Here is a 54,876-nt window from a genome sequence, read left to right as displayed (position 1 = left end):
ATCACGAAGATCATCAAAGCCAGAATTGCTTGTTCCAAAGGTCCGACCATGGTTCCTCCCTGAAAGCCGGTCGTTTCTACTCGATTCCCGGACCGCCACAGCGCTCCGGTCGGCCATGCTTGTCCTAGGCGCTTGCGGCTTCGGAAGTCCTGGTCTCTTGCTCCGCACGCAGATCCTTGCGCAGGATCTTGCCGACATTGGACTTGGGCAAGTCATCGCGGAACTCGACCAGCCTGGGCACCTTGTAGCCGGTCAGGTGCAGCTTGCAGTAGGCGCGGACGTCCTCGACGGTCAGCGCCGGGTCACGGCGGACGACATAGGCCTTCACCGCTTCACCCGATGCTCCGTCCGGAACACCGATCACGGCGGATTCGACAATGCCTGGATGCGCTGCAAGGCAATCCTCGATCTCGTTGGGATAGACGTTGAAGCCCGAGACCAGGACCATGTCCTTCTTGCGGTCGACGATCCGGAAATAGCCGTCCGCATCCATGGTGGCGATGTCGCCGGTCAGCAACCAGCCATCCCTGATGGCTTTTTCCGTTTCCTCAGGCCGGTTCCAGTAGCCCAGCATCACCTGCGGCCCGCGCGCAGCCAGTTCGCCCGCCTCGCCTTGCGCCACCGGCTTGCCGCCGGCATCGAGGCAGGCCACATCGGTTGAGGGCACCGGCACGCCGATCGAATTGCTGCGGGTCCGGCCAAGCGGGTTGAAGGTGATCACCGGCGAGGATTCAGTCAGCCCGTACCCCTCGAGAACCGGCTTTCCGGTGATCTCTTCCCAGCGCTCGGCCACCGCCTTTTGCAGCGCCATGCCGCCCGCGGAAGCAAATTTGAGATGCTTGGGAGGCGTGTCGAGAAACCAGACCTCGCTTGAGAGACCATTGAACAGCGTGTTGACCCCGCTCATCCAGGTGATCTTGTAGTTCTCGAATGCGCGCTTGAGATTGGACAGCGGCCGCGGATTGGGGATCAGGATGTTGCGCGCGCCAAGCCAGTAGAACCCGATCAGGTTCACGGTGAAGGCAAAGATGTGGTACATCGGCAGCGCTGTCAGCGCCACTTCCTCGCCCTTCTTCACACCGCTGATCATTTCCATGGTCTGCGCCATGTTCATGATGATGTTGCGGTGCGACAGCATGGCGCCCTTGGACACACCGGTGGTGCCGCCGGTGTATTGCAGACAGGCGATGTCATCGGGATCGACTGACGCCGTATAGGACCCGGCCCCGATCTTGCCTTCATCCCGCCGCGCCGCGCCTGCCGCAATCGCGTCTGGCAGCCGGATATGGGCGACATCCACCGGATGAATGGTCTTGTCCCAGTATTTCTGAACCGCACCGACAATCATTTTCGGCAAGGAAGGCATGAACTCGGCCACCCGGGTCACGATCACCGTCGGGATGTGATGGCCCTTGAGCGCTTCGGGCAGCTTGTCGGCAAACATGTCGACGATCACCAGCGCCGAAGGTTTGGAATCGGCAAACTGTTTGGCCATCTCCTCGGCGGTGTAAAGCGGATTGACGTTGACGAGCACGCAGCCCGCCTTGAACACCCCAAAGGCGACCACCGGAAACGGTAGCCCATTGGGCGCCTGCAGGGCCACCCGGTCGCCCTGTTGAAGGCCGGCGACCTCGCGCAGATAGGCGGCGAGTGCCGTCGACATCTCGTCGACCTGACGGAAACTCAGCGTTCCATTCATGCCATTGGGAAGGCAGACCGTGAAAGCCGCAGCCTCGCCATAGACCGAGGCAGTATGGCTGACCAGATCACCGAGATTGCGAAACGGCAACTCATCGATCTCGGCGCGGACGGAAGGCCCGTAAAAAGAAGTCCAAGGTCGTTCCATATGCGTGATGCTCCTCCCAGAACAATTTCAGATTAGATGGGTGTGTTGGCTTGCTTTGCAAGCTTTTTGCAAAGACTGTCCGAAAGAAGTTTCATAGGGTTTCAGAAGCCGTCCTGTACCACTGTGATCGAGGACGTCAGCAGAAGTCAGTCAGGTCCATCCCGGTGCAACGTGCGATGCCCCGCTGCACCATGACATGGAGGCGCGCTGCCGCTTGTCGCTACCCATTCCGCCTCAGCTTGTTTATAACCACCAACAATCAGCAATGACCGCGCAGGGCGGGAGGTTTGGGAGCCATGGCCAGCATCGACTCCATTCGACGGGAATATGAGCGTTATCCGCCAAGCGGCTTCCGTCGTTTCACGCGCTGGTTCACCAAACGCATTCCGACGCGGCTCTATGCGCGAGCCCTGCTGATCATCATCATCCCCATGGTGCTTCTGCAGTCGGTCATCGCCTTTGTCTTCATGGAGCGGCACTGGCAGACCGTCACCCAGCGGCTGTCCATGGCCGTCACGCGCGACATCGCCGCCATCATCGACGTGCTGTCGACCTATCCGCAGGATTCAGACTACGACGAGATCATCCGTATCGCCCGCGAACGGCTTGAGCTCAACATCGCCATCGAGCCGCCAGGCGACCTGCCCGCCCCGCGCCCGAAGCCGTTCTTCTCGATTCTCGATCAGATCCTCTCCGAGGAGATAACCAGGCAGGTGCGGCTTCCCTTCTGGATCGACACCGTCGGCAATTCCAACATCGTCGAGGTCCGAATCAAGCTCGAGGACAAGATCCTCAGGGTCTTTGCCAAGCGCAGCCAGGCCTATGCCTCCAACACCCACATCTTCCTGTTGTGGATGGTCGGCACCTCGCTGGTTCTGCTGGTCATCGCCATCCTGTTCCTGCGCGGCCAGATCCGGCCGATCCTCAAGCTCACCCAGGCCGCCGAAAGCTTCGGCAAGGGCCAGCGCATGCCCGACGACTTCCGCCCCCGCGGCGCCGACGAGGTCCGCCGCGCCGGCATCGCCTTCATCAAGATGCGCGAACGCATCGAGCGCCAGCTCGAGCAGCGCACCGCCATGCTTTCCGGCGTCAGCCACGATCTGCGCACCATCCTCACCCGGTTCCGATTGCAACTGGCGCTGGTCGGCGATGGACCGGAGCTCGACGGCCTGAACAAGGATATCGACGACATGCAGTCGATGCTCGACAGCTACCTCTCCTTCGCCCGCGGCGAAGCCGAGGAGGATGTCGGCACGGTAAGCCTGAACAACGTTGTCGAGAAGGTTGCGGCAGACGGACGGCTGCGCGGCGCCACCGTGAGCGTGTCGGTGCAGGGCGACGACGAGATCAATGTCCGGCCCAACGCATTTGACCGCCTGCTGACCAACCTGGTCTCCAACGCCTGCCGCCATGCCGACGAGGTTTCCATCGAGGCCGTCAACCGCGGCAGGTGGCTCACCATCAACATCGACGATGACGGTCCGGGCATCCCCGCCGACGCGCGGGAGGACGTGTTCCGGCCGTTCTACCGTCTTGATGCGGCGCGCAACCAGGATGAAACCGGCACGGGTCTCGGACTTGCCATCGTGCGCGACATCGCCCGCAGCCATGGCGGCGACGTCACCCTGTCAGACAGCGCCATGGGCGGCCTGCGCGCAACGGTGCGTCTGCCCGCCTGAAACGGCTGGCACAAATGTCTAAACAGGGACTTTTCAGAAACCCCGAGGCGCCGCGGTCACATCAGCCGGGCGCCGTTCGGAACCATCTTGTCGACCGCCGCCAGAACGATATCGCCATTGGCATCGGCAAATCCCAGTGTCAGCACTTCCGACATGAAAGGCCCGATCTGGCGCGGGGGAAAATTCACCACCGCCATCACCTGCCGTCCAACGAGACCTTCGGGCGTGTAATGCACGGTGATCTGTGCCGATGATTTCTTCTCGCCGATCTCCGGCCCGAAATCGATCCGGAGCTTGAAGGCAGGCTTGCGCGCCTCAGGGAACTGTTCGGCGGCAACAATGGTGCCGGTGCGAATATCGACCTTCTCGAAATCATCCCAGGCAATCGTCGCGCTCATCATCGGCCTCGCATGTCTTGAAAGGGTGGATCTCAGGAAGCCAGTTCGCGGGACCGGTCGGCGGCAGCCTTCAGCGCCTTGTCGAACACCGGCTGGATGCCGTCCTCCGCCATCAGCACCGACAGAGCCGCCGCCGTCGTGCCGTTCGGCGAGGTCACGTTCTGCCTCAGTGTCTCAGCCTCGCTCGGGGACCGGTGCATCAACTCTCCGGCGCCGGTGACGGTTTCCCGTGCGAGCCGCATGGCAAGGTCCGCCGGCAGGCCGCATTTGCGCCCCGCCTCCGCCATGCACTCGACGAGATAGAAGACATAGGCCGGGCCGCTGCCCGACACTGCGGTGATCGCATCGATCATCGCTTCGTCTTCAACCCATTCAACCGGCCCGCAAACCGACAACAAGCGGTCGATCTCGGCTTTCGCTTCTGCACTCACGGCCGCATTTGCGACCGCGCCGGTAATGCCGCGTCCGACCATCGCCGGTGTGTTCGGAATGGTCCGGACCACCGCGCCGCCAAGCCGCTCTTCAAAATAGGAAATCGTCTTGCCGGCAGCGACCGACAGGCTGACCGTGTCCGGACCGACGAGGCCTTTCAGGCCGGGCAGCACAGCATCCATGATCTGCGGCTTGACCGCCAGCATCAGGATGCCCGCGGTCACGCCCTGAGGCGCGGAGGCTTCGCATCTCACACCGGCATTCGCCAGCCGCTCCACCATCGCTTCCGGCGGCTTCGGGTCGATCACGACAATCGCGGCCGGATCAGTCCCTGCATCCAGCCAGCCGCTGAGCATGGCGCCGCCCATATTGCCGGCGCCGACCAGAACCAGGGGAGTGCCGGGAGAAATCATCTCATGCCTCGCCGCGCGTTTCGAACATCACGGCCGTGATCGCCGACTTGGCATCCATTCCCGACCAGACGACAAACTGGAAGGCCTGGAAATAGGCCTCGCAGGAATCAAGCGCGTTGGACAGCAGCACCTCGACCTGGCGGTTGGTCGGCTCGGCACCGCCAGCCAGAAGCAGAGACTGGCGGAAGATGATCACATGCTCCTGCTGCCAGAGGTCGAAATGCCCCATAAGCACCTGGCCGTTGACATGGGAGAGAAGCTTCATCACCTCGGTGACCCGCATGTCCGGAACCTTGATGTCGAATGCGCTGGCGATATGCAGCGCCTCGCAGTCCTCCATCCAGGAAAACGACACGTGATAATCGGTCCAGTGCCCCTCGACCGTCATCGCGATCTCGTGTTCACCGGAGCGTTCGAACGTCCAGTCGTTGGACGCCGCCACGAATTCGATCATGTCTACCGGATTGGAGTGCCGTTCGAATTCGAAATTACTGAGATTCATGCCCCACCTAGCTTCATTTCAAGCGTCCGGCGAACCGCTCCTGCGGCATCCGGACAACCAATTCTCTCACGCATGATTCACCCGCATCCCGGGGCGCACGCATTTGCGACTCCTGCCGGGGCTGTTTGCTGCCCGTTCCGAATCATCATTTAGAATCAGTGTATAAATGCAGAGTCCGAGCGCCAGTCCCCCGGCAGCATTTTGTCAGCCGAAGCCTGTGGACCGACCTGCGAAAGTGATTCCGCCGGGAGTCATAACTGACTCACGCAAAAGGCTTTTTGAGCCTCGCGGTCCGGTGGATAACCTGTGCAAAAAAAATTGGGTACAATCGACCCTCAGGCGTCCTTCGGAGGAGCCTTCTTGGATACAGGCCGTTTGGCGGCTTGCGAAGCCGTCGCAGTCGGCTTCTTTTCAAGGGCATCGAGCCGTGCCGACAGCGCGTCATTCTCTTCACGCGCCTTGACCGCCATGTCACGAACCGCCTCGAACTCTTCGCGCTTGACCAGATCCATCGAATTGAGAAGCCGTTCGAGCTGACTGCGCATGGCGGTTTCCATTTCCCGCCGCACACCCTGGGCCGCACCCGCCGCGTCGGTCATCACCTTGGCAAGTTCGTCGAGAAGTCTGTTCGATCCGCTGTTCATCATCGTCATCCCTGTTTCGGGTTCATTCGGGCGGCTTCGCCTTTGCAGTCAGGATCTGAGGTAAGCATTCCGGCGCCGAGTTGCAAGCCAAACCATGCAGCGCAAGGCTTGCGCAAAGCCCGCATGCCATGCCAGAGGATCAATTCTGTACGGAACACGGGTAGAGTGGCTGCCCTGTAACAATGACGATGCTGTCCGGGAACCACATCCTCCCGCTCAGACAGGAAGGACACCGCGTTGGAGCACACCGCAACACTGTTGTCGCTGATGGCCTTTCCGGACATTGATCCGGTAATCTTTGCCATCGGCCCGGTGCAGGTGCGCTGGTACGGGCTTGCCTATGTGGTCGGCATCCTGCTCGGCTGGCAGTATGCCCGCAGGCTTGTGGCCAACGACAGCCTCTGGCCGCAGTCCGGTCCGCGCATGACACAGCTCGACATTGATGACTTCCTGATCTGGGCGACCGTCGGCATCGTCGCCGGCGGGCGCATCGGATACATTCTGTTCTATGACTTTGCATCCGTTGCAGCCAATCCGATGCGCGCGCTGGAAATCTGGAATGGCGGAATGTCCTTTCATGGCGGCCTTCTGGGTACCCTGGTCGCTATGATCCTGTTTGCCCGCAGCCGCGGCATCCCGGTCTTCAGCCTGTTCGACATCGTCTGCGCCGTTGTCCCGGTGGGCCTGTTCTTCGGCCGCCTGGCGAATTTCATCAATTCCGAGCTCTGGGGCAAACTCACCGATGTGCCCTGGGCTTTCGTCTTCCCGACTGGCGGCCCGTTCCCCCGCCACCCCACGCAACTCTATGAAGCCGCCCTCGAGGGCCTGCTTCTGCTCGCTGTCCTGGCCTGGCTGATCTACCGCCGCAAGGCTCTCAGCCAACCCGGGCTGGTCGCGGGCTGCTTCGTTATCGGCTATGCGCTGTCGCGGATTTTCATCGAGTTCTTTCGGGAGCCGGACGTCCAGATCGGATACCTCGCGGGCGGCTGGCTGACCATGGGCATGGTGCTGTCACTGCCGATGCTGGCGGTCGGCATCTGGGCGGTCGCGACCGCCAGATCACGCGCTTGAGCAAGTCCGGAAAGGTCCCAGGGATGACACCGCTTGCCGAGAAGATCAGGAACCTTATCCAGCAAACCGGACCGCTGAAGATCTCGGACTACTTTTCGCTTTGCCTGGCCGATCCCGACCATGGCTACTATCAGAGCCGCGAGCCCTTCGGCCAGTCCGGCGACTTCATCACCGCTCCGGAAATCTCGCAGCTTTTTGGCGAGATGATCGGCGTGTTCCTGGTCCAGGCATGGCATGTCCAGGGCGCGCCTGAAAACACCCGGATCATCGAAATCGGACCGGGACGCGGAACGCTGATGTCGGACGCGTTGCGGGTAATCTCCCGCCTGGCGCCGGCCCTTTACGAACAAGCCACGATCCACATGGTCGAAACCAGCGAGCGGCTGCGCAATGTGCAGCGCCAGACACTGGTCCGGGTCAAGCAGAGGATCAGCTGGCACGACGCCTTCGAGGAGATCCCGGCGGGCTTTACCCTGATGGTCGCCAACGAATTGTTCGACGCCATACCAATTCGCCAGTTCATCAAGACGCGGCAGGGTTTTTCCGAGCGCATGGTCGGGCTCGATGACACAGGCGCCCTGGCTTTCGGCCTCGGCCCGGCTGGTCTCGACACTTCGCTGTTGCCCATCCCCGAAGCGGCTGTCCGCGAAGGCGAGATTTTCGAGATCTCGCCGGCACGGGCGGCTGTGATGCAGGCCGTGGCCGCGAAACTCGTGCGTGACGGGGGCACCGCCCTGATCATCGATTATGGCCATCTGGTCACTGGTTTCGGCGACACATTGCAAGCCGTCCACCAGCATGAATTTGACCCACCGCTGGCCCGCCCGGGCGAGGCCGACCTGACCAGCCATGTCGACTTCCAGGTCCTGGCCGAGGCCGCGGGGGCCGCCGGCGCCCATGTCCACCGCCCCCTCACCCAGGGCGATTTTCTCCTGGGCCTGGGCATCCTCGAGCGTGCGGGAGCTTTGGGCGCCGGACGTGACAGTTTGACTCAGGCGACCATAGGCGACGCGGTCAACCGGCTCGCCGGCGAAGGGGAAGGCCGCATGGGAGCGCTGTTCAAGGTCCTGGCGGTCAGCGGCCGGAAGGTCCGCATTGCGCCCTTTGATCCCCAACAGGCTTGAACCGGTCAATTGACAGGAGCAGCCCGGATGGCCACCATCTGCGCGCTGAGAGGCACGATCGGCGGATTCGACTCGCCCCACAGGCCCTACGGGAGGAGCAGTTCATGACGGTTGAGGGCAACGCACCAGCCCCGGTGCGAAGCGCACTGCTGGATGGCTTGTCCCCGGACAACCGCATCGCCCATGGTTTCTTCAACCGGGCCGGCGGCGTCTCCAAGGGACTTTACAACGGCCTGAACGTTGGCCTTGGCTCGAAGGACGACCGCGCAGACATCATCGAAAATCGCACCCGGGTCAGCCGCTGGTTCGGACTGGATCTCGACCGGCTGGTCACCGTGCATCAGGTGCATTCGCCGCGGGTGCATATCGCAACGTCCGGGAACCGCGCCGAGCGGCCGGAAGCCGACGCGCTGGTTACCGGCACCCCCGGACTGGTGATCGGCGTGCTGACCGCTGATTGCGGTCCGGTGCTGTTTGCCGATGCGGAAGCGGGCGTCATCGGCGCAGCCCACGCCGGCTGGCGCGGCGCCTTTGACGGTGTGCTCGAAAGCACCATTGAGGCAATGCAGCAACTGGGCGCGAAGCCCGCGCGTATCGTCGCGACCCTTGGCCCGTCGATCAGTCAGGAGAACTACGAGGTCGGGCCGGAATTCGTAGACCGCTTCCTCGCCCGTGATGCTGCTCATGACACCTATTTCAAGGCCTCGTCGAGACCGGGACACGCCCTGTTCGATCTCCGGCAGTACACGGTCGACCGGTTGCTCAAGGCCGGGCTGAGATCCGAAATGCTTCCCGATTGCACCTATGCCGATGAGCAGGCCTGGTATTCCTACCGCCGCTCCACCCACCGCAACGAACCCGATTACGGACGACAGATCTCCGCCATCGCCATCAAGGAGGACGCCCATGGCCCTGCATTTTGAACGCGAGGAATACGCCGCCCGTCTGGACAAGCTTACCGCCAGCATGCGCGAGGAAAAGCTCGACGCCATTCTGCTGTTCGCCCAGGAAAGCATGTACTGGCTGACCGGCTACGACACCTTCGGTTTCTGCTTCTTCCAGTGCCTGGTGGTCAAGGCCGATGGCAACATGACCCTGCTGACGCGTTCGGCCGACTTGCGCCAGGCCCGGCAGACATCCAACATCGAGCGGATCATGGTCTGGACCGACAGGACCAACGCCGATCCCGCGCTGGACCTGAAGAACCTGCTCTCCGACCTCGATCTGCTCGGCGCCCGCATTGGCGTCGAGTACGATACCCACGGACTGACCGGCGCAAACTGCCACAAGCTCGACAATCAGCTTCAGAGCTTTGCCGAGCTGGTTGACGCCTCCCACGTCGTCAGTCGCTTGCGGTTGATCAAGAGCCCGGCGGAAATCGTCTATGCCAGGCGTGCGGCGGAATTGTCCGACGCGGCGCTCGATGCGGCCATGCCCTTGATCAAGCCCGGCGGCAGCGAGGCCGACATTCTGGCGGCGATGCAGGGCGCTGTGTTCTCCGGCGGCGGGGACTATCCTGCCAACGAGTTCATCATCGGCTCCGGCGAGGACGCGCTTTTGTGCCGCTACAAGGCCGGGCGCCGCCAGCTCGAGGCAAACGACCAGCTCACGCTCGAGTGGGCCGGTGTCTTCGCCCATTACCATGCCCCGATGATGCGCACCGTGATCCTGGGCGAGCCGACACCCCGCCACGTCGAACTCTACGAGGCCTGCAGGCTGTCGCTGGACGCCATCACCGCCATCCTCAAGCCTGGCACCACCTTTGGAGATGTGTTCGACGCCCATTCCGAGGTCATGGACGAGCGCGGCCTGACGCGTCATCGCCTCAACGCCTGCGGCTACTCGGTCGGCGCGCGGTTTACCCCGAGCTGGATGGAGCACCAGATGTTCCACACCGGCAACCCGCTGGAGATCGCCCCGGACATGACGCTGTTCGTGCACATGATCATCATGGATTCGGAAACCGGGACCGCGATGACCCTCGGCCAGACCTATCTGACGACCCAGGATGAGCCTGAATCCCTGTCTGCCAAACCACTTGATCTGATCATCGCCGCCTGAACGATCCGGCCGGCATCCGCCTTTTTGAAGTCTTGCAGCCTGCCGCATCGACAAGGTGTAGGGCTTCACCATCCTGCCCACCCGTCTCGTCAAAGATTGACAGGCCTGCCTCCGGGATTTCATAACAGCATGGGAAACGGGCGGGAAGCATGATGCAAGGCATCAGATTTATCGGCATGATCGCCATACTGGCGACGGGACTGGCGGGCTGCAATGTCACAGAGCAGTCTCTCCAGCCGATTCCCGGTGAGCAGCAACAGGTTGCGGATACGCCATCGCCAGGCGGCTTTGATCCGTTTGCCGGCGCACCTGGAACCGCGGCTGCGCCTCCGACACAGGCAACAGTCCCGCAAGGACAGGCCCCCACACAGGCAGCCCTCCCCGCCGGCCAGGTTCGCGGGCAGATCCGTTTCATGCCGGTCATCGGCGCGCCGGTGAATGCGGTCACCCCGCTGTCACGGCAACTGGCCGTCGAGGCCCGCAATCGCGGCCTTGCGATCCTCAGCGCCTCCGATCCGGGCGGTGAGCATGTGCTCAAAGGGTATTTTTCAGCCGACAGCTTCGACGGCCAGACCACCGTCTACTATGTCTGGGACATTCTCGATCCCTCAGGCACCCGTCTGACGCGCATCCAGGGGCAGGAGAGCTTCCCGGGCGGCTCTGGTGATCCGTGGGCCTCCGTGCCCGCCAGTGTGATGGAGCAGATCGCCACCCGCACCCTCTCTGACTACATTGCGTGGCGCGGCCTGTAGCAACCCTGGGGATGTGTCGTGCTGTGGCCTCGCCGCGTCACGGCTCGAGAAGTTTAACAGAAAAATTACACCGCTTGGCGATGTGTGCTTGCAATCATCAAAACCCCCGCTAAAAGGCGGGCAAACGGGTTGGCGCCCCGTCCCCTTGCGTGATCCTGCGCACGGAGCGACGCGGCCGAAAAAACAGGCGGTCCCAAATGAAGGTTTTCGCAGGAAACTCGAACCGGCGTTTGGCAGAGTCCATTTGCAATTATCTCAACGTGCCTCTGGGCAAGGCCAGCGTCAGGCGTTTTGCCGACCAGGAGATCTTTGTCGAGATTCAGGAAAACGTCCGCGGCGAGGATGTCTTCATCCTTCAGTCGACGTCCTACCCGACCAATGACCACCTGATGGAACTGCTGATCATGATCGACGCCTTCCGCCGCTCGTCGGCCCGGCGCATCACCGCAGTTCTTCCCTATTTCGGCTATGCCCGGCAGGATCGCCGCGCATCCGGCCGCACACCGATTTCGGCCAAGCTGGTGGCCAACCTGATCACCGAGGCTGGCGCCGACCGCGTTCTCACGCTGGACCTTCACGCCGGCCAGATCCAGGGCTTTTTCGACATTCCCACCGACAACCTGTTCGCCATCCCCGTGATCGCCCGCGACATCAAGGCCAAGTATGAGCTGGAAAATGTCATGGTCGTCTCCCCCGATGTCGGCGGCGTGGTGCGCGCCCGTGCGCTCGGCAAGCGGCTTGGCTCGCTGCTCGCGATCGTCGACAAGCGCCGCGACCGGCCGGGTGAATCCGAAGTCATGAACATCATCGGCGAGGTTGATGGCAAGGATTGCATCCTGATCGACGACATCGTCGATTCCGGCGGCACCCTGTGCAACGCCGCTGAAGCGCTTCTCAACAATGGCGCCAAATCGGTAACCGCCTACATCACCCATGGTGTGCTTTCCGGCGGCGCAGTCGCCAGGGTTTCATCCTCGAAGCTCAAGGAACTTGTCATCACCGACTCGATTCAGCCGACCCAGGAAATCCACTCGGCGCCGAATATCCGGGTGATTTCAACGGACGCGCTGATCGGAGAGGCGATCAACCGCACCGCTGCCGAGCAATCGGTTTCGAGCCTCTTCGACTGAGATCTTTCAGGCCAGCAAGCTTACGCCAATCCCGGCAAGTGTCGCTCCACCGAGCACCACAAACAGGTTGAGATGATACCGCAGCAGCGCCACGCCCGCGGTGAGCGCGATGACGACCGCGGCGGCGTTGAGGCTCGCCAGATCGAGCGTCGGCAGGGTGAATGGCCCGCGCACCACCTCCCCGACGCTTTCGAACAGGACGTGAAGCGCAAACCAGACTGCCAGGTTCAGGATCACCCCCACCACGGCGGCGGTGATCGCCGAAAGCCCCGCGCTCAGCCATTTCACTGAGCGCAGCCGCTCGATATGCGGCGCGCCGGCGAAGATCCACAGGAAACACGGCGCGAAGGTGAAGAACAGCGCCAGCGATCCGCCGATGAGACCGCCTGAGAGCGGATCCAGCCCGGCCTCGCGCGCGCCGCCGAGAAAGCCGACAAACACCAGCACCAGGATCAGCGGCCCCGGTGTCGTCTCCGCCAGTCCCAGTCCTGCAAGCATATCGCCGGGCCTGAGCCAGCCATGCACCTCGACCGCCTGCTGCCCGACATAGGCCAGCACCGCATAGGCGCCGCCGAAAGTGACGATCGCAGCCTTGGAAAAGAACGCGGCCATGGCGGAGAAGGCTTCCGGCATACCCGGCAGGACCACCAGAGCCGCCAGCGGCGCCAGCCAGATGGCACCCCAGACCAGCACCGTCTGCAGCGTCGGCCCGGCCAGTCCCGGCAATGCCACAGCCGTCGTGTTATCCGAAGAAGCGGCATCGCCCGGCTCTTCGGCCCGCATGGCAATGGAAGTCACAATGCCGATTGCTCCCGCCCCCAGCACGATCAACGGAAACGGCAGTTTGAGAAAGGCGATGGCGATGAATGCCAAAATGGCCAGTGCCCAGGCCAACCGCGACTTCAGCGCCCGCTTCGACACCTTGATCAGCGCCTCGATCACGATTGCCAGCACGGCCGCCTTCAACCCGAACAGGATGCCCGCCACCACCGGCAGATCACCGTGAAAGAAATAGAGAGCAGACAGTCCCATGATGACGGCGAAACCGGGCAGGATGAACAAGAGACCTGCCAGCAACCCGCCGGCAACGCCGCGCAGCAACCAGCCCGAATAGGTGGCCAGCTGCATGGCTTCGGGCCCGGGCAGCAGCATGCAGAAATTCAACGCATGCAGGAAGCGCGGTTCATCCAGCCATGGCCGTTCCTCGACAAGCTCCCGGTGCATCAGCGCGATCTGTCCGGCCGGCCCGCCAAATGACAGAAGACCGATATGGCCGAAGACGCGGAACAGCTCCGGCCATGAGGGAGGCGCGCCATGATGTTCAGACATCGGCACTCTCCACCGGCGCGACCGGCAAATCAGCCGCTCTCCAGGCCTCAAACCCGCCTTCGACAATCATGGCTTCAATGCCCATATCCGCCAGAAATCCCCGCACCGCCTGGCTGACCTCATGCCCGTGCACACAATAGACCACGACCCGCCCGCCCCTGAATTCGTCAGCCCAGTTCACTGCATCGAAGGGATGCCGCCAGACCGAACCGGGGATCGCCGATCCCGACGCTAGCCGCGCCGCTGGTTTGCGGACATCGATGATTTCCCATGCTTCCGGCGAATTGACCAGAGCGACAGGCGATAGGGAAATATGATTGTGGTTTTGTGACATTGGCAAGCTCCGCAAGATTTTGCGTTGTTCGCGGAGCTTGGAGCCATTCCAGCTTGTGGCAGGCTCTCGACGGGAGGTCCGGATTTCCCCGTGCCCGGCATTTAAGCTATGTGGAACTGCAGGGTCAACACGCAGGATCATCCCGCCTCGAACTTACCTTCCTTCTAACACAGTGGCTTGAGCATCCGCTGGTCTGAAACAGTGTTCACACCATCGCCCGCTCAAGTATCTCCTTGAGCAAGGCGTCCCGATCTTCCGGCGGCTTGCAGTCCAAGGGACCCAGTCTTCCGGCAATATAGAGATCGGCAAAACCGTGCACCATGCTCCAGATCGCCATCACATCGTTCATCGCCGCCGGCGCTTCAAAAGGTGAAGTCCCCCGCAACCGGGCGACGCCATCAACCAGATGCATGAACGAGGCCTCGGCGGCCGCGGCCAGTTCCAGTGTCTTGGGTTCGGGCTTGTCGGTCGAAAACATCAGCCGGAACAGTGCCGGTGAACTGATCGCAAAATCCAGATAGCCGAGGCCGGAGGCAAGCAATTGCTGACGTGCGTCCTTGTCCGGTTCAGCCGCCTGTCGCGCCTCCATGGCCGCGAGAAAACGTCGGAAGCCTTCGGTGGCGAGCGCATCGAGCAGCCCCTTTGCATCGCCGAAATGATGCGCCGGCGCCGAATGGCTGACGCCGACGCGTTTTGCCACGGCTCTAAGCGAAAAGCCCGTGACTCCGGTCTCGGCCAGCACGGCTTCGCCCGCCTTGATCAGCGCCGCGCGCAGGTCGCCGTGATGATAGTTGTCTTTTGATTTGGGCATGACCTGACACTAGTCCCTCATCTAGACAGTGTCAAATTTATCTTGACAGCGACAAGATTGATCCGCATGCTCCATCTTGTCACTGTCAAGATGGAGGTTTCCGTGCAACCTGACGCGTTATTCGAACTTTCGGGCCCATTGGCCATTGCCGGCTGGCTGGCTCTCGCCCTTTCGCCGCTCGCACCGCGATTGACCAGGCTGCAGCCAGCCTTGTCATTCCCGTCATCCTGTCGCTTGCCTATGCCGCCCTGATCCTCGCCAACTGGTCGGGCGCCGAAGGCGGTTTCGGCAGCCTCTCTGACGTGATGCTGCTGTTCACCGATCCGGCAATCGCACTTGCTGGCTGGTTGCACTACCTCGCCTTCGACCTGTTCGTCGGAGCCTGGGAAGTCCGCACCGCCCGGCGCGAGGCAATCCCGCATCTTCTGGTGCTGCCCTGCCTGGCTCTAACCTTCCTGTTCGGTCCGATCGGACTGCTGCTTTTTCTTGCCCTGCGGCTGGCGCGCGGCCGGTTTGCACTGCCGGTTTCGGGAGGTGTGGCATGACCGACCTGACGCTGCCTAACCCCAACCTGACGGAAACCCGCCGACACCTCTTTGACGCCGAGCCGCTGTTCGCGGCAACCGGGACACTGATCGGCCTGTCCCTCGCGGTGACGCTCTCGGCAATGGCGATCGACACCCGGGAGTTCCTCGGCGAGAATGTCTGGCTCAAGCCGGTAAAGTTCCAGATCGCGCTGACGCTCTACCTTCTGACACTCGCCTTCTTTGCCCGCTGGCTGCCCTCCGGCATGACCGCGCGACCGGGCTATCGCGTCTACGCTGGCCTGGTCGTCTTCGCCGTGATTGCCGAACTCATCTGGATCGGCGGCGCCGCCATGTTTGGCACAGCCTCGCATTTCAACGTCTCCAACCCGTTCCTCCAGTCGATCTATGGCCTGATGGGCGCTTTCGCCGTGCTGCTCACCTCCGCTACCCTGTTCCAGGGCATCGCCATCTGGCGCAATGCCCGGACTGGGCTCGTGCCGGCCCTGCATCTGTCCATCGCGCTCGGGCTCGTGCTCACCTTTGTCCTGACGGTGATCGTTGCTGGCGCACTGGCCTCCCAGTCCGGCCATCTGATCGGCACACCGGTGACCGGCGTAAAGGTACCGGTGCTCGGCTGGTCGCGCGAAGTGGGAGACCTGCGGGTGGCGCATTTCTTCGCCACCCATGCCCTGCATGTCTTGCCGGTCGCAGCAATGATTGCAGGCGTGCTGCTGCCGCAGCGATGGGGCGTGCCCGCCGTATGGGTTGCGGCGTTCCTGTTCACGGCTCTCGTCACCGTCAGTTTTGCCGGAGCTCTGGCCGGGCATCCGTTCATCCCCGAGCTCTGAACTCCGGCAACCGCGCAAAGCTTGCATTTGCGCGGTTGCTCGTCTATAGCGCCCACGTCCGTGCAGACACCCTTGGAGGCAACGCGGATGAAGCGCCGTCACTCTCATGATTGGGACGGCGTTTGATGTTTTTGGGACCGGCCCGTGCCGGTTGCTGGAAAACAGCCTTTATTAGAACCTCGAAAGGATATGCCATGAGCAATGCTGCATATGAGCTCAAGGCCGAGGCGCGCGCACAGGTTGGTAAGGGGTCCGCCCGTGAACTTCGCCGCAACGGTTTGATTCCCGCTGTCATCTACGGTGACAAGCAAGACCCTGTGTCCATCGCGCTCTCGCGCAAGGATGTGACCAAGAAGATCCACGACGGCGGTTTCCTGACCACCCTCGTCACCATCGAAGTCGACGGCAAGAAGTACAACGTCCTGCCGAAGGACTATCAGCTTGATCCGGTCCGCGACTTCCTGATGCACGTCGACTTCCTGCGCATCTCGAAGAACACCCAGGTCACCGTGGAAATTCCGGTGCACTTCGAAAACGAAGAGAAGTCGCCCGGCCTCAAGCGCGGCGGCGTTCTCAACGTCGTGCGTCACACGGTCGAGTGCAACTGCCCGGCCAACGCCATTCCGGATTCGATCACCGTCGATCTGACCGGTCTGGAACTCGGCGCCGGCATCCACATCTCGCATGTCACGTTGCCTGAGGGCGTCGAGCCGACCATCACCGATCGCGACTTCACCATTGCCACCATCGCATCTCCTGCTGGTCTGAAGAGCGACGACAACGCCGCTGGCGACGACGAAGCTGCAGAAGAAGCCGAAGGCGACAGCGAAGAATAAGCTGTCCCGGCACGTTTTTGAGGGCCAGGCTCCATGTTACTCATCGCAGGACTTGGAAATCCCGGCCCTCAATACGCCAGGAACAGGCACAATGTCGGTTTCATGGCGGTGGACGCAATTGCCCGCCGCCATTCGTTTTCCGGGTTTTCGAAAAAATTCCGGGCTGAAATTGCCGAAGGCACGCTGGCCGGCGAAAAGGCCCTGATCATCAAGCCCATGACCTTCATGAACCTGTCGGGCGACAGCGTTGGCGAAGCCATGCGGTTCTACAAGCTCTCGCCTGCCGACATCATCGTCATTCACGACGAGCTCGATCTTGCGCCCGGCAAGCTCAAGCTGAAGACCGGCGGCGGCAATGGCGGCCACAACGGTCTGAAATCCATCGACGCCCATTGCGGCAAGGATTACAAGCGTCTGAGGATCGGCATCGGCCATCCCGGTCACAAGGACCGCGTCAATCCGCATGTGCTTGGCGACTTCGCCAAGTCGGACCAGGAGTGGCTCGAGCCGCTGCTCGATGCCATCGCCGATCATGCCGACCTGATCGCCAAGGGCGACGACGCCGGGTTCCTGAACAAGATCGCGCTGGCCACTGGCGGTGCCGAGGCAAAACCCGCCAAGCCGGAAAAAAAAATTGAAACTGCAGCCGCTGGCGGAAAACCCGCACCGGCCGGTAAATCTCACATCCGCCAGGCGCGCAACTCGGCGCAACCCAAGCAGTTGCCGACATCCGGCCCGATGGCCGACATGCTGAAAAAGCTGTTTGGCAACAAGGACTGAGCTCCCGGCTCTGCGAGCTCCCGCCGATCCCGCCTGCATTCGCGTGATCAGCATCCCGCCAATGTTCACACCAACGTCATTCGCTCTTGATCGTCAGTCCGGGCAAACTGCGCATATCGGCGACTTCGCGGCGAGACTTCCGCGCTGTTCGCTGCAGCCTGGACAGAGGAGGCAAACCATGCACTCAACGCACTTCACCCGCCGAGCGCTTCTCGGCATCGGCATTGGGCTGTCGGCCCTGCTGACGACCGGTGCCGGGCCGGCCGTGGCCGGTCCAGTCAACACCAGCAACGCCGGCATCGCCATCGACGGCCATGATCCGGTCGCCTACTTTACCATGAGCAAGGCCGTGCGCGGCGACAAGGCGATCACCGCAGACCATGGCGGCGCGACCTATCAATTCGTCTCGCAGGAGCACAGGGCGCTGTTTGTGGCCAACCCGGCGAAATACGTACCGCAATATGGCGGCTACTGCGCCTATGGCGCGTCACAGGGCTACAACGCCCCGGTCGAGGCCGACAAGTTCACCGTGGTCGATGGCAAACTCTACTTGAACTACAACGGACGCGTACAAGGCACCTGGCGCAAAGACACGGCCGGCTACATCACCAAGGCCGACGCCTATTGGGCCGGGCAATAGGCGCCGGATGCAGCAGGACCTGCAGCCTCAAGCCCTAAGGTTTTCGATGCGGTACCAGAACAGCTCGACGAAAGCCGACAGCCCGGTCTCGATGCCGTAGGCCACCATCTGCGCGGCCTCGGCGGAAATCAGCATCATGCCGAATCCGGCAAACAGCCAGTAGCTGATCGACAGCCTCAGGTTCTTCAGGCTGTCGAGCCGGTAGTAGCCGCCGTCATCGAACTCGGTGCCGATCAGGTAGTCGCCCCAGCTGTAGTCGCTTGAAACAAGAACATTAACCGCCGGCGTGTCCGACAGCTTGTCCGGAAACACGTTGAAAACCGCGCGCACCACATGCGCAAGCGCGCCCAGCATGACGAACACGATGCCAGCAACGATGAAATGCCAGGTGGCAAGTTCGGTTTCCATATCCCGCTCTCCCGCATCTGAAGAAGAACTCAATGACACAAAAACCTTTCAGCCAGATTGACCGCTATGTCTGAAACCGGGGCCGGCAGCACCGCCTGCCCCGGTTTGCAGATGAGCCGAAGCCACCGCCAGCCTAGAGATACATCCCGCCCGACACCTCGATCCGCTGGCCGGTCATCCACTGGTTGTCACCGAGCAGCAAGCTGGCGATGGTGCCGCCGATGTCATCGGGCAGCCCTGCACGTCCCATCGCAGTCACGCCGGCCACGAAGGCATTCGCATCCGGATTGTCGCGGACCGCGCCGCCGCCAAAATCGGTCTCGATGGCACCGGGGGCAATGACGTTGACGGCAATGCCGCGCGGACCAAGTTCCTTCGCCATATACCGGGTCAGAGCCTCAACTGCGCCCTTCATGGTGCCATAAGCCGCATATCCCGGCAGGCTGAAGCGGGCCAGGCCCGACGACACGTTGAGGATGCGCCCGCCATCGGCGATCAGTGGCAGCAGCCGCTGGGTGAGAAAGAACACCCCCTTGAGATGGACGTTCACCAGCGCGTCGAACTGGTCCTCGCTGGTCTCGGCGAAGGTTACATGGATGCCCATACCGGCATTGTTGACGAGAAAATCGAAGCTGTCCCGCCCCCAAACGGTCTGCAGCGTGTCTGACAACTGGTCCTTAAAGGCCGCAAATTGCGCGGTGTCGCCGGTGTCAAGCTGCAGCGCGGCCGCCTTGCCGCCCAGCGCCTCGATTTCCGCAACAGCGGCTGCTGCCTCGTCGGCGCGCGAAAGGTAGGTGAGGACGATGCCGGTCCCCTGACGGGCGAGATGCAGGGCGGCATTGCGGCCGAGGCCGCGGCTGCCGCCGGTGACGAGTGCGATTGCTTGGCTCATGATCTTCTCCATGGGTTTGAGGTGACCGCAAGCTAGCCGCTGCACCGCCACCCGGCCTGCCGGATCCTCCGTGAGATCTGCCCGATCCTCCGAAAGTCTGATTCCGGGCGTGACGCATCTGACCGAAGGGCATATCCCTGAAGGTCGAAAGGAAGGTCCCATGACACTGCAGGAGCTGGCCCGAAGCGTTGATCACTTCGCGGGCGAACATGCTGAAACCGTGAAGGGTTGCGAAACAGGTATCGCCGGCCTGTTCGTCCACCGCCAGACCAGGCCAAGCCCGTTCGAGGCGACGGTCTACAATCCGGTGATCTGCCTGAACCTGCAGGGCTGCAAGGAAGTGACGTGCGGTGACAGGACACTTGGCTTTGGCGCCGGGCAATCGCTGATCGTCAGTCACGACGTCCCGGTCATGGCGCGCGTCACCGAGGCCAGCGCGCAACACCCCTATCTCGCAATCATCGTGGCCCTGGACATCGCCATCATCCAGAGCCTTTGCGATGAGGTCGGCGAAACGGTGCTGGACCGGCGGCAGGCGAGCACGCTCACCGCCAACGCAACCGACGGCAGGATCATCGAGGCGATAGCGCGGTATTTCGCCCTTGCCCGGGATCCGCTGGAAGCAAAGGTGATGCAGCCCCTGATCCTCAGGGAAATCCATTTCCGGCTGCTGACGGCCAGCCACGGCGGCATGCTGCGGCAGCTGATGCAGCGTGACAGCCATGCCAGCCGGATATCGCGCGCCATAGGCCGGATCCGGTCCGGCTATCGCGCGCCACTGGCTGTCGCCAGCCTCGCCGCGGAGGCCGGCATGAGCCCGTCATCCTTTCACGAGCATTTCAGGCACGTCACCGGAACCACGCCGCTGCAGTACCAGAAAGAACTCAGACTGATGGAGGCGCGCCGGCTGCTGTCGATGGACGGGCTGTCCGTTTCCTCGGCGGCCTTCGAGGTCGGCTACGAGAGCGCCACCCAATTCAGCCGCGAGTATTCCCGCAAGTTCGGAGCGCCGCCGCGCAACGATGTCTTCCGCGCGGCGGCGGCATCTGAAAGTCGCTCCCTCTAGCGCGACGTCAAACAATCCGCTGCCCGCATACCCTGCCCGGCCGATCACCCCTTGACGCGGCACGCCACATCCATACAAAGCCCGCAAGTATCACCTTTAAGGACACCAATTCCATGGGTTTCAAATGCGGCATCGTCGGGCTGCCCAATGTCGGCAAGTCCACACTGTTCAACGCGCTGACGCGCACGGCCGCCGCGCAGGCTGCGAACTATCCGTTCTGCACCATCGAGCCCAACACCGGCGAAGTCGCCGTGCCCGATCCGCGCATGCAGAAGCTCGCCTCGATTGCCGGCTCCAAGGAGATCATCCCGACCCGCATCTCCTTCGTCGATATTGCCGGCCTGGTGCGCGGTGCCTCCAAGGGCGAAGGCCTTGGCAACAAGTTCCTCGCCAACATCCGCGAAGTCGACGCCATCGTGCACGTGCTAAGATGTTTCGAGGATGACGACATCACCCATGTCGAGGGCCGGATCAATCCCGTCGGCGACGCCGAGACCATCGAGACCGAACTGATGATCGCCGACCTCGAAAGCCTCGAGCGCCGTACCGATCAGACCCGAAAGCGCGCCGCCGCCAAGGACAAGGAGTCGCTGACCGTCCTGCCGATGATGGAAGCCTCGCTGAAGCTGCTTCAGGACGGCAAGCCGGTCCGCACGATGCTGAAGTCGCTCGCGGCCGAGGACCTGGCCATCCTGCACGGGCTCAACCTGCTGACTTCGCACCCGGTGCTCTATGTCTGCAACGTCTCCGAGGAAGATGCCGCGACCGGCAATGCGCACACCGAAGCGGTGGCAAAGATGGCGGCCGAACAGGGCGCCGAAAGCATCGTCATTTCCGCGGCCATCGAATCCGAGGTCGCGCAGCTGCCTGACGAGGAAGCCAGGGAATTCCTCTCGGCCCTCGGCCTCGACGAGGCGGGCCTCGACCGGCTGATCCGCGCCGGCTACCAGCTTCTCGACCTGATCACCTATTTCACCGTCGGTCCCAAGGAAACCCGCGCCTGGACGATCGAGCGCGGCACAAAGGCGCCCGCGGCCGCCGGCGTCATTCACACCGACTTTGAACGCGGCTTCATTCGCGCCTTTACCATCGCCTATGACGACTATGTCGCGCTCGGTGGCGAAGTCCCGGCCAAGGAAGCAGGCAAGGCCCGCGACGAGGGCAAGGAATACGTGGTCCAGGACGGCGACGTCATCCATTTCCGCTTCAACACCTGAGGGCTGATCCGCCTCGGAAGACCCCGCAAAGGCAGGACACTGGCGTGTCCCGTGCGGAATTGGACCAATGCCCCCGGATCGCCGCCTTGCGCAGTGGCGTCCGCAGGTGCAGTGTCAGGCCATGAACACCCAGACGCATCTGCTGCTCGCTTCTGCATTGTTTGCCCGGCCGGGGCGCGAAAACCGGCTGCGCAATGCGGCCGTCATCTGCGGCGCGCTGCTTCCCGACGCCGTGATTTTCGTGATGTTCGCCTGGTCCAAGCTGATCGGCACGCCGGAATCGGAAGTCTGGTCGGACTGGTATTTCAACCCGCCCTGGCTGACCGCGATAGACTGGATGAATTCCCTGCCATTGTTCGGCGTGATCCTGCTGGCAGGCTGGATGCTGCCCAGGGACCCACCCACCTCGAACCTTCTGTCATCGGCCCTGATGCTGTTTGCGCTTGCGGCGATCACGCACCTGCTCGGTGATCTGCCTTTCCATGTCGATGACGGACACGCACATTTCGTCCCGCTCACCGAATGGCGCTTTGTCTCGCCGGTCTCCTACTGGGATCCGCGGCATTACGGGAACATCGTTGCGCTGCTCGAACTCGGTCTGGGACTGATGCTGATCATCATCCTCTGGCGCCGTTTCACGGGCAGGCTGGTCCGCGCGCTCCTCGGCTTGGCCGTGGTCAGCTACGCGGTTCCCTATGTCTGGTTTGTGCTGCTCGGTGGACACAGCGATCACTTCGCCGCACTCGGTCAGACAGCCGCGATCTGATCAGCGTATCGCGGCTGCGGACCCCGACAACCCTCTGCCTAGGCCTTCTTGACCGGACAGGTCGACAGCCCGATGATCGAATAGAGCGGGCAGGTGCCGAACAGGCCGGTAAACAGCGGAATGACGCCGATCAGAGCGAAATAGCGCCACGAGGCATCCGGATAGATGAAAAACAGGGCCAGCAACACCAGGCCGGCGATAATGCGAACCCCGCGGTCGAGACCGCCAACATTGTTCTTGAACATTTCCGAAACTCCCATTCCCATGACCGGGCACATTGCCGGAACACATGCTGAATATCATATTTGTAACCAGATGCTTTGACACCGATCAATTGACGAATTCGGCGCCCCGAGGGCCCGCCTCCGGCTTGTCTTGCGACTGCCTTCAATTTGACCATGCCGCCGCCGCAAACCTTTCACACCTAAAAGAAATCGACTAGGTTGCCCTCGACCGACAATCAGGAAGCGATCCATTCCATGCCAGACGATAGTCTTCTCCATTTCGAGGACATGCCGCCCGGAACCACGTTCCCGCTCGGCCCCAAACATGTCACCGCCGATGAAATCATCGCCTTTGCGATGGAGTATGACGCGCAGCCCATGCATCTCGATGCCGAGGCCGGACGGCAATCCATCCTTGGCGGTCTGGCGGCCTCGGGCTGGCACAGCTGTGCGATGATGATGCGAATGATGACGGACTCCTACCTGCTCCGCACCGCCGCCGAAGGTGCACCGGGAGTGGACTACGTAAAATGGAAGAAGCCGGTTCTGGCGGGTGATGTCCTCTCAGGAGAAACCCGTGTGCTCGACAGCCGGGTTTCACAGTCCCGACCCGGTATCGGGATTGTCAGCCTGAGGCATGAACTGCGCAACCAGAAAGGCGATACAGTTCTGGAATCGGAAAATCCCGTCATGATACGCCTGAGAGATCCCGGGAGCACCAACGCATGACAAAAGACCGGTATTTCGTGCCCGGCGACCGCCGGGAGCTGGGCAGCTATGTCTTCACCGCCGAGTCCATCATTGCGTTCGCCCGCCAATTCGATCCGCAACGCTTTCACGTCGATGCCGAGGCTGCCCGCGACAGCGTGTTTGGCGGGCTGTGCGCATCCGGTTGGCAGACTGCGGCAACATGGATGAAGCTCAACCTGGCCGCAGGCCGGGAGGAAGCACGCGATGACAAGGCAGCAGGACGGGACAGGCCGGAATACGGCCCCTCGCCCGGCATCCGCAATCTCAGATGGTTCAAGCCGGTTTATGCTGGTGATGAGATCTTCTACTCAAGCACGATCCGGGGCACACGCCCGCTCAATTCGCGGCCAGGCTGGTCGATCCTCGAACTGACCGCCGAAGCACGCAATCAATCGGGGGAACTTGTGATGAGCTTCGATTCTGCCGCCCTCGTCCGGCTGCCCGAGGCCGAGCAGCCGGACGTCTAGAACTTGCGGGAGAACCTGCCGCAAACCTGCTCCGGTGCTGTGTAGCCGGAGCGAACATGCATCTCAGTGGCCTTCGTAGGAAACCAGCGTGCGCACCTGGACGCCGAGATCCTCGAGTTTCTTGCGGCCGCCAAGATCGGGCAGGTCGATGACGAAGCAGGCCGCAACGATATTGGCGCCCATCTGGCGCAACAGCTTGACCGCGCCTTCCGCCGTGCCCCCGGTGGCGATCAGGTCGTCAACCAGGATGACGCTCTCGCCCTCTGCCACCGCATCGGTATGCATCTCCATCTCGTCGACGCCGTACTCGAGGCTGTAAGCCACCCGGACCGTGTGGTGGGGCAGTTTCCCCTTCTTGCGGATCGGCACGAACCCGGCTGACAACTGGTGTGCCATCGCACCGCCGAGAATGAAGCCTCGCGCCTCGATGCCCGCAATCTTCGAGACCCTGAGCCCCGAATAGGGATGCACCAGTTCGTCTACCGACCGCCGGAACGCCCGCGGCTCCCCCAGCAGGGTGGTTATATCGCGAAACAGGATCCCCGGCTTCGGATAATCCTTGATGGTGCGGATGGAAGCGCGGAGTGCGTTTTCAAGGTCAGACATGATGGCTCCAGGGTCTGGGGGCAATGTGCATGGGGTCCGGTTGCTGTGCAAGCAGCATTTGCGGCACCCGGGGCGGAAGCGCTCCCAATGCGTGCCTGAACTCAACCGACGCGAGATTGATCCGGGTCGACTGCTGGCAAAAGCAGATTGCGGACACGAAAACGCCGCCCGCAGGCGGCGCTCTCTCAACTCAGGACCGATGGCGGTCTCAGTGTTCCTTGCTGGCAAACACCGACTTCTTGGTCAGGAACAGCAGCGATGCGAAGATTGCCAGGAAGATGATGACCATGAAACCGGTCTGCTTGCGCTCCTCCATGTGCGGCTCCGCGGCCCACATCAGGAATGCAGAAACGTCCTTGGCATACTGGTCGACCGTTTCCGGCGAACCGTCATCATAGGCCACCTGTTCGTCGTAGATCGGCTGCGCCATGGCCAGTGCCGAACCGGCGATGAAGTACGGGTTGTAATGCGCACCATCCGGAACTTCCACACCCGCAGGCGGCTCCTGATAGCCGGTCAGCAAGGAGTAGATGTAGTTCGGGCCGCTCTCGTTGTAGCCGGTGAAGATGTCGAAAACGAACTGCGGGAAACCGCGTTCGACATATCGAGCCTTGGCCAGAAGCGAGAAATCCGGAGGAGCGGCACCGTTGTTGGCATAGGCCGCCGCTTCCTGGTTGGGGAACGGTGAGGGGAAGTGGTCCGACAGCACCGCGGTGCGGGTGAACATTTCACCTTCACCGTTAGGCCCGTCCTCGACCTCGTAGTTTGCGGCGAGCGCCTTAAGCTGATCTTCCGAGTAACCCAGATCCTCAAGCGTGCGGAACGCCACGAGGTTCATCGAGTGACAGGCCGAACAGGCTTCCACATAGACTTTCAGACCGCGTTGCAGCTGACCCTTGTCGAAGGTTCCGAACGGCCCGGCGAAAGACCAGTCGATCTCACGCGGCTTGTTGATCGGGTAGCCCGCGGCAAATGCAGACCCCGCGCCAATGACCAACGCCATGGCGGCCGGAACGATGCTTGCGAGAAGCTTTTTCATGTCTTCGGTTCCTTTCCGTCGCGCGCCGCTCAGCCGCGGGTTTCCGGTGATGCTGCAGCAGGAGCAGCACCGCCATTGCCGGCCTTTTTGGCGAGCACGGCTTCTGTGATCGAGTTGGGCAGACGCTTCGGCGTTTCGATAAGCCCCAGCACCGGCAGGATGACCAGGAAGAACGCGAAGTAGTAGAGCGTCGAGATCTGCGCCAGCGGGGTGTAGATGCCTTCCGCCGGTTTCGCGCCGAGCCATCCCAGGAAGATCGCGTTGGCCACGAAGAGCCAGAAGAACAGCTTGTACCAGGGACGGTAGACCGCCGAACGAACCTTTGACGTGTCCAGCCAGGGCAGCACGAACAGCACTGCGATGGAACCGAACATGGCAAGCACGCCGCCAAGCTTGGAGTCGATCGGGCCGATGTCGAAGGTGATCGCACGCAGGATCGCGTAGAACGGCAGGAAGTACCATTCCGGAACGATGTGCGCGGGAGTCTTCAGCGGGTCAGCCGGGATGTAGTTGTCGGCATGGCCGAGGAAGTTCGGCATGAAGAAGATGAAATAGGCGAAGACGAGCAGGAAGATGCTCAGCGCCAGCGCGTCCTTGACGGTCGCGTAGGGCGTGAACGGCACGGTGTCGGTCTTCGACTTCACTTCAACGCCGGTCGGGTTGGTCTGGCCGGTCACATGCAGCGCCCAGACGTGCAGGATCACAACACCGGTGATCATGAACGGCAGCAGGTAGTGCAGCGAGAAGAAGCGGTTGAGCGTCGGGTTGTCCACCGCAAAGCCGCCAAGCAGCAGCTGCTGGATCGGCTCGCCGATCCCGGGGAACGCCGTGAAGAAGCCGGTGATCACCGTAGCCCCCCAGAACGACATCTGGCCCCAGGGCAGAACGTAGCCCATGAACGCCGTTGCCATCATCAGAAGCAGGATGACGACGCCGAGGATCCAGAGCACTTCGCGGGGAGCCTTGTAGGAGCCGTAATACATGCCGCGGGCGATGTGGATGTAGACCGCAACGAAGAAGAACGACGCACCGTTGGCATGCATGTAGCGCAGCAGCCAGCCGGAGTTGACGTCACGCATGATCTTTTCGACCGACTGGAAGGCGATCGCGGTATCGGCCGCGTAGTGCATGGCCAGCACGATGCCGGTCAGAAGCTGCACCACCAGCATCACCATCAGGATGCCGCCGAACGTGTAGGCATAGTTGAGGTTCCGCGGCACCGGGTAGGAGACGAAACTGTCATGCACCATCCGCGGCAGCGGCAGGCGCGAGTCGATCCACTTTCCGAATCCGGAAGTGGGCTGGTAAGTCGAGTGATCGCTGCTCATGGTCTAAAGCCCCCTCAGCCGATTTTGATGACGCTGTCAGACACAAAGGCGAACGGCGGAACCGGAAGGTTCGTCGGGGCCGGGCCCTTGCGGATACGGCCAGCCGTGTCGTAGTGCGAACCGTGGCACGGGCAGAACCAGCCGCCGAAATCGCCGGCCTGGCCGAGCGGCACGCAACCCAGATGGGTGCAGGAGCCGATCATGACGATCCAGTTTTCCTTGCCCTCGCCCGCCGAGCGATCAATGTCGGTTGCCGCCGAACCGTCAGCAACGTTGGCATTGCGCGCGATCGGATCCTTGAGGTCGTCAAGGGCGACAGCCTGGGCTTCCGCCACTTCCTCGTCGGTGCGGTTGCGGATGAACACCGGCTTGCCGCGCCATTTGACTGTCAGCGACATGCCAGGCTCGAGGGCTTCGACATTGACCTCGATCGAGGCCAGCGCCAGCGTCGAGGCGTCTGGGTTCATCTGGTCGATGAACGGCCAGGCGAAACTGCCGACGCCGACCACGCCTGCCATCCCGGTGGCGATGTAAAGAAAATCGCGGCGGGTGGGTTCGCCCGCGCCTTCGCTTTGTGTCATTGGCTCACTCACGGCTCAACGTCCTCTTCAAGCTGCGTCTGGACAAACATTCCACCCCAATGCGCCATGCATGTAAGGCTGATCCGCTATAGGCAGATTCGGCCAGTGCCGACAATGCGGCGGAATTCTGTCAATCGCGCGGTTTCTATGCGGGATAGAAGTTAAAGTCCAGACCGCACGAGGCCAGAAGGGCACAATGTCGCGGAGAAATTAGACCAACTATTCAGCAGCCTCATCCACGCCGATGAAACCGCCCGACTGCCGCGCCCACAATTCGGCGTAAAGCCCGCCGCGCGCGATCAATTCCGCATGGGTCCCGGTTTCGAGAATCCGGCCATGATCCATGACCACCAGACGGTCCATCCGCGCGATCGTCGACAGCCGGTGCGCGATGGCGATCACCGTCTTGCCGTCCATCAATTCATCCAGGTTTTCCTGGATCGCCGCCTCCACCTCGGAATCGAGCGCCGATGTCGCCTCGTCGAGCACCAGGATCGGTGCATTCTTCAGCATTACCCGGGCAATCGCGATTCGCTGCCGCTGGCCGCCGGACAGTTTGACGCCGCGGTCTCCCACATGGGCATCAAGCCCCTTGCGTCCGCGCTGGTCCGACAGGTCCTTGATGAAATCCAGCGCCTCTGCCCGCCGTGCCGCCTCCAGGATCTCGTCATCATCGGCGTCGGGACGCCCGAACACGATGTTTTCGCGAATCGATCGGTGCAGCAGCGAGGTATCCTGTGTCACCATGCCGATCGAATGGCGCAGCGATTCCTGCTTCACCGCCGCGATGTCCTGGCCATCGATCTCGATCCGGCCCGATTGGAGATCATAAAACCTCAACAGCAGATTGACGAAGGTCGACTTTCCGGCCCCGGAACGGCCGACAATCCCGATCTTTTCGCCCGGTGCAATCGTCAGTGACAGATCGTCGATCACCGGCCGGTCGGCATGGTAGCCGAAGCTTGCCCGGTCGAACCGGATTTCCGCCTTCTCGACCACAAGCTCGCCCGCCTCGTCCCGGTCCGGCAGACCGATCGGCCGCGCCACCATCTCGGCCGAGTTCTGCAACGTGCCGAGATTGCGCATCAGCCCGTTGAGCTGGGTCATCATCCGTCCCAGCAGCATGTTGAGCCGCAAGACCAGCGACAGGGTGAACGCCACCGAGCCCACCGAGATCGCTCCAGCCAGCCAGAGATCGATCGCGAAAGCCGCGATCACGGCGATCATGATGCCGGAAAGCGCCGCCAGCGACGCACGGACGCCGGTCAGATGCCGTGTAAACGGCATGATCGTGGCAATGAACTGGTCGAAGCCTTCGCGGATGTAGCGGTCATTGTCCGCGTCCCGGGCATAGAGTTTGAGTGTCTGGATGTTGGAGTAGCTGTCGGTGATGCGGCCGGTCAGCATTGCAGAGGCTTCCGCGCTGGCCCTGGCATGGCGGCGGATCCTCGGCACGAAGTACCGCGCCAGCAAGCCGAAGACCACGATCCAGATCAGCACCAGCGCCGACAGCCGCCAGTCGAGCTGCGCCACCAGCGCCATGGTGGTAACGGTGTAGATCATGATGAACCAGACCACCTGCAGCAGCGACACCATGAAGTCACCGGTCGCTTGCCCGGCAGACCACACCTTGGTGACGATGCGGCCGGCGAAATCGTTCTGGAAGAAGGCGAGGTTCTGGCGTGACACATGCGAGTAGGCTTGCCAGCGCACCAGGTTGAAGAACCCGGGCACCACCGCCTGTTCCTCGACCAGCGCGGCGATTGTCACCACCGCGAACCGCGCAATGACCACCACAAACAGCATGAAGGCCAGCGTCGCGCCGTGCTCGCCGATCAGACCGTCCCAGCCGGCGGCGGGCTCTGAGACATCGAGAACATCGACCAGCTGGCCGACGAAATAGAACAGCGCCGCCTCAAGCAGCGCCACCAGGCCGCCAAGCGCCAGCATTGCAGCAAACGCACCCTTCGCCTGACCGACGTAATGCCACAGAAACTTGCGGGTCGAATTGGGAGGCCGGTAGGTCGAACGCCGGATAAACGGATCGATCCAGCCTTCGAAAAGGTCAAGCAACGGTTTGAAAATCATGGACGACAGAATAGAGCGAGTGGTGTCTTTGGCAATATGGACATCGCTTTACTCCGCCGCCGTCGCGCCGGCGTCCACATCGATGAACCCGCCCGACTGCCGTGACCAGAGGTCGGCATAGATGCCGCCCGATTTGATCAGTTCGTCATGCGTCCCGGTTTCAACGATCTCGCCATGATCGAGAACCACCAGCCGGTCCATCTCGGCAATGGTCGACAGCCGGTGCGCGATGGCGATCACCGTCTTGTTCTCCATCAGCGCGAAAAGATTTTCCTGGATTGCGGCCTCGACCTCGGAATCGAGCGCCGATGTGGCCTCGTCGAGCACAAGGATCGGCGCGTCCTTGAGGAACACCCGGGCGATGGCGATGCGCTGGCGCTGACCGCCCGAGAGTTTCACCCCGCGTTCGCCGACATGGGCATCGAGCCCGGTGCGGCCGGCAAGATCCTCGAGCCCCCCGATGAATTCATGCGCATTGGCCTTGCGCACCGCCTCGAGGAGGTCCGTCTCGCTTGCGTCGGGCTTGCCATAGGCGATGTTGTCGCGCACCGACCGGTGCAGCAGCGACGTGTCCTGGCTGACCATGCCGACCTGGCCGCGCAGGCTGTCCTGGCTCACCTGGGAGATGTCGTGACCATCGATCAGCACCCGCCCGGATTCGAGATTGTAGAACCTCAGCAGCAGGTTGACGAGCGTCGTCTTGCCGGCGCCTGAGCGCCCCACGAGACCAATCTTCTCTCCGGGTGCGATCTTCAGCGACAGGCTCTCGATCACCCCACTCTGCTTGCCGTAGTGGAACCGGACATTCTCGAACTCGATCGCGCCTTTCCTGGCAACGATCTCGTTCGCGCCGGGCCGGTCCACCACCTCGTGCGGCTTGACCATCATGCCCATGCCGTCCTGGACCACGCCGATGTTCTCGAAGAAACCCGAGACCTCCCACATGATCCACTGCGACATGCCGTTGATCCTGAGCGAAAGCCCGATGACGATGGCGATCGAGCCGACCGAAACGATGCCGGTCAGCCAGAAGCCGATCGCCATTGCCGAAACCGCGAAGACCAGGATCGAATTGTTCAGATAGATCAATGTCTGGAACAGCGTCACCTGCCGCATCTGCCGGTGCACGGTCTGGAGGAACATGTCCATGCTTTCCTGCGCATAGGCCTCCTCCCGGCCCGCATGCGAGAATAGCTTGACCGTCGAGATATTGGTGTAGCTGTCGACCACCCGGCCGGTCATCACCGAACGGGCATCGGCCTGATCGGCGGAAATCCGCTTCAGCTTCGGAACGAAATGCGCAATCAGCCCGACATAGACTGCCAGCCAGACCAGCATCGGCAGAACCAGCCGCCACTCGGCGCTGGCCACCATGCCGATCATAGCGATGAAATAAACCGAGACATAGACGAAGACGTCGAGCAGCTTCATCACCGATTCCCGGATCGACAGCGACGTCTGCATCACCTTTGTCGCTACCCGGCCGGCAAATTCGTTGGAAAAGAAGCTCAGGCTCTGGCGCAGCAGGTAACGGTGCATCTGCCAGCGCGCAATCATCGGGTAATTGCCCAGGAGCGTCTGGTGAATGATCAGTGAATGCAAAAGCACCGTGACCGGCAGGCCGATCAGCACGATTGCTCCCATCAGCATCAGCCGCCCGGATTCGCGCTCGAGAAAGCCCTCCGGATCGGACGTGGCGAGCCAGTCGACGATCGAACCGAGAAACCCGAACAGCATCACCTCGCCGATCGAGATCAGGGCCGTCAGAATGGCCATGGCGATCAGCCACGGCGCGGCTTCGCGCGAATAATGCCAGCAAAATGCCAGCAGGCCGTGCGGCGGCGCGGAAGGCTGTGCTTCCGGATAGGGGTTCAGTCGTCTTTCAAACCATCCGAACATGGATGTCTCCTAGAGAAATGCCGCAAGCTGGCCTATGCATTGCACCGGCGAGATAAAAAGTGGGCCGGGATCACGCGATAACGCCGATTGCCCGTCAAAATGGGCGCAAAAACCGGAAAGAAATACTGGAACCGCGAAAAACCCGTCTGGTCAGTGGCCCGTGGCCGCTGGCAGAAAGCTGTTATAGATGATGCGCATTACAGCCTCCGTCAGGTTCGCGTTGAAGATGAGTTGTTGTAGGCGAGATTCGGCTGTTAAGCCAGATTGCCGCTACCGGTTTTGTCCACCATGAACCTGCCCTCGCCCGACATTGTGATAAAATGACCACAGAAACCCTTTCCACTTCAAAACCCCTGATCGCGCTTTACCAGCCGGATATTCCCGGAAACACCGGCTCCATCCTGCGGCTCGGCGCTTGCCTGGGCATCGGTGTCCACATCATCGGACCGGCAGGCTTCGACATGACCGACCGGGCGCTCAAGCGCGCTGGTATGGACTACATCGAGATGGCCACCCTCACCCGCCACGACGGGTGGGAGGAGTTCGAACAATGGCGCCAGGGCGAAGGCCGCCGTCTGGTGCTGATGACCACCAGGTCCGCCACTCCCTATATTGATGAAACTGCCCACACCCTGACCGCCCAGGATGTGGTGCTGTTCGGCCGCGAAAGCGCCGGCGTGCCCGACAGGGTCCATGATGCGGCCGACGCGCGCCTGACCATTCCGATGATCGAAGGCCGCCGCAGCCTGAACCTCGCCATGAGCGTCGCCATCATCTCCGGCGAGATCAACCGTCGGTTCGGGCTGTAGCCGAGGGCGAAATCAGTCATAATTGACAACCTCGAACTCGATGCCGTTCTCGTCATCGAAATAGAAGCGGCGTCCCGGCTCGTAATCATCGTGGTTGTAGGGCACATAGCCCAGTGCCTTGACCTTGGCCTCGACCGCCTCGAGATCCTCGACCACCACGCCGACATGGTTCATGTTGCCGATCCGGTTCTTCTCGACGGTGCCGCGTGCGCGCGCCTCCTTCGGCGTATAGACCGCCAGATAGGCGTCGTCGGTTCCCACGTGGATCGACAGTCCACCGTTCTGCGCCGGCCCCTGCCAGCGAATTTTCCAGCCGAAGACGTCACACAGCCACTTGGCCGTGGAGGACGCATCGGGAACGGTGAAATTGACATGCTCGAGGGTGGATCGGGTCATGATGTGCTCCTGTGTTCATGGTCTTTGCGTTGATGTGGACACATGCTACTTTCTCAAGTGAACTTGAGATCAAGAGGTTTTTTCAAAAATGTCCGTTTCACCCGGCAAGGGCCTGCTCAGCATCGGCGAAGTGGCCAGCCGCACCGGGCTCGCGGTCTCGGCGATCCGGTACTACGACGATGAGGGATTGGTCACGGCACGGCGCACAGCCGGCGGCCGGCGCATGTTCATCCGCTCCGATATCAGGCGCCTGTCCTTCATCCTGATCGCCCAGCAGATGGGGTTTTCGCTCGAGGAGATCCGCGCCCAGCTCAGGCAGCTGCCGCTCGAACGCACACCCAACAAGCGCGACTGGGAGAAGATCAGCCGCGGTTTCCGCGCCCAGCTTGATGCCCGCATCGGAATGCTCGAGCGGTTGCGCGACAGGCTCGACGGCTGCATCGGCTGCGGCTGCCTGTCGCTTGAGACCTGCAAGCTTTACAATCCCGATGACCGGGCCCGCGAAACCGGAACCGGCCCGAGGTTGGTGGTGCAGAAGTCGGTGATTGGATGAGGTTCAATAGGCGGCCGCGTCATAACGCATCAAACGGCATTGACGTCCGTTAATTCGAAATCATTCCCCTTGAACAAAAGCGGCAGTTTCATGACCTTGGCGCACCCATAGGACAGACAATCGCCGAAATTCAGCGAAGCGGGGTGTCGCCCCTTGCCGAAACGGTCAAACGCATCAATGGCCGCGAAGCCGGCCTCCGGCGGAATTGGAGCAATGCTTATCTCAAACGCAGTCAGGAAATCGTTCAGTTCGGTTTGAGCCCTTTGCAGCGAAAGATTCTTTTTCTTGGCAAGGTTGATGACAACCTCCCAAACCACAGCAGCACTGACAACGCGCGTTTCCGCATTCCTCATTTGCTCTGCAAGCGGGATTGCATCAGCCTCTTTGGTCATCACAGCAATCAGAGCTGAGGAATCGACAAACATCAGTTTTCCTCATAGAGACTGTCGATAAACGCTTTCTCGTCATACTCAGTTTCGCTTTGTTGCGTTCGCGCATTGAAGTCTTTGCTCCACGCCACCATGCGATCGACATAATCCTGTTTCGTGTCAGGGTCACGAAGCGCCCGCTCCAAAGCCTGTCTGACAGCTTCGGTCTTGGTCTTGGCTTTTATGGCCGCCTGATAGCGCTCGGCGAGCGCATCGACAGTTTGATCCTTGATAAAAAGAGCCATGATGCACACTCCTGTTCGCGTGGATATATAGGGGATATCCTTACGAGAAACAAGGATATCCCTCAATCCGCAGTCGGCAGGCGGCGCATGGTGAACTCGATCTCGTCGCCTTCGCCGGGCAATGCACGCCAGCTCTCGACTTCGGTCCAGTAGGCGGCTTTCGGCCAGGCGGAGAACCACTCCCGCGCCTTTTCGCGCGCCGCACCGCGGCTCAGCCGGTAGGTCTCGCGCACAAAGCTGCCCGATTTCTGTCCATCGGATTTTTCCTTGCGCGCACGGGCGATCTCGCGTCGCAGCCCTTCCAGTGGCGGGCGTTGCTGATACCGGCTCATGGTCCTTCCTTTGCCTTCATGGCTGACCCACTCTAACCCAGAAGCGGCTTTCCGGCGAGTCCCGTCAAAACCCGGACAAGCGGGATGCAATGCTGCGGTTACATCAGGCGGGATCTGCTGCTATGAGGGATCCGAAGCCAGAACGAGGACCCCCAATGCAACGCCCAAGCCTGCCGGTCGGACTGCCCGACGACATCGAAGAAAAAAAGACCAAAGCACGCCAGTGGTTCGAGGAACTGCGCGACCAGATCTGCCTGAGCTTCGAGGCACTCGAAGACGAGGTCGACCATCCGCAGTGCACTGGAGAGCCCGGCCGCTTCGAGCGCACACCATGGCAGCGCGACGAAGGTGCCGGCGGCGGCGGAACCATGTCAATCATGAAGGGCCGGCTGTTTGAAAAGGTCGGCGTCCACACCTCCACCGTCCACGGCGAGTTCTCGCCCGAATTCCGCGCCCAGATCCCCGGCGCCGAGGAAGATCCCCGGTTCTGGGCCTCCGGCATCTCGCTGATTGCGCACCCGACCAATCCGCATGTGCCGACCGTGCACATGAACACCCGCATGGTCGTGACCACCAGCCAGTGGTTCGGCGGCGGCGCCGACCTCACTCCGGTGCTCGACAACCGCCGTACCCAGACCGACCCCGATGCCATGCTGTTCCACCGCGCCATGGAGATTGCCTGCAACCGTCACGACGTCGCTGACTACTCGAAGTACAAGGCCTGGTGCGATGAGTACTTCTTCCTGCCCCATCGCGACGAGCCGCGCGGCATCGGCGGCATCTTCTACGACTGGCTGCACGGCGGAGAAGACCATGGCGCGTGGGACGCCAATTTTGCCTTTACCCAGGATGTCGGACGCGCCTTCAACGTGGTCTACCCGAAGATCGTTCGCTCCAACTTCGGCAAGCCCTGGAGCGAGGCGGAGCGGACCGAGCAGCTGATCCGCCGCGGCCGCTACGTCGAGTTCAACCTGCTCTACGACCGCGGAACCATCTTCGGGCTGAAGACCGGCGGCAATGTCGCCTCGATCCTGTCTTCGCTGCCGCCGGTGGTGATGTATCCGTAACAGGGATCTGCAGCCGAAACTGGATGGGGAAACCTTAGCTCTTCCCCAACCGCACGCGGTCGGCTTCTGCCCCGCGTGCGGTCAGGCTCGAGCGGCGAGCTTTCCACGCAGCGCTTCGTCGACCATGTGGTTTGCGATCTTCATGCGGATGGTCGCGGCTTCCCGCCATTCCATCGGCGTCCGGTCGGGGTGATTGAGCCGCGCAAAGCGTCGCCGCTTTGATTTCAGCTCGGCCGGTGTATCCGTGGCCAGCAAATTGATGTCCTTCGCAACGTCCTCGGGACTCAGCCGTTTGTAGAGCGACGTGTCGATGTCTGGCTTGGGCTTTGGCGGCGGCGTGGGTGCAGCGTTGTGAACGGCCGGCTTCGGCCTCGGCGCCGATGTTGATGCGTCGATGTGAACAGCCCGATCTGCGGTGCCGCGCTGTTCCCTGCTGGGCCAGGGTTGTGACCTGAGACTGGTTGCAACAAAACTGGAATTCCAGCCGCGCATGGCCGTCCAGTGCCCGGATCCATGCGACGAGGCCTCTGCCCGCTCGTTGCTCATGCGATCGAGAACGGCATCAAACGAGTCCACACCCACAACCATCCCGACATCCCGCTGCAAACAACCTTGTTGCGTCCATTGCTAGCGAAACAAGGTTAACGCTTTCACAGAATTGGCGGCGTCCCGGGCGAACGCCGCAATCATCAGCCGCACGACTGTGGTCTAGACCGAGCGCTACAGGAAATAGTAGCCGCAGCGCGGATCTTGCTACCGCCGGTCGCAGTGTTTTTCGCGGCAAGCAACCACTTCGGGGTGCATCCGGACCGTTTTTGGGCTATCATGTTTTCCCGTCGGCCGGTGCGCCGGCTCGGGCGGGTTTCCGGTTTTCGACATCGAAAAGGAGACAGCCATGAAAACCTTCCATTGCGGATCTCTCGTTCCCGGTTGCGAATGGCACACGCGGGCCGAAAGCGAGGCGGAGATCGTGTCCCGCGCCATCGACCATCTGCGCCAGACCCATGGTGAAACCACCATCCGTCCGTCGATTGTCGAGCAGATCAAGGAACGCACGCTCGAGGAGACTGACGCCGCCTGATCCGGAACGGGCCCTGGCCTTGCGGGCGGGGCTCAGTCCATGGCGTCGAGCAGAACGGCCTTGTCGAGGGTGAAATTGCTTTCGACCCAGCGTTCTTCGAGCGCGGCAAGCCGTGCGCCCATCTCCGGTCCGGGAGTCACGCCGCGGGCGATCAGGTCGGCGCCGGCAACCGGGAAAGCCGGCCTTTCCCAAGCGCCTGCGCGGGCGAGATGCCGGCTGTGACCGGCAGCATCGGTGAGCGCTGACGGATCGGTCTCGGTGCGGCTGCGCGCCGAGACCAGCGACAGCCGGAGCCGGTCGACGAGCGGACCTGCGCCATGGCGGTAAAGCAGCCGGTCGAGCGCCGTGATCGCCAGCGTTGGGGCCACGACCGGCGCCTCGGCCCATTTGACCAGCCGGTCGGCCTCGACCCGCGACATCTTCAGGCGCGCGGAAAGCCCACGCATGCGGTCCGCATCCGGCGGCACCATCGCCATCAGCCGCAGCATCGGATCGGGCTCCCAGTCGAGCGCAGTCTCCGTGGCGATCAGCGGTCCGATCGAATCGATCCCCCATTTCTCGCTCTCCGGCAGCACCTTGGACAGAACCCCTGACTGGCGCATCCACAACAGCGCCCGGCCCGGATCCTGCGCCTTGAGCAGCGTCTTGAGTTCTTTCCAGACCCGTTCCGACGACAATGTGCCGAGCTTGTCGCGCGCCCGGGCGCAAGCCTTCAGCGCCGCGGCGTCGGGCCGGCCGGCACCGTAATGTCCGTAAAAGCGGAAATAGCGCAGCACCCTGAGATAGTCCTCGGCGATCCGCGCGTCGGCGTCGCCGATGAACCGGACCGTCCGGCTTTCGATATCTTCCAGTCCGCCGACAAGATCGATGACGCTGCCGTCCTGGCCGGCATAGAGCGCATTGATGGTGAAATCGCGCCGCTCGGCATCGATCTGCCAGTCACTGCCAAACACCACCTTGGCCCGCCTGCCATCGGTCTCGGCATCGTGCCGGAGCGTGGTGATCTCGAAACCGCGGCCGTCGATGACCAGCGTCACCGTGCCGTGATCGATCCCGGTCGGCACCGCGCGGATGCCTGCGGCCTCGGCCCGCGCCACCACCTGCTCGGGCGCCCAGCTTGTCGCCAGGTCGGTATCGGTGACCGGCAGTCCCATCAGCGAATTGCGGACCGCCCCGCCGACCACCCGGACCTCTTCGCCGTCCTGATTCAGAAGCGCGAAGATCCGGCCGAGCGCTTCCTGCTGGAACCAGTCCTCATGGGCAACGCTCGCATCTGAGCTCATGCGTAGAGCCTTTCATACATTGTCCGGATGATCCCGGCGGTGACACCCCAGATGTGATGCTCGCCATAGGGCATGACGTAATAGTGCCGTTCGATGCCTTCCCAGACCCGACTTTCTCGCCGGTGGTTTTCCGGGTTCATAAGGAAGGACAGCGGCGTTTCGAACACCTCGTCGACTTCGACCGGGTTGGCCGTGACGGCATAGCCCGGCCTGACCACGGCAAGCACCGGCGTGATCCGGAATCCGGTTGTGGTCATGTAGACCGGCAGCCGGCCAACCGGCTCGACGAACCGGCGGTCCAGTCCGATTTCCTCTTCCGCCTCCCGCATGGCGGCGATCTCCACGCTGCCGTCTTCCGGATCGACCGAGCCGCCCGGAAACGCAACCTGGCCCGAGTGCTTGCGAAGTGCTGTGGCGCGCCGTGTCAGGATCACGCGCGCGTCGGGGCCGTCATCGGTGACCGGAACCAGCACGGCGGCGTCCCGCAGCTTGGCATCGACCAGGCCCGAGACCAGGCCGGGATTGAGCACATGGTCGCCATGGCCGAGATGCGCCGGCTCCGACCCGAACGCATGGTCGGGATCGTGCTTCTGGGCGCGCAGTCGGAACCCCTCGGCGTCAAAACCCGGCGGCATCAGGGAACCCGTATCGATCAAACGCCCGCCTCCAGCCTGTGCATCGGCATGACGGGGAACACCGATCCGGCAGAGCGGATGGCGTAGGTCGCTTCGCCATCGATCTTGATTTCTTCGCCAAGCGCCAGAAGATCATAGGTCACCGCCCGATTGACCAGGGCTTCCAGCCGGCCGCGCACAAGGATGTAGGGCTTGAGTTGATCGGCCTCTCCGGTGACGACGAAGCGCAGCGGGTTGTCCGGACCGGCGCGAACCACATCACCGACATTGGTCCGGAAGGTCAGCACCTGTTCACCTTTTTCTTCGCTTACCGTCATCTCGACAGCCAGGAAAGGCGCGTCCACGACGCGGATCCCGATCTTTTCCACAGGCGTGACGAGATAGGTCTTTTCGTCCTCGTCACGGCGCAGAACTGTGGAAAAAAGACGCACCAGCGCCGGCCGCCCGATCGGTGTCCCCAGGTAGAACCAGGTGCCATCTGCACGGATTTCCATGTCGATATCGCCGCAATAGGGCGGATTCCATCGCTCGACCGGCGGCAAACCATCCTTGCCGGCATTCCTGTCGGCCTGGGCGCGCGAAATCAGCGCGGCAAGATCGCCTGCATCTGTTTTCGTGTTGGTCCTTGTTTTTGCCATTGTCCTGTCCAGCTATGTTTACAGGTAACCAGATAGTCATCTGAACTGCTCTTGTCAGCCTTTCAGCGTAGAATAAGCTGTTTGAGAGTGACGAACCAGAACGCGCGGAGACACCCATGGGACGCATCGACACTGGCGCAAAGCCGATCGACGAAAAAGCAGTCATCGCAGCCGCGGAGCAGGCCCTGGCCGACATCTCCGGTATAAAGCAGGCCGTCTCCGATGTCATTTTCGGTCAGGAAAGCGTCGTCGAACAGACACTTCTCGCAGTCCTCTCGGGCGGCCATGCCCTTCTCGTCGGTGTCCCCGGACTTGCCAAGACCAAGCTGGTCACCACGCTCGGCACCGTTCTCGGCCTCAATTCCAACCGTATCCAGTTCACGCCCGACCTGATGCCGTCCGACATTCTTGGCTCCGAGGTCATGGACCAGGACGAGAACGGCCGCCGCTCGTTCCGCTTCGTCCCTGGCCCGGTGTTCACCCAGCTGCTGATGGCCGACGAGATCAACCGCGCCTCTCCGCGCACCCAGTCGGCACTGCTGCAGGCCATGCAGGAGTATCATGTCACCGTTGCCGGCGCGCAGCATGACCTGCCAAGGCCGTTCCATGTTCTGGCAACCCAGAATCCGCTCGAGCAGGAAGGCACCTATCCCTTGCCCGAAGCCCAGCTCGACCGTTTCCTGATGCAGGTCGACGTGCCCTATCCGGAAATGGCCGCCGAACGCCGCATCCTGCTTGACACCACTGGCGCAAAGGAAGCCGTTGCCCGGCCCGCCATCACCATGGAGCGGCTGACCGCCATCCAGGCACTGATCCGCCAGATGCCGGTTCCTGAATCGGTGGTCGATGCGATCCTCGAACTCGTCCGGGCCGCCCGTCCCGGCCATGGCAATGCTAGGGTTGACGAAACCATCTCCTGGGGCCCGGGCCCGCGTGCCGGCCAGGCAATGATGCTCTGCGCCCGCGCCCGCGCACTCTATGATGGCAGGCTCGCCCCGTCGATTGATGATGTCCGCGCCCTTGCCGAACCGATCCTGCAGCACCGCATGGCGCTGACCTTCACCGCGCGCGCCGAAGGTATTGGCATCCGCGATGTGATTGCCGGCCTCGTCACCCCGAAAGCCGGGTGAGCCGATGGCGTCGATCGGCCAGCTGACCCGACCGACTGCGCGGCTTGATGCGCTTGCCCGCGCCCGCCAGCGCGCGGCGCTGCTGCCCGATTGCCTCGCCGAGGCCCGGCGCGTTGCCAACACGGTCATTGCCGGCTGGCACGGCCGCCGCAAGCGCGGCATCGGCGAAACATTCTGGCAGTTCCGACCCTATGTCGACGGCGAATCGCTGTCCCGGATCGACTGGCGCCGCTCCGCACGTGATGACAGTCTTTATGTCCGCGACCGCGAATGGGAAGCAGCCCACACCATCTGGCTTTGGGCCGACCAGTCCCCCTCCATGCTCTACAAGTCCGATGTCGCGATCGTCAGCAAGGAAAGCCGCGCCCTGGTGCTGATGCTGGCGCTGGCCGAAATCCTCTCCCGCTCGGGCGAGCGCATCGGCTGTCCGGGCGTGTTGGAACCCGTCGCCTCGCGAAATGCCGCCGAGCGGCTGGCACTGGCACTGTCACACGCACCGGTCCAGGACACCCTGCCGGAACTCGGCCAGATCGGCCGCATGAGCGACATCGTCCTGATCGGGGACTTCCTCGATACCGAGGAGATGCTCGACAACTGCATCGGCCCCGCCGCCCGGCGCGGGATCCGCGGGCACGTCATCGAGGTCGCCGATCCGGCCGAGGAGATGTTTCCCTATTCCGGCCGCACCGAGTTCCGTGACCCCGAAACCGGCCAGAAGCTTGTCGCCGGCCGCGCCGAGACGGTTGCCGCCGATTATCGTCAGGCCTGGCTTGCCCGCCGTGAGACCCTGGCGCAAGGCGTACGCCGCATGGGCTGGAGCTTTCTCGCCCATCGCACCGATCGCCTGGCGTCCGAGGCGCTTGCCGCAGCCCATGGTCATCTCTCGGGCATTCCAACAGCCAAGAAGGCGGCATTCTCATGATTGCAGGCCTTCCCTTCGCTTTCGGCGCACCGGCGATACTGTTCGGATTGCTCGCCCTGCCGGTAATCTGGTGGCTGCTGCGGCTCACGCCCCCTCGCCCGCAGGCCGAACCCTTTGCGCCGCTGGCCATTCTAGCCCGTGTCCTCAAGCCCGAGGAAACCCCGTCGCGCAGCCCTTGGTGGCTGACTGCCTTGCGTTTGTTGATTGCTGCCCTGGTGATCCTGGCGCTGGCCGAACCCGTCCTCAACCCGCGCGACCGGGCGCTGTCGTCGAACGGGCCTCTTGCTCTCGTCATCGACAATGGCTGGGCCAGCGCACCCGATTGGGATGCGCGGGTGGAGGCGGCACAGATGCTGATCAACGAGGCCGAGGACCTGGACATTCCGGTGGCGATCGTCTTCACCGCCAACCGCCGCCATGACGCCACGCCAACCGGCTTCGAGCGCGCGCGCGACCAATTGCGCGCAGCCAGGCCGCAACCCCTGCGCCCGGAACGGGCCGCGGCCGCGACCGCACTCATTGCCGCCCTCGGAGAAACCCGCCCGGGAACCATCGCCTATATCAGCGACGGGGTCGAAACTTCGGATGCCGCCGATGCGCTGAACCGCCTCGCCGGGCTGGAAGCCTCCGCAATCCGCATCATCGGCGCTTCGGAAGCCCGGGCCCTGGCGCTCACCGGTGCCGACAACGGCGCCGACAGGCTGAGCGTTACCGCAAGCCGCCTCGACAGCGGACAGGCGGAAAACTTCGCACTGACTGCAAGCGACAGCAAGGGCCGCGAGATCGCATCCGGCGAAATCCGTTTTGCGGTCGGGGACGCCGAGGCCACCGGGACCATCTCGGCCCCCTTCGAAATCCGCAACGACATCGCCCGTCTCGATGTCACCGGCGTCGACACCGCGGCGTCGGCCCGCTTGCTTGATGACAGCTTCCGGCGCCGCAGGGTGGCGCTCATTTCGGGAGAGGCCGCTGACATCGCCCAGCCGTTGCTCTCGCCGCTCTACTATATCAACCGCGCACTCTCCCCCTATGCCGACCTGATCGAAGCCGGCAACGAGGAGATGTCCGCATCCATTCCGAAACTGCTGGCCCAGTCTCCGGCGGTGATCGTCATGTCGGATATCGGCACCCTGCCCGAGGATGTCAGCACATCGCTTGACGAATGGGTCGAGCGCGGCGGCACACTGATCCGCTTTGCCGGACCACGGCTGGCTGCGGCGCCGTCCGACAGCCAGTTGCTGCCGGTCCTGCTCCGCAAGGGCGAACGCGAGCTTGGTGGCGCGCTCTCCTGGATCGAGCCGCAACCGCTGGCCGCCTATCCGTCGACCGGACCCTTTGCCGGATTGCCGACGCCCCGCGACATTGCCATTCGCCGCCAGGTTCTGGCCGAGCCATCGGCGGATCTTGCCGCGCGCACCTGGGCCAGCCTTGCTGACGGCACTCCGCTGGTGACAGCCAGCGAGCGCGGCTCCGGCCGGATCGTGCTGTTCCATGTCACCGCCGAGGCCAGCTGGTCCAACCTGCCGATTTCCGGCCATTTCGTCGACATGCTGCGCCGCGTGGTGCAGCTCTCCCGCGCAGTTTCGGGCGGTGGCGAAGCCGGCTCCGGCATCCTGCCGCCCTGGCGGCTGCTTGATGCCAACGCGGCCCTGTTGCCGGCAAGTGGCGACGCCAAGCCGCTCGCCCTGACCGGCAGCAGCGTGGTTCGGGCAGGCCCCGACAATCCACCGGGCCTGTATGGAGGCGAGGACGGCTTCGTGGCGCTCAACCTGTTTGAGCCCGGAGAAACCCTTGCTCCGATAGCGATCCCGGAATTCGAGGTCCCGGTGACCCGTTCCGCGATCGCCGGCGACAGCGCGGTCGATTTCAGGCCCTGGCTGTTTTCCGCCGCCCTCATCGCCCTGCTGGCCGATACTCTGATCGTTCTGGTGCTCAACGGCGCCTTCCGTCGCCGTGGTTTGAAGCCCGCAACACGGGCTTCGGCAGCCGCAGCGATATTGCTCATCTCCGGCCTGTCGGTCGCGCTGACAGTCGCCCCATCGACAGTTCATGCCCAGGACGCCCAGCCCGGCGATGTCGATCTTCTTGAGAGTCTCGACCGGACCCGGCTTGCCTATGTCATCACCGGAGATGACGAGACCGACAATGTCAGCAAGCTCGGCCTCGACAGCCTGTCTCGCTATCTCTTCAGCCGCACCGCACTGGAGCCTGGAACGGCGATGGGCGTTGACATAGAGACCGACCAGCTGGCGCTCTATCCGCTCATCTACTGGCCGATGAGCGAAGACGCAGACATGCCTTCGCCCGCCGCCATCAGCCGCATCGACGCTTACATGAAGAGCGGAGGAACGGTGCTGTTCGACACCCGCGACCGGATTGTCGATCTGGGCGGCGGTTCGAGCGCCCTGACGCTGCGATTGCAGCAGATCCTGGCCAGTCTCGACATTCCGCCGCTGGAGCCGGTTCCCGCCGATCACGTGCTGACCAAGTCCTTCTTCCTGCTCGAGACGTTTCCGGGCCGCTATTCCGACGGTCCGCTCTGGGTCGAGGCCATACCCGACACGAACAACCCCGCCGAGCGGCCGGCGCGCACCGGCGACGGCGTCTCATCGATCCTGATCACTGGCAACGACATGGCCGCGGCCTGGGCCGTGGACGAGCAGGGCTTTCCGATGTTCTCGACCATCCCGGCCGACCCCTGGCAGCGCGAATATGCCTTCCGGGCCGGGGTCAACATCGTCATGTACATGCTGACCGGCAACTACAAGGCTGATCAGGTCCACATCCCCGCACTTCTCGAACGATTGGGGCAATGAAATGAGCCTGGCCTTTGATCCGTTCCTGCCGCTGCCGGCGATCCTTGCAATTGGCGTCATTGCGCTCCTGCTGATCGGCTGGGCCATCGCCAAGCGGATGCGCGGAGCAGCACTTCGCGCGCTGGCGCTCGCTGCACTCGTGCTGGCGCTTGCCAATCCCGTCGCCAATTTCGAGGACCGCGAACCGGTGACCAGCGTGGTCGCCATCGTGGTCGATCGCAGCCCCAGCCAGATGAGCGGGGACCGGACCGCACGCACCGACGCGGCGCTGAAGGCGCTGACCGAGCGGATCGCGCGCTACCCTGCGTTCGAAAGCCGCGTTATCGAGGCTGTCACCGATCCGGATGCACAGTCGCCATCGACCCGACTGTTCGAAGCCCTGGCGTCAGGCATCCGCGATGTTCCGAGCTCGCGCCTTGCCGGCGCGGTGATGATCACCGACGGACAGGTCCATGACGTCCCCGGATCGCTCTCCGCGCTGGGGCTCGACGCACCTCTGCACGGCCTGATCGTCGGCGAACCCGACGAGAGAGACCGGCGGGTCGACATTGTTCGCAGCCCGCGCTTTGGCATCGTCGGTGAAGATCAGGAGATCGTCTACCGCGTCAGCGAGGATGGCGCCGCATCACCAGGCGGGCCGGTAAATGTCACCGTCCGGGTCAATGGCGACGAGATCGCGACCGAAACTGCCGTCGCCGGTGAGGAGACCCCGTTTTATCTCAATCTGCCACGGGGCGGCGAAAACATCGTCGAGTTCTCCGTCGATGAGCTCGACGGCGAGGTCACCACCGCCAACAATCACACGGTCACGCTGATCGAGGGCATTCGCGAGAACCTGCGCGTGCTGCTTGTTTCGGGCGCGCCGCATTCGGGCGAACGCGCCTGGCGAAACCTGCTGAAGTCGGATGCGTCCGTCGATCTGGTACACTTCACCATCCTGCGCCCGCCCGAAAAACAGGACGGCACTCCGATCTCCGAACTCTCTCTGATCGCCTTCCCGACCCGTGAGCTATTTGTCGAGAAGATCGATGAGTTCGACCTGATCATCTTCGACCGCTACCAGAACCGCGGCGTTCTGCCGGTGCTCTACTACGATTACATAGCCCGCTATGTCGAAGACGGCGGCGCCCTGCTCGTGGCCGCAGGTCCGGAGCTGGCCGGTGTGGAATCGATTGCCGAAACGCCGCTGGCGCCCGCGCTTCCGGCAGTGCCGACCGGCGCGGTCACCGAGGCAGGTTATTATCCGCGGCTGTCGGATAATGGCCGTCGTCATCCGGTCACCCGAACCCTGCCCGGAGCCTTGAGCGAGCCGCCGGATTGGGGCCGCTGGTTCCGTACGGTTAGCGTCGGCGACACAGCCGGCGATGTGGTCATGCGCGGCGCTGCCAACGAGCCGCTGTTGGTCCTCAACCGCTACGGTGAAGGCCGGGTGGCGATGCTCCTGTCCGATCACGGCTGGCTTTGGGCCCGAGGCTTTGAAGGCGGCGGCCCGCATGTCGCTCTTTATCGCCGCATTGCCCACTGGCTGATGAAGGAACCCTCGCTTGAGGAAGAGGCACTGCGCGCCACCGCCAATGGCCGCACCTTGGTCATCGAGCGCCAGACCATGAGCGACACGACGGACCCCGCCACCATCGAACTGCCCTCAGGCGAAACCCGCGAGGTCATTCTGGCGCCCGCAGGGGACGGACTGTTCCGCTCGGAGCTGGCGCTCGACCAGCCGGGTCTTGTCGAAGTCACCTCCGGAGATCTGCGTGCGCTCGCCCATGTCGGGGCGGTCGACGCACCCGAGTTCCGTGCAACCGTCTCGACCACTGACGTCATCGCTCCTGTCTCGGCAGAAACCGGCGGCCTGACGACACGCGTCAATGCCACCGCCAGCGACTTGCCGCAGATCCTGCCAACGCGATCAGCGCGGATCGACGCCGGCGAGCGCATGGGCTTGCGCGCCAGCAACGAAAGCGTGCTCAAGGGCGTGCGCTCGGTGCCGCTTTTCGGTGGTTTCCTGGGGCTGGCGCTGATGATCCTGGCGCTTGGCGCGACCTGGTTCCGCGAGGGCCGCTGAGCCCCCGCCAAGCCCCTCCTCTGGAGCCTCCCGAGCGTGCGAATTGCGCAGGTTATTGCGCTGCGGGGAGCGTTTCGTCGTCGGTGAAATAGCTCATCTGGTCTTCTGCCCAGGCCTTGATGCCGTAGCGTTTGACGGTTTCACGCATCATCGCCATGCGCTGCCGGCGTTCTTCCTCCGGCATCGCAAGTGCCTGCTCGATCGCCATGTCCATCGAGCGGTGCGAGAACGGATTGGTGATCACCGCCGAAGACAGTTCAACCGCCGCTCCGGCAAACTCCGAGAGCACCAGAACCCCGTCCCCATCCGTGCGGGCTGCCGCATATTCCTTGCAGACAAGGTTCATGCCGTCAGCCAGCGGGGTGATCCAGCAGATATCGGCGGTCTGGTAGTAGGCAATCAGATCCTTGAACGGAACGGCTGAGGATATCAGCGCCACCGGCTGCCATTCGAAGGAACCGAAGGTGCCGTTGATGCGGCCCGCCATCTGCTCGATCTCGCTCTGGATTTCCTCGTAGGCCGCCATGTTGCGGTTGGCGCCGACCGAGACATGCATCAGCCGGACCTTGCCATGCAGTTCCGGATGGGTCTGCAGCAGCCTCTCGTAACTCTCCAGTTGCTGGACGCCACCCTTGGTGTAATCGGTTCGCCCGACCGAGAGAATCAGCTTGCAATCTCCCAGTTCCGAGCGGATGGCGCTGGCGTCCTCGCGGGTCGGCTCGGAGGCTGCAAGGTCCTGGATGAAGTCCCAGTCGATCCCCACCGGCGCGCAGGAAATCCTGATCCTGCGGCCCTGGTAGAGCACGGATTCGGGAACCCGCCGGTCCGACAACGCGGTTCCTTCCCAGATGAAATCCGGGTTGACGTCCTTGCGGACGACCGAGCCGACCTCGAGCAGGCTTTGCGCCACATGGACAAAATTCACCGCATAGCGCGGGATGTGGAAGCCGATCACGTCGCAGGCCAGCAGGCTTTCGACGATCTCGCGCCGCCACGGCAGCACGTTGAACATGTCGGCCGCCGGGAACGGCGTGTGATGGAAGAACGAGATCTTCACGTCAGGCCGCAGCGTGCGCAGATAACCGGGAACCAGCCAGAGATTGTAGTCGTGCACCCAGACAGCGGCACCGGGCGCTGCTTCCGCGGCCGCGGCCTCGGCAAAGGCCCAGTTCACTTCGCGGAAGGTCGGCCAGTCCACCGGGTCGTAATTGTAGCGTTCCTTGAACGAATGCAGGATCGGCCAGAACGCTTCCTTCGAGGTGATGTGATAGAAACTTGATACCTGGTCAGGCGTCAGCGGCAACCGGGTAACGGAGTATTTTCCGTAGCTGTCCTCGATCTCGATGACCCGTTGGAAATCCGGATTGGCGGCGTCTTCGGCCAGTTTCCAAGCAACCCAAGCACCCTTGTCGACCCGCCCGAAAAACCCTTTCAGGGTTGGGACGATGCCGTTCGGGCTCTTGTTTTCCTTGAAAACGATCTTTCCGTTTTCTTCGACTTCCTCGTAGGGTTGACGGTGATAAACGATGACAAGATCGCTGGCCATGGAGTCAGTATCCTTTTGGTAGATCGTGCATGTCGAACGCACGAATAGCCTCCAGTATGCCCGCCGCGCCGTGCGCCTGCGCCATATGAAGGTGCTCAAGGTGAGCAACGCGCTCGACCAGAGAAGGTTCCGAATTTCCTACAGCGACCGCCGGAAGACCGCATTCGAGCATCGAAAGATCGTTGAGCGTATCACCGGCACACAGGACCCGGACGGGATCGATCTCCAGATAATCCACCAGCCTGCGCAGCGACGGCCCCTTGCTCACGCCATCGGGCAGGACATCGAAAAACCGGTTGTCGGAGATCAGCCACTGATGCCCCATCTCCTCGATGATCGAGCAGGCGGAGCGATCGAACGCAGCGTGATCAAGGTCATAACTGACCCGGTAACGGAAACCGGTCGGCTGCAGCTTCAGCCCCGGGTGGTTATCGAGCCCCGAACGCACCGTGTCACCAGCGTCGCCCCAGCGCGCCGCGATCTCCTCTTCGAGATGCAGGATCGGCGACACCCCGTCCGACGGTGAAACCGTGGCGATCGTCGTGCCCACGTCCCCCACCGCATATTCGGGCCAGGGCACTCCCTGTGTGGAGCACAGCTCGCCGATGAATTCGGGATCGCGGCCGGTCACAAAAATCAGGCCGACGGTCTCGCGATTGGCCTCGATCCAGTCATAGAGCTTGCTGCGGTCTGCATCGCTGCCGCCAAGAAATGTGCCGTCGAGATCGGTGGCCAGCACGAATTGCCGGTCCTTGAGGGCGCCGGCCTTCGGGGAAATGCGGTTCATTGGGTGGTCCCTGTTGCAATGGCGATAGGATGATCCAGGGAAATCGCAAGGCCGCGCCGCTCGCCCTCGATCGGGCGCGACCAGTACTCGGCGAAGGTCTCCCGGACATCCGCACCCTGGTGCAAAATCCGGTATACGCATTCGCAGATCGGCATGTGGATGTTCATCCGGCGCGCAAGGTCCATCACCGACACCGAATTGACTTCACCTTCCACCACCACCGGCTTGCCGTCGAAGCACCGGTCGCGCGCAATGCCTTTTCCGAGCTGCACGCCAAGCGACATGTTGCGCGAGGTCTGCGACGAGCAGGTAAGGGTCAGGTCGCCCGCGCCGGCAAGCCCGGTCACCGTCTCGCGGCGCCCGCCGAACACATCGGCAAGCGTCTTGATCTCGTCCATGCCGCGCACGATCAGCGCCGCCCTGGTGTTCTCCGCATAGCCTGCGCCTGTCATCATACCGCAGGCAATGGCGATGACGTTCTTGACCGCGCCGCTCACTTCCACGCCAACAAGATCATCCGATATGTAGGGCCGGAAATACTCGGACCCCATCGATAGCGCCAGCCTCGCTGCCGGGCTGGAAGCCATGTCGAGCCGATCAGCATAGGAAAACTGAAACGCAATCGTCGCCGCGGTCAGGTGACCAAGCGCGGTCTCGGTCGCAAAGGTCGGTCCGGAGAGCGCCCCGATCCGGTGACCGGGCAGCATTTCAGACGCAACTTCGCTGAGCAGGTAGCCGGTTCCCGCCTCGATCCCCTTGGCACAAAGCGCGATCGGCACGCCATCCGCCAGATGCGGACGCATCTGTGTGCAGATGTCGCGCAAGGTCCGAGAAGGCGTCACCAGCAGCACTGCCTCCGCACCCGCCAGCGCTTCGGCCATGTTGGTGGTCGCGCGCAAGCCTTCGGGCAGCGCGATGCCGGGCAGGTAGCGCGGATTTTCGTTTCGGCTGTTGATTGCCTCGATCGTCGCCCGGTCTCGTCCCCAGATGGAAGTCGTGCGGCCTGCGCGGCGCGCCACGGAGGCCAGTGCGGTCCCCCAGGCCCCTGCACCGATGACGCAGATTTTGGCGTAGGGACGTGCGGGAGAAGACAGGTCGTCGGCTTTTTGGCCTAGATAAGTCATGTGGTGTACTTAGGGCGCTTCTTGCTGCAGTGCAACCTTTGCGACCCGGCGACAGGCGAACCGTCGGCTTCAAGACGCCCAACGGCCGGCCCCAAAACAGCAACCACGTCATGATTGCACGATGCTAGCCCCCAGTTGGCGGCAGCGTCCGGAAGGCTGTGGAAAAGCAGGATGGGCTGCCGCCGGGCCTCAGGCCAAGTCGCGGTGACGGATCTCGCCTTCAAGCGCCGTGGCGTCGTTTTCGCCATAGCAGGCCGCCAGCAGCCGCCGCGGGTCGAACGGTCCCGGCATGCTCAGCGCACCGGGCCTGGTCGGCTTGAAGCCGAGCGGCGCGTAATAAGGCGGATCGCCAACCAGAAGCACGACGTTGCTTCCAACCCTCTCGGCGGCGGCAAGGGCAATGCGCACCAGCTCCCGGCCGATGCCGAGGTTCTTGTGCGATGGACGGACCGCCAGCGGCCCGAGCAGATGACCGGACGTGCAGCCTGCATGAATTGGCGTCATCCGCACCGAGGCGATGATCTCGCCACGGTCGCTGCCGACAAAAGACAGCCGCCGGTCATGCGGCCCCTGTTCCCTCACCCGTTCGGACGAGCGCACGAACCGGCCGGGACCGAAGGCTTCTTCGTTGATGAGATCGATGGCCGCGTCATGAGACGCGTCTTCGGTGAGAAAGACAAGATCGTGGAGGGACATTGAAAAAACCCGGAAGAGACGACAAGACATGATGGAGCGCGCGCTCAGCGCGTTGGCAGTCTGTTCAGCGTCGTCGCAAGGCCGTGGCAGGCATCCGGTTTTCCTTTTTGCTCTTCGCCCATAGCAAAGCAAATTGCCGTCGTCCAATGCAAAACGCACCGTTCACCCCTCGATGCTTCGCTTTTGCAGCCCGGCGGCCTATGTCACTGGGCAAAGGAGAACACGATATGGGTATGCTGGTAGATGGCGTCTGGAAGGACGTCTGGTACGACACGAAATCAACAGGTGGACACTTCAAACGCTCGGAATCGGCGTTTCGCAACTGGGTCACCGCCGATGGTTCGCCCGGACCGTCCGGGACTGGCGGCTTTGCAGCCGAAGCCGGGCGCTACCATCTCTATGTCTCGCTGGCATGTCCGTGGGCACACCGGACGCTGATCTTCCGCAAGCTCAAGGGTCTCGAAGACGCGATCACCGTCTCGATCGTCGACCCCTACATGGGCAAGAACGGGTGGGAATTTCACGAGCGCGACGGCGGCACAAGCGATCACCTCGGCAATGCCGACTATCTCTGGCAGGTGTATGTTGCCGCCAAGCCGGACTATTCGGGCAGGGTCACGGTGCCTGTGCTGTGGGACAAGAAGACCGGCACGGTCGTTTCCAACGAATCCGCTGAAATTATCCGGATGTTCAACTCGGCTTTCAATGCAATTGCCAAGCCGGCGCCCGACTACTACCCCGTGGCTCTGCGCGGGGAAATCGACGACATCAACGAGGTTGTTTATCACAAGGTCAACAACGGAGTTTACAAGGCAGGCTTTGCCACGACCCAGGACGCCTACAAGGAGCACGTCACCGAACTCTTCGATGCGCTCGACATGCTGGACAAACGCCTCAGGCACAATCGTTACCTGACCGGCGACTCGGTGACCGAAGCCGATTGGCGTCTGTTCACCACGCTGGTCCGCTTCGACCCGGTCTATGTCGGCCATTTCAAGTGCAACATCCGCCGCATCGCCGATTATCCGGCGCTTTCGGGCTATTTGCGCGAACTCTACCAGATCCCCGGTATCGCTTCGACCGTGAACATGGATCACATCAAGAACCATTATTACGGCAGCCACGAGACCATCAACCCGACCGGAATCGTGCCTGTCGGGCCGGCGCTTGATCTCGACGCCCCGCACGGCCGGGAGACGCTGCCGAAGGCTGCCTGACGCTCTCCTGCATCCTGCCGTCAGGGCCGGACGTTGATATGTCGTATATGAAATACCATATCAATTGAAACCCTGACGACAGGCACCAAAGGAGAAGTCTCATGGCTTACACAATCGACCGGGCAATCAGTGACGCTTCATTCGAGGACGTCACCGAGCGCACCCGCAAGGCACTAGCGGATCACGGCTTCGGGGTGCTGACCGAAATCGATGTGGCAGCGACCATGAAGAAGAAGCTTGACGTCGACATGCCGAGCTACCTCATTCTTGGCGCCTGCAATCCATCGATGGCGCACCAGGCGATCGGCATCGAGCCGCGCATCGGCGCCATGCTTCCCTGCAATGTCATCATCCGCGACACCGGCAATGGCGATATCGGCGTCAGCGCCGTCGATCCGGTCGCGTCGATGCAGTCCGTCGCCAACGACAGGCTGACATCGGTGGCCGGTGAAGTCCGCAAAATGCTCGAGACCGTCGTCCGCGACATCTGAGCCGTCGCGGACGTGGCCGGGTACCTGATCAGGTCTTGATCTTGTAGCCGGTTTTGAAGGTCCAGCCGATGATTCCAAGACAGATCAGCATGAACACGGCGATCATCATCAGGCTGATCCCGATATTGATGTCAGAAGTGCCGTAAAACGCCCAGCGGAAACCGGAAATCAGGTAGACCACCGGGTTGAACAGCGTCACGGTCTGCCAGAACGGCGGAAGCATCGAAATCGAGTAGAAGCTGCCGCCCAGGAACACCAGCGGTGTGATCACCAGCAGCGGCACCATCTGCAACTGTTCAAAGTTCTTCGACCAGATGCCGATGATGAAGCCGAACAGGCTGAACGAGATGCAGGTCAGCGCCAGGAATGCCAGCATCGCGCCCCAGTGCAGGATCTCGAAATCGACGAAGAACTCCGCTGTCGCCAGAATCACCAGCCCGATCAGGGCGGATTTTGTCGCAGCCGCCCCGACATAACCAAGCACGATCTCGACGAACGACACCGGGGCGGTATGCAACTCGTAGATTGAGCCGAGGAACTTCGGGAAGTAGATCCCGAAGGAGGCGTTGGAAATGCTCTGGGTCAGCACCGAAAGCATGATCAGTCCCGGCACGATGAAGGCGCCGTAGCTGACGCCGTCGATCTCGTCGATGCGCGAGCCGATCGCGGCGCCAAAGACGATGAAATAGAGCGAGGTCGACAGCACCGGAGAAATCAGGCTCTGCGACAGGGTGCGGAAGAACCGCGCCATTTCGAACGAGTAGATGGATCTGACCGCCTGGAAATTCATGCCTTGTCCTCCACCAGTCCGACGAAGATGTCTTCGAGCGAGCTTTGCTTCGTTTCGATATCCCGCAGGACGATCCCGGCCTTGCTCAGATCGGCAAACAGCGACGCGATGCCCGTGCGCTCGCCATTGGCCTCGTAGGAATAGATCAGTGTCTGGCTGTCGGCGGCATACTCGAGATCATACCGGCTCAAGGCTTCCGGAATGGCGTCGAGAGGCTGCATCAGCTCGACCCGCAACTGGCGCTGGCCCATCCGCTGCATCAGCCTTTCCTTCTCTTCCACCAGCAGCAGTTCGCCGCCGCGGATCACGCCGACCCGGTCGGCAATCGCCTCGGCTTCCTCGATGTAGTGGGTAGTCAGGATGATGGTCACGCCGTCCTGCTTGAGCTGCCGGACGACGTCCCACATCTCCTTGCGCAATTCCACGTCGACGCCCGCCGTGGGCTCATCGAGGAACAGCACTCGCGGCTCGTGGCACAAGGCCTTAGCGATCAGCACCCGGCGCTTCATGCCGCCCGACAACTCCATCGTCTTGGCGTCCTTCTTGTCCCACAGCGACAGTTTTTCGAGAATCGACTGCAGCAGCGCCGGATCGTTGCGCTTGCCGAACAGCCCGCGGGTGAAGCGCAGCGCGTCGATCACCGTCTGGAAAGGCTCGAGCGCGATCTCCTGCGGCACCAGGCCGATCAGCGAGCGCGCTTGCCGGAAGTCGCCCACCACGTCAAAGCCGCCGACCTTCGCGGTTCCGGAACTGGCGTTGACCAGGCCGCAGATGATCGAGATCAGCGTGGTCTTGCCCGCCCCGTTGGGCCCGAGCAGGGCCAGGATCTCGCCCTCGTCGATCTCGAGATTGACATTCTTCAGCGCCTGGAAGCCGCCGTCATACTGCTTGGATAAGTTCTGCACCGAAAGAATGGCTGCCATGATCTTCTTCTCAAAAAATGGAAATGAACGGCCGCTGCGAATTCTGCAGCATTGGCGGCGCAATAGACGAAAGTCGAGGTCGCTCACAATTAAGCGCTAAAGCCGGGTGTTCAAGAGCGATGGGGCAAAGTCACGTCAAATCCTGTCAGCAGCTTTCGCCGGACAAGCAGTTTTTTGAGACCGGATCGTCCGGTTTCCGGCATCAGGCCGCTTCACCAGGTTTCGCTGACCGGTATCCGTCCCGCGAGCTCCTCAAGCCGCCGCCGGGTCGCGGGCGTCACCCCGTCGGGCAGCGCATCGAGCGCAAAGAAGCCACTTTCGATGATCTCCCTGTCCGGCCGTTTCGGCGCGGTTTGAGTAACGTTGCAGCGGTAGAAGGCGACATGGTCGCGGCGGCTGGTGCCCTTGTTGAAATAGACCGCGAACAGCTCCGCCTGGCCGATCATCTCGAGATTGCCTTCCTCGCGGAGTTCCTTGACCAGCGCATCCTTGAGCGTTTCGCCGCGCTCGACACCGCCGCCGGGCATGTGCCAGCCCGGCACATAGGAATGACGCACCAGGAACACGCGGCCGCCTTCGTCGAACGCCGCGGCGCGGACGCCCAGCGTCATTCCTCGGGCAAGAGCGAACCAGCTGTGCACCACCCTGGTGACCAGCCGCGCCCGCAAGTTGCGCATTTCCGGTGGCCGCGATGCTTTTTCATCCACGGCTTGCGGCGCTCTGGCAGGATCGTTATTGCTCACATCATGTTCCGGCTTGCTCATATCTCCGACATCCATCTCGGCCCGCTGCCGCGCGTCACGCTGGCAGAACTCGCGTCCAAGCGGATCACCGGTTATGTGAACTGGCATCGCAATCGCCGCAAGCACCTTTTTGGCAACACGCTGGAGAATGTGCTGACCGGCTTGCGCGCGACGGCTCCCGACCATGTGGCGATCACCGGCGACATGGTCAACCTCGCGACACGAACGGAAATAGAAGTGGCTCGGCTCTGGCTCGAAACCCACTTCGATCCTCTCAAGACCACCCTGGTGCCCGGCAATCACGATGCCTATGTGCCCGGTGCACTGGCGCGGGCCAAGGCTGCATGGCGGCCATGGCTGCTCTCGGACACCTATGCGCCGGATCAACCGCTGTTCCCGAGTTATCGCCGCCGTGGCCCGGTGGCGCTGATCGGGCTGTCGACGGCCAATGCCACGCTGCCGTTCATGGCCACCGGCGACTTTGGCCACAAGCAAGCGCGCGCCGCCGGCAAGTTGCTCGAGCAGGCCCGTGAGGACGGGCTCTACAGGATCGTGCTGATCCACCATCCGCCGGTTCGCGGCGCAGCCCCCGCGCACAAGCGGATGCGCGGTATCTCCCGCTTTGCCAAGATGCTCAGGAAGCATGGCGCCGAACTGGTGCTGCACGGCCA

Annotated in this window: 61 protein-coding genes (2 of these 61 only partly in view); 28 read left to right on the top strand and 33 right to left on the bottom strand. The window is 62.4% G+C overall.

Annotated features, from left to right (window positions below; translation table 11 throughout):
- On the bottom strand, positions 1-50 hold the 5' end (the start) of the coding sequence (locus GTW23_RS02850; RefSeq protein WP_152007750.1) for a bile acid:sodium symporter family protein. Its footprint begins 832 nt before the window's first position; 50 of the gene's 882 nt are visible here — the first part of the coding sequence; the start codon lies at positions 48-50; its stop codon lies off the left edge, out of view.
- Positions 51-124: 74 nt separating this feature from the next.
- Positions 125-1,846: an AMP-binding protein gene (locus tag GTW23_RS02845; protein ID WP_252914545.1), complete on the bottom strand. Its 1,722-nt coding sequence runs from the start codon at positions 1,844-1,846 to the stop codon at positions 125-127.
- A gap of 296 nt (positions 1,847-2,142) precedes the next feature.
- Between GTW23_RS02845 and GTW23_RS02840 the strand changes: the two genes are divergently transcribed.
- A complete protein-coding gene (locus tag GTW23_RS02840; protein WP_152007748.1) occupies positions 2,143-3,525 on the top strand; it encodes an ATP-binding protein in 1,383 nt (460 codons plus the stop codon).
- A gap of 56 nt (positions 3,526-3,581) precedes the next feature.
- On the opposite strand, the gene GTW23_RS02835 is transcribed toward GTW23_RS02840, so the two are convergent.
- From GTW23_RS02835 to GTW23_RS02820, 4 genes are all read right to left on the bottom strand, one after another.
- On the bottom strand, positions 3,582-3,923 hold the full coding sequence (locus GTW23_RS02835; RefSeq protein WP_252914544.1) for a tRNA-binding protein: 342 nt from the start codon (positions 3,921-3,923) through the stop codon (positions 3,582-3,584).
- A gap of 32 nt (positions 3,924-3,955) precedes the next feature.
- Positions 3,956-4,768, bottom strand: coding sequence for a pyrroline-5-carboxylate reductase (gene proC / locus GTW23_RS02830; RefSeq protein WP_252914543.1), 813 nt, complete (start codon positions 4,766-4,768; stop codon positions 3,956-3,958).
- Position 4,769: 1 nt separating this feature from the next.
- A complete protein-coding gene (locus GTW23_RS02825) occupies positions 4,770-5,270 on the bottom strand; it encodes a type III secretion system chaperone family protein (protein WP_152007745.1) in 501 nt (166 codons plus the stop codon).
- A 335-nt stretch (positions 5,271-5,605) separates the two neighbouring features.
- Positions 5,606-5,914, bottom strand: coding sequence for an accessory factor UbiK family protein (locus tag GTW23_RS02820; protein ID WP_252914542.1), 309 nt, complete (start codon positions 5,912-5,914; stop codon positions 5,606-5,608).
- 237 nt (positions 5,915-6,151) lie between these two features.
- On the opposite strand from GTW23_RS02820, the gene lgt reads away from it, so the two are divergent.
- The 6 genes from lgt to GTW23_RS02790 all read left to right on the top strand — a co-directional run bounded on the left by lgt (position 6,152) and on the right by GTW23_RS02790 (position 12,052).
- Positions 6,152-6,985, top strand: coding sequence for a prolipoprotein diacylglyceryl transferase (lgt, locus tag GTW23_RS02815; RefSeq protein ID WP_252914541.1), 834 nt, complete (start codon positions 6,152-6,154; stop codon positions 6,983-6,985).
- 23 nt (positions 6,986-7,008) lie between these two features.
- A complete protein-coding gene (locus GTW23_RS02810; protein WP_252914540.1) occupies positions 7,009-8,109 on the top strand; it encodes a class I SAM-dependent methyltransferase in 1,101 nt (366 codons plus the stop codon).
- 104 nt (positions 8,110-8,213) lie between these two features.
- Entirely contained in the window at positions 8,214-9,032 is an 819-nt protein-coding gene (gene pgeF, locus GTW23_RS02805) for a peptidoglycan editing factor PgeF (protein ID WP_152007741.1), read from the top strand.
- Positions 9,016-10,170 (top strand): M24 family metallopeptidase, encoded by a 1,155-nt coding sequence (locus GTW23_RS02800; protein WP_152007740.1) that lies wholly within the window; start codon positions 9,016-9,018, stop codon positions 10,168-10,170. The genes pgeF and GTW23_RS02800 overlap by 17 nt, the downstream gene beginning before the upstream one ends.
- A gap of 149 nt (positions 10,171-10,319) precedes the next feature.
- Entirely contained in the window at positions 10,320-10,922 is a 603-nt protein-coding gene (locus GTW23_RS02795) for a hypothetical protein (protein ID WP_252914539.1), read from the top strand.
- 197 nt (positions 10,923-11,119) lie between these two features.
- Complete coding sequence (locus GTW23_RS02790) at positions 11,120-12,052, top strand: ribose-phosphate pyrophosphokinase (RefSeq protein WP_152007738.1); 933 nt, start codon at positions 11,120-11,122, stop codon at positions 12,050-12,052.
- A gap of 6 nt (positions 12,053-12,058) precedes the next feature.
- Here the strand turns inward: GTW23_RS02790 and chrA are convergent, their stop codons facing one another.
- The 3 genes from chrA to GTW23_RS02775 form a co-directional block, all read right to left on the bottom strand.
- Entirely contained in the window at positions 12,059-13,381 is a 1,323-nt protein-coding gene (chrA, locus tag GTW23_RS02785) for a chromate efflux transporter (protein ID WP_252914538.1), read from the bottom strand.
- Positions 13,374-13,715, bottom strand: coding sequence for a rhodanese-like domain-containing protein (locus GTW23_RS02780; protein WP_193217186.1), 342 nt, complete (start codon positions 13,713-13,715; stop codon positions 13,374-13,376). The genes chrA and GTW23_RS02780 overlap by 8 nt, the downstream gene beginning before the upstream one ends.
- Positions 13,716-13,920: 205 nt before the next feature.
- On the bottom strand, positions 13,921-14,526 hold the full coding sequence (locus GTW23_RS02775) for a TetR/AcrR family transcriptional regulator (RefSeq protein WP_252914537.1): 606 nt from the start codon (positions 14,524-14,526) through the stop codon (positions 13,921-13,923).
- Positions 14,527-14,645: 119 nt separating this feature from the next.
- Between GTW23_RS02775 and GTW23_RS02770 the strand changes: the two genes are divergently transcribed.
- The 5 genes from GTW23_RS02770 to GTW23_RS02750 all read left to right on the top strand — a co-directional run bounded on the left by GTW23_RS02770 (position 14,646) and on the right by GTW23_RS02750 (position 18,157).
- A complete protein-coding gene (locus tag GTW23_RS02770) occupies positions 14,646-15,071 on the top strand; it encodes an ABA4-like family protein (RefSeq protein WP_345780635.1) in 426 nt (141 codons plus the stop codon).
- Positions 15,068-15,901, top strand: coding sequence for a hypothetical protein (locus GTW23_RS02765; RefSeq protein ID WP_252914536.1), 834 nt, complete (start codon positions 15,068-15,070; stop codon positions 15,899-15,901). Before GTW23_RS02770 ends, GTW23_RS02765 begins: the two co-directional genes overlap by 4 nt.
- A 194-nt stretch (positions 15,902-16,095) precedes the next feature.
- Entirely contained in the window at positions 16,096-16,737 is a 642-nt protein-coding gene (locus tag GTW23_RS02760; RefSeq protein WP_152007732.1) for a 50S ribosomal protein L25/general stress protein Ctc, read from the top strand.
- 33 nt (positions 16,738-16,770) lie between these two features.
- Positions 16,771-17,517: an aminoacyl-tRNA hydrolase gene (gene pth, locus GTW23_RS02755; protein ID WP_152007731.1), complete on the top strand. Its 747-nt coding sequence runs from the start codon at positions 16,771-16,773 to the stop codon at positions 17,515-17,517.
- A gap of 178 nt (positions 17,518-17,695) precedes the next feature.
- On the top strand, positions 17,696-18,157 hold the full coding sequence (locus GTW23_RS02750; protein ID WP_252914535.1) for a YHS domain-containing (seleno)protein: 462 nt from the start codon (positions 17,696-17,698) through the stop codon (positions 18,155-18,157).
- Between the two features lie 27 nt (positions 18,158-18,184).
- Here the strand turns inward: GTW23_RS02750 and GTW23_RS02745 are convergent, their stop codons facing one another.
- Both GTW23_RS02745 and GTW23_RS02740 read right to left on the bottom strand, forming a co-directional pair.
- Complete coding sequence (locus tag GTW23_RS02745) at positions 18,185-18,565, bottom strand: hypothetical protein (protein WP_252914534.1); 381 nt, start codon at positions 18,563-18,565, stop codon at positions 18,185-18,187.
- A 133-nt stretch (positions 18,566-18,698) separates the two neighbouring features.
- Positions 18,699-19,457 (bottom strand): SDR family NAD(P)-dependent oxidoreductase, encoded by a 759-nt coding sequence (locus GTW23_RS02740; protein WP_252914533.1) that lies wholly within the window; start codon positions 19,455-19,457, stop codon positions 18,699-18,701.
- A gap of 160 nt (positions 19,458-19,617) precedes the next feature.
- Between GTW23_RS02740 and GTW23_RS02735 the strand changes: the two genes are divergently transcribed.
- From GTW23_RS02735 to GTW23_RS02725, 3 genes are all read left to right on the top strand, one after another.
- A complete protein-coding gene (locus tag GTW23_RS02735; RefSeq protein WP_152007727.1) occupies positions 19,618-20,523 on the top strand; it encodes an AraC family transcriptional regulator in 906 nt (301 codons plus the stop codon).
- A gap of 113 nt (positions 20,524-20,636) precedes the next feature.
- Complete coding sequence (gene ychF, locus GTW23_RS02730; protein ID WP_252914532.1) at positions 20,637-21,740, top strand: redox-regulated ATPase YchF; 1,104 nt, start codon at positions 20,637-20,639, stop codon at positions 21,738-21,740.
- 121 nt (positions 21,741-21,861) lie between these two features.
- Positions 21,862-22,506: a hypothetical protein gene (locus GTW23_RS02725; RefSeq protein WP_252914531.1), complete on the top strand. Its 645-nt coding sequence runs from the start codon at positions 21,862-21,864 to the stop codon at positions 22,504-22,506.
- A 38-nt stretch (positions 22,507-22,544) separates the two neighbouring features.
- On the opposite strand, the gene GTW23_RS02720 is transcribed toward GTW23_RS02725, so the two are convergent.
- Positions 22,545-22,751 carry a YgaP family membrane protein gene (locus GTW23_RS02720; RefSeq protein WP_252914530.1) on the bottom strand — a complete coding sequence of 69 codons (207 nt, stop codon included), beginning with the start codon at positions 22,749-22,751 and terminating at the stop codon, positions 22,545-22,547.
- Positions 22,752-22,985: 234 nt separating this feature from the next.
- Here GTW23_RS02720 and GTW23_RS02715 point away from each other — a divergent pair, with 234 nt between their 5' ends.
- Positions 22,986-23,459 carry a MaoC family dehydratase gene (locus tag GTW23_RS02715; RefSeq protein WP_252914529.1) on the top strand — a complete coding sequence of 158 codons (474 nt, stop codon included), beginning with the start codon at positions 22,986-22,988 and terminating at the stop codon, positions 23,457-23,459.
- The gene (locus GTW23_RS02710; RefSeq protein ID WP_252914528.1) at positions 23,456-23,947 is read left to right on the top strand and encodes a MaoC family dehydratase; all 492 of its coding nucleotides are present in this window, start codon (positions 23,456-23,458) and stop codon (positions 23,945-23,947) included. Before GTW23_RS02715 ends, GTW23_RS02710 begins: the two co-directional genes overlap by 4 nt.
- Positions 23,948-24,010: 63 nt before the next feature.
- On the opposite strand, the gene GTW23_RS02705 is transcribed toward GTW23_RS02710, so the two are convergent.
- The 6 genes from GTW23_RS02705 to GTW23_RS02680 all read right to left on the bottom strand — a co-directional run bounded on the left by GTW23_RS02705 (position 24,011) and on the right by GTW23_RS02680 (position 31,488).
- Positions 24,011-24,553 carry an adenine phosphoribosyltransferase gene (locus GTW23_RS02705; RefSeq protein WP_152007721.1) on the bottom strand — a complete coding sequence of 181 codons (543 nt, stop codon included), beginning with the start codon at positions 24,551-24,553 and terminating at the stop codon, positions 24,011-24,013.
- A gap of 208 nt (positions 24,554-24,761) precedes the next feature.
- The gene (locus GTW23_RS02700; protein WP_252914527.1) at positions 24,762-25,592 is read right to left on the bottom strand and encodes a cytochrome c1; all 831 of its coding nucleotides are present in this window, start codon (positions 25,590-25,592) and stop codon (positions 24,762-24,764) included.
- Positions 25,593-25,621: 29 nt separating this feature from the next.
- Entirely contained in the window at positions 25,622-26,920 is a 1,299-nt protein-coding gene (locus GTW23_RS02695; protein WP_152007719.1) for a cytochrome b, read from the bottom strand.
- Positions 26,921-26,934: 14 nt separating this feature from the next.
- Positions 26,935-27,513 (bottom strand): ubiquinol-cytochrome c reductase iron-sulfur subunit, encoded by a 579-nt coding sequence (gene petA / locus GTW23_RS02690; RefSeq protein ID WP_152007718.1) that lies wholly within the window; start codon positions 27,511-27,513, stop codon positions 26,935-26,937.
- Positions 27,514-27,720: 207 nt separating this feature from the next.
- Complete coding sequence (locus GTW23_RS02685) at positions 27,721-29,589, bottom strand: ABC transporter ATP-binding protein (RefSeq protein WP_252914526.1); 1,869 nt, start codon at positions 29,587-29,589, stop codon at positions 27,721-27,723.
- Between the two features lie 48 nt (positions 29,590-29,637).
- Positions 29,638-31,488, bottom strand: a complete 1,851-nt coding sequence (locus GTW23_RS02680) for an ABC transporter ATP-binding protein (RefSeq protein ID WP_252914525.1) — start codon at positions 31,486-31,488, stop codon at positions 29,638-29,640.
- Positions 31,489-31,808: 320 nt separating this feature from the next.
- Here GTW23_RS02680 and GTW23_RS02675 point away from each other — a divergent pair, with 320 nt between their 5' ends.
- Positions 31,809-32,297, top strand: a complete 489-nt coding sequence (locus GTW23_RS02675) for a tRNA (cytidine(34)-2'-O)-methyltransferase (protein ID WP_252914524.1) — start codon at positions 31,809-31,811, stop codon at positions 32,295-32,297.
- A gap of 12 nt (positions 32,298-32,309) precedes the next feature.
- Here the strand turns inward: GTW23_RS02675 and GTW23_RS02670 are convergent, their stop codons facing one another.
- On the bottom strand, positions 32,310-32,693 hold the full coding sequence (locus GTW23_RS02670; protein WP_152007714.1) for a VOC family protein: 384 nt from the start codon (positions 32,691-32,693) through the stop codon (positions 32,310-32,312).
- Between the two features lie 88 nt (positions 32,694-32,781).
- Between GTW23_RS02670 and soxR the strand changes: the two genes are divergently transcribed.
- Complete coding sequence (gene soxR, locus GTW23_RS02665) at positions 32,782-33,246, top strand: redox-sensitive transcriptional activator SoxR (RefSeq protein ID WP_252914523.1); 465 nt, start codon at positions 32,782-32,784, stop codon at positions 33,244-33,246.
- 29 nt (positions 33,247-33,275) lie between these two features.
- On the opposite strand, the gene GTW23_RS02660 is transcribed toward soxR, so the two are convergent.
- The 3 genes from GTW23_RS02660 to GTW23_RS02650 all read right to left on the bottom strand — a co-directional run bounded on the left by GTW23_RS02660 (position 33,276) and on the right by GTW23_RS02650 (position 34,251).
- Positions 33,276-33,671: a type II toxin-antitoxin system VapC family toxin gene (locus GTW23_RS02660; RefSeq protein WP_252914522.1), complete on the bottom strand. Its 396-nt coding sequence runs from the start codon at positions 33,669-33,671 to the stop codon at positions 33,276-33,278.
- Complete coding sequence (locus GTW23_RS02655; RefSeq protein WP_152007711.1) at positions 33,671-33,919, bottom strand: type II toxin-antitoxin system VapB family antitoxin; 249 nt, start codon at positions 33,917-33,919, stop codon at positions 33,671-33,673. The genes GTW23_RS02660 and GTW23_RS02655 overlap by 1 nt, the downstream gene beginning before the upstream one ends.
- 62 nt (positions 33,920-33,981) lie before the next feature.
- Positions 33,982-34,251: a hypothetical protein gene (locus GTW23_RS02650; protein ID WP_152007710.1), complete on the bottom strand. Its 270-nt coding sequence runs from the start codon at positions 34,249-34,251 to the stop codon at positions 33,982-33,984.
- A gap of 155 nt (positions 34,252-34,406) precedes the next feature.
- Here GTW23_RS02650 and hemF point away from each other — a divergent pair, with 155 nt between their 5' ends.
- Complete coding sequence (hemF, locus tag GTW23_RS02645) at positions 34,407-35,318, top strand: oxygen-dependent coproporphyrinogen oxidase (RefSeq protein ID WP_252914521.1); 912 nt, start codon at positions 34,407-34,409, stop codon at positions 35,316-35,318.
- A gap of 81 nt (positions 35,319-35,399) precedes the next feature.
- Here hemF and GTW23_RS02640 read toward each other — a convergent pair whose 3' ends face one another.
- Positions 35,400-35,906 carry a hypothetical protein gene (locus GTW23_RS02640; RefSeq protein WP_252914520.1) on the bottom strand — a complete coding sequence of 169 codons (507 nt, stop codon included), beginning with the start codon at positions 35,904-35,906 and terminating at the stop codon, positions 35,400-35,402.
- A 307-nt stretch (positions 35,907-36,213) separates the two neighbouring features.
- On the opposite strand from GTW23_RS02640, the gene GTW23_RS02635 reads away from it, so the two are divergent.
- Positions 36,214-36,399, top strand: coding sequence for a DUF1059 domain-containing protein (locus GTW23_RS02635; protein ID WP_252914519.1), 186 nt, complete (start codon positions 36,214-36,216; stop codon positions 36,397-36,399).
- 32 nt (positions 36,400-36,431) lie between these two features.
- Here GTW23_RS02635 and GTW23_RS02630 read toward each other — a convergent pair whose 3' ends face one another.
- The 3 genes from GTW23_RS02630 to GTW23_RS02620 are packed head-to-tail and all read right to left on the bottom strand — an operon-like array spanning position 36,432 to position 38,955.
- Positions 36,432-37,682: a CCA tRNA nucleotidyltransferase gene (locus GTW23_RS02630; protein WP_252914518.1), complete on the bottom strand. Its 1,251-nt coding sequence runs from the start codon at positions 37,680-37,682 to the stop codon at positions 36,432-36,434.
- The gene (locus tag GTW23_RS02625; RefSeq protein ID WP_382265816.1) at positions 37,679-38,317 is read right to left on the bottom strand and encodes a CoA pyrophosphatase; all 639 of its coding nucleotides are present in this window, start codon (positions 38,315-38,317) and stop codon (positions 37,679-37,681) included. The genes GTW23_RS02630 and GTW23_RS02625 overlap by 4 nt, the downstream gene beginning before the upstream one ends.
- A 17-nt stretch (positions 38,318-38,334) precedes the next feature.
- Positions 38,335-38,955: a DUF1285 domain-containing protein gene (locus GTW23_RS02620; RefSeq protein ID WP_252914517.1), complete on the bottom strand. Its 621-nt coding sequence runs from the start codon at positions 38,953-38,955 to the stop codon at positions 38,335-38,337.
- A gap of 116 nt (positions 38,956-39,071) precedes the next feature.
- Here GTW23_RS02620 and GTW23_RS02615 point away from each other — a divergent pair, with 116 nt between their 5' ends.
- From GTW23_RS02615 to GTW23_RS02600, 4 genes are read left to right on the top strand one after another with little or no spacing between them, the layout of a single operon-like run.
- Positions 39,072-40,085: an AAA family ATPase gene (locus GTW23_RS02615; RefSeq protein ID WP_152007704.1), complete on the top strand. Its 1,014-nt coding sequence runs from the start codon at positions 39,072-39,074 to the stop codon at positions 40,083-40,085.
- A 4-nt stretch (positions 40,086-40,089) separates the two neighbouring features.
- Entirely contained in the window at positions 40,090-41,007 is a 918-nt protein-coding gene (locus GTW23_RS02610; protein ID WP_252914516.1) for a DUF58 domain-containing protein, read from the top strand.
- Positions 41,004-43,823 (top strand): DUF4159 domain-containing protein, encoded by a 2,820-nt coding sequence (locus tag GTW23_RS02605; protein WP_252914515.1) that lies wholly within the window; start codon positions 41,004-41,006, stop codon positions 43,821-43,823. The genes GTW23_RS02610 and GTW23_RS02605 overlap by 4 nt, the downstream gene beginning before the upstream one ends.
- A gap of 1 nt (position 43,824) precedes the next feature.
- On the top strand, positions 43,825-45,888 hold the full coding sequence (locus GTW23_RS02600) for a hypothetical protein (RefSeq protein ID WP_252914514.1): 2,064 nt from the start codon (positions 43,825-43,827) through the stop codon (positions 45,886-45,888).
- Between the two features lie 52 nt (positions 45,889-45,940).
- Here GTW23_RS02600 and ggpS read toward each other — a convergent pair whose 3' ends face one another.
- From ggpS to GTW23_RS02580, 4 genes are all read right to left on the bottom strand, one after another.
- Complete coding sequence (gene ggpS / locus GTW23_RS02595; RefSeq protein WP_252914513.1) at positions 45,941-47,434, bottom strand: glucosylglycerol-phosphate synthase; 1,494 nt, start codon at positions 47,432-47,434, stop codon at positions 45,941-45,943.
- A gap of 4 nt (positions 47,435-47,438) precedes the next feature.
- A complete protein-coding gene (locus GTW23_RS02590; RefSeq protein ID WP_252914512.1) occupies positions 47,439-48,221 on the bottom strand; it encodes an HAD family hydrolase in 783 nt (260 codons plus the stop codon).
- On the bottom strand, positions 48,218-49,345 hold the full coding sequence (locus GTW23_RS02585) for an NAD(P)H-dependent glycerol-3-phosphate dehydrogenase (RefSeq protein ID WP_252914511.1): 1,128 nt from the start codon (positions 49,343-49,345) through the stop codon (positions 48,218-48,220). The genes GTW23_RS02590 and GTW23_RS02585 overlap by 4 nt, the downstream gene beginning before the upstream one ends.
- Before the next feature lie 189 nt (positions 49,346-49,534).
- On the bottom strand, positions 49,535-50,041 hold the full coding sequence (locus GTW23_RS02580) for a GNAT family N-acetyltransferase (protein ID WP_252914510.1): 507 nt from the start codon (positions 50,039-50,041) through the stop codon (positions 49,535-49,537).
- A 227-nt stretch (positions 50,042-50,268) separates the two neighbouring features.
- Between GTW23_RS02580 and GTW23_RS02575 the strand changes: the two genes are divergently transcribed.
- Both GTW23_RS02575 and GTW23_RS02570 read left to right on the top strand, forming a co-directional pair.
- Entirely contained in the window at positions 50,269-51,258 is a 990-nt protein-coding gene (locus tag GTW23_RS02575) for a glutathione S-transferase family protein (RefSeq protein ID WP_252914509.1), read from the top strand.
- Between the two features lie 101 nt (positions 51,259-51,359).
- Entirely contained in the window at positions 51,360-51,749 is a 390-nt protein-coding gene (locus tag GTW23_RS02570; protein ID WP_252914508.1) for a DUF302 domain-containing protein, read from the top strand.
- A 28-nt stretch (positions 51,750-51,777) separates the two neighbouring features.
- Here the strand turns inward: GTW23_RS02570 and GTW23_RS02565 are convergent, their stop codons facing one another.
- From GTW23_RS02565 to GTW23_RS02555, 3 genes are all read right to left on the bottom strand, one after another.
- Positions 51,778-52,539, bottom strand: coding sequence for an ABC transporter permease (locus GTW23_RS02565; RefSeq protein WP_152007694.1), 762 nt, complete (start codon positions 52,537-52,539; stop codon positions 51,778-51,780).
- The gene (locus GTW23_RS02560; protein ID WP_252914507.1) at positions 52,536-53,462 is read right to left on the bottom strand and encodes an ABC transporter ATP-binding protein; all 927 of its coding nucleotides are present in this window, start codon (positions 53,460-53,462) and stop codon (positions 52,536-52,538) included. The genes GTW23_RS02565 and GTW23_RS02560 overlap by 4 nt, the downstream gene beginning before the upstream one ends.
- Before the next feature lie 212 nt (positions 53,463-53,674).
- The gene (locus GTW23_RS02555; protein WP_252915552.1) at positions 53,675-54,139 is read right to left on the bottom strand and encodes an NUDIX domain-containing protein; all 465 of its coding nucleotides are present in this window, start codon (positions 54,137-54,139) and stop codon (positions 53,675-53,677) included.
- A gap of 69 nt (positions 54,140-54,208) precedes the next feature.
- On the opposite strand from GTW23_RS02555, the gene GTW23_RS02550 reads away from it, so the two are divergent.
- A protein-coding gene (locus tag GTW23_RS02550) for a metallophosphoesterase family protein (protein ID WP_252914506.1) crosses the window boundary here: on the top strand, positions 54,209-54,876 show its 5' portion. Its footprint extends 244 nt past the window's final position; only the first 668 of its 912 coding nucleotides appear in the window; it begins with the start codon at positions 54,209-54,211; its stop codon lies beyond the right edge, outside the window.

The organism is Parahoeflea alexandrii (assembly GCF_024105735.1).
Taxonomy (GTDB): Bacteria; Pseudomonadota; Alphaproteobacteria; order Rhizobiales; family Rhizobiaceae; genus Hoeflea; species Hoeflea alexandrii.
This window is presented reverse-complemented; position numbering and strand designations above follow the sequence as displayed.

Coding starts and splice junctions, on each gene's coding strand:
- GTW23_RS02845 (WP_252914545.1), bottom strand. CDS start 1,846: ATGGAACGACCTTGGACTTCTTTTTACGGGCCTTCCGTCCGCGCCGAG.
- GTW23_RS02840 (WP_152007748.1), top strand. CDS start 2,143: ATGGCCAGCATCGACTCCATTCGACGGGAATATGAGCGTTATCCGCCA.
- GTW23_RS02835 (WP_252914544.1), bottom strand. CDS start 3,923: ATGAGCGCGACGATTGCCTGGGATGATTTCGAGAAGGTCGATATTCGC.
- proC (WP_252914543.1), bottom strand. CDS start 4,768: ATGATTTCTCCCGGCACTCCCCTGGTTCTGGTCGGCGCCGGCAATATG.
- GTW23_RS02825 (WP_152007745.1), bottom strand. CDS start 5,270: ATGAATCTCAGTAATTTCGAATTCGAACGGCACTCCAATCCGGTAGAC.
- GTW23_RS02820 (WP_252914542.1), bottom strand. CDS start 5,914: ATGAACAGCGGATCGAACAGACTTCTCGACGAACTTGCCAAGGTGATG.
- GTW23_RS02810 (WP_252914540.1), top strand. CDS start 7,009: ATGACACCGCTTGCCGAGAAGATCAGGAACCTTATCCAGCAAACCGGA.
- pgeF (WP_152007741.1), top strand. CDS start 8,214: ATGACGGTTGAGGGCAACGCACCAGCCCCGGTGCGAAGCGCACTGCTG.
- GTW23_RS02800 (WP_152007740.1), top strand. CDS start 9,016: ATGGCCCTGCATTTTGAACGCGAGGAATACGCCGCCCGTCTGGACAAG.
- GTW23_RS02795 (WP_252914539.1), top strand. CDS start 10,320: ATGATGCAAGGCATCAGATTTATCGGCATGATCGCCATACTGGCGACG.
- GTW23_RS02790 (WP_152007738.1), top strand. CDS start 11,120: ATGAAGGTTTTCGCAGGAAACTCGAACCGGCGTTTGGCAGAGTCCATT.
- chrA (WP_252914538.1), bottom strand. CDS start 13,381: ATGTCTGAACATCATGGCGCGCCTCCCTCATGGCCGGAGCTGTTCCGC.
- GTW23_RS02780 (WP_193217186.1), bottom strand. CDS start 13,715: ATGTCACAAAACCACAATCATATTTCCCTATCGCCTGTCGCTCTGGTC.
- GTW23_RS02775 (WP_252914537.1), bottom strand. CDS start 14,526: ATGCCCAAATCAAAAGACAACTATCATCACGGCGACCTGCGCGCGGCG.
- GTW23_RS02765 (WP_252914536.1), top strand. CDS start 15,068: ATGACCGACCTGACGCTGCCTAACCCCAACCTGACGGAAACCCGCCGA.
- GTW23_RS02760 (WP_152007732.1), top strand. CDS start 16,096: ATGAGCAATGCTGCATATGAGCTCAAGGCCGAGGCGCGCGCACAGGTT.
- pth (WP_152007731.1), top strand. CDS start 16,771: ATGTTACTCATCGCAGGACTTGGAAATCCCGGCCCTCAATACGCCAGG.
- GTW23_RS02750 (WP_252914535.1), top strand. CDS start 17,696: ATGCACTCAACGCACTTCACCCGCCGAGCGCTTCTCGGCATCGGCATT.
- GTW23_RS02745 (WP_252914534.1), bottom strand. CDS start 18,565: ATGGAAACCGAACTTGCCACCTGGCATTTCATCGTTGCTGGCATCGTG.
- GTW23_RS02740 (WP_252914533.1), bottom strand. CDS start 19,457: ATGAGCCAAGCAATCGCACTCGTCACCGGCGGCAGCCGCGGCCTCGGC.
- GTW23_RS02735 (WP_152007727.1), top strand. CDS start 19,618: ATGACACTGCAGGAGCTGGCCCGAAGCGTTGATCACTTCGCGGGCGAA.
- ychF (WP_252914532.1), top strand. CDS start 20,637: ATGGGTTTCAAATGCGGCATCGTCGGGCTGCCCAATGTCGGCAAGTCC.
- GTW23_RS02725 (WP_252914531.1), top strand. CDS start 21,862: ATGAACACCCAGACGCATCTGCTGCTCGCTTCTGCATTGTTTGCCCGG.
- GTW23_RS02720 (WP_252914530.1), bottom strand. CDS start 22,751: ATGTTCAAGAACAATGTTGGCGGTCTCGACCGCGGGGTTCGCATTATC.
- GTW23_RS02715 (WP_252914529.1), top strand. CDS start 22,986: ATGCCAGACGATAGTCTTCTCCATTTCGAGGACATGCCGCCCGGAACC.
- GTW23_RS02710 (WP_252914528.1), top strand. CDS start 23,456: ATGACAAAAGACCGGTATTTCGTGCCCGGCGACCGCCGGGAGCTGGGC.
- GTW23_RS02705 (WP_152007721.1), bottom strand. CDS start 24,553: ATGTCTGACCTTGAAAACGCACTCCGCGCTTCCATCCGCACCATCAAG.
- GTW23_RS02700 (WP_252914527.1), bottom strand. CDS start 25,592: ATGAAAAAGCTTCTCGCAAGCATCGTTCCGGCCGCCATGGCGTTGGTC.
- GTW23_RS02695 (WP_152007719.1), bottom strand. CDS start 26,920: ATGAGCAGCGATCACTCGACTTACCAGCCCACTTCCGGATTCGGAAAG.
- GTW23_RS02685 (WP_252914526.1), bottom strand. CDS start 29,589: ATGATTTTCAAACCGTTGCTTGACCTTTTCGAAGGCTGGATCGATCCG.
- GTW23_RS02680 (WP_252914525.1), bottom strand. CDS start 31,488: ATGTTCGGATGGTTTGAAAGACGACTGAACCCCTATCCGGAAGCACAG.
- GTW23_RS02675 (WP_252914524.1), top strand. CDS start 31,809: ATGACCACAGAAACCCTTTCCACTTCAAAACCCCTGATCGCGCTTTAC.
- GTW23_RS02670 (WP_152007714.1), bottom strand. CDS start 32,693: ATGACCCGATCCACCCTCGAGCATGTCAATTTCACCGTTCCCGATGCG.
- soxR (WP_252914523.1), top strand. CDS start 32,782: ATGTCCGTTTCACCCGGCAAGGGCCTGCTCAGCATCGGCGAAGTGGCC.
- GTW23_RS02660 (WP_252914522.1), bottom strand. CDS start 33,671: ATGTTTGTCGATTCCTCAGCTCTGATTGCTGTGATGACCAAAGAGGCT.
- GTW23_RS02655 (WP_152007711.1), bottom strand. CDS start 33,919: ATGGCTCTTTTTATCAAGGATCAAACTGTCGATGCGCTCGCCGAGCGC.
- GTW23_RS02650 (WP_152007710.1), bottom strand. CDS start 34,251: ATGAGCCGGTATCAGCAACGCCCGCCACTGGAAGGGCTGCGACGCGAG.
- hemF (WP_252914521.1), top strand. CDS start 34,407: ATGCAACGCCCAAGCCTGCCGGTCGGACTGCCCGACGACATCGAAGAA.
- GTW23_RS02640 (WP_252914520.1), bottom strand. CDS start 35,906: ATGGTTGTGGGTGTGGACTCGTTTGATGCCGTTCTCGATCGCATGAGC.
- GTW23_RS02635 (WP_252914519.1), top strand. CDS start 36,214: ATGAAAACCTTCCATTGCGGATCTCTCGTTCCCGGTTGCGAATGGCAC.
- GTW23_RS02630 (WP_252914518.1), bottom strand. CDS start 37,682: ATGAGCTCAGATGCGAGCGTTGCCCATGAGGACTGGTTCCAGCAGGAA.
- GTW23_RS02625 (WP_382265816.1), bottom strand. CDS start 38,317: ATGCCGCCGGGTTTTGACGCCGAGGGGTTCCGACTGCGCGCCCAGAAG.
- GTW23_RS02620 (WP_252914517.1), bottom strand. CDS start 38,955: ATGGCAAAAACAAGGACCAACACGAAAACAGATGCAGGCGATCTTGCC.
- GTW23_RS02615 (WP_152007704.1), top strand. CDS start 39,072: ATGGGACGCATCGACACTGGCGCAAAGCCGATCGACGAAAAAGCAGTC.
- GTW23_RS02610 (WP_252914516.1), top strand. CDS start 40,090: ATGGCGTCGATCGGCCAGCTGACCCGACCGACTGCGCGGCTTGATGCG.
- GTW23_RS02605 (WP_252914515.1), top strand. CDS start 41,004: ATGATTGCAGGCCTTCCCTTCGCTTTCGGCGCACCGGCGATACTGTTC.
- GTW23_RS02600 (WP_252914514.1), top strand. CDS start 43,825: ATGAGCCTGGCCTTTGATCCGTTCCTGCCGCTGCCGGCGATCCTTGCA.
- ggpS (WP_252914513.1), bottom strand. CDS start 47,434: ATGGCCAGCGATCTTGTCATCGTTTATCACCGTCAACCCTACGAGGAA.
- GTW23_RS02590 (WP_252914512.1), bottom strand. CDS start 48,221: ATGAACCGCATTTCCCCGAAGGCCGGCGCCCTCAAGGACCGGCAATTC.
- GTW23_RS02585 (WP_252914511.1), bottom strand. CDS start 49,345: ATGACTTATCTAGGCCAAAAAGCCGACGACCTGTCTTCTCCCGCACGT.
- GTW23_RS02580 (WP_252914510.1), bottom strand. CDS start 50,041: ATGTCCCTCCACGATCTTGTCTTTCTCACCGAAGACGCGTCTCATGAC.
- GTW23_RS02575 (WP_252914509.1), top strand. CDS start 50,269: ATGGGTATGCTGGTAGATGGCGTCTGGAAGGACGTCTGGTACGACACG.
- GTW23_RS02570 (WP_252914508.1), top strand. CDS start 51,360: ATGGCTTACACAATCGACCGGGCAATCAGTGACGCTTCATTCGAGGAC.
- GTW23_RS02565 (WP_152007694.1), bottom strand. CDS start 52,539: ATGAATTTCCAGGCGGTCAGATCCATCTACTCGTTCGAAATGGCGCGG.
- GTW23_RS02560 (WP_252914507.1), bottom strand. CDS start 53,462: ATGGCAGCCATTCTTTCGGTGCAGAACTTATCCAAGCAGTATGACGGC.
- GTW23_RS02555 (WP_252915552.1), bottom strand. CDS start 54,139: ATGCGCAACTTGCGGGCGCGGCTGGTCACCAGGGTGGTGCACAGCTGG.